This is a genomic window from [Clostridium] clostridioforme AGR2157 (assembly GCF_000424325.1).
Lineage (GTDB): Bacteria > Bacillota > Clostridia > Lachnospirales > Lachnospiraceae > Enterocloster > Enterocloster clostridioformis_A.
In genome coordinates, this window is record NZ_AUJR01000021.1 from 1 (window position 1) to 57671 (window position 57671).

The window sequence follows — 57671 nt, forward strand, 5'->3', positions numbered from 1 at the left end:
GATTTTTTTTGGACTATATGTAGGCACTGACTGGATAAGAAAATGTACATGGTCTTTATCTGTACCTACTTCCAAAAATCTTATTTCATACCTTTCCTGAATTCCCTCACACGTTTCTTTGATTACCCTATCTACATCTTCATCTATTACTACTCTTCTATATTTTGCTGGACATACGAAATGATACATGAGTACTGATACATTGTGTGACTTGCGTATTGTTTCACTCATCGCACAATTTCTCCTTTCCTTTTTCCTCTAGTATATCACTTCCTCCATGTCTTGAAAAAGTTTGTTACGCAGCAAGCTGCGGGGAATTAAACCCTCTTTTTGATTAAAACGGTAATTTTTTAACTGCATTCGGTAATTTTGCTGAAATACGGTAATTTTCTAATATTTAGGAGATTTTACCGGGCGTTGTTATATTTTTCTCTTTCAGGTACAGGAGCAGCAAAAGCATGTCCCCGCTCTGTGAAAAATCAAGGCCGGTCAGGTTCATCAGCTTTCAGCTGCCTTAAGAAGCTTTTCCCTGGCCGGGCGCCCCACCATAAGCTTTAACTTAAGATCCGGAAAACAGCTAGGGGCTTTTTTCACAGCCCCCTATCTGTCCCGTTCTCCTCTTTGCACAGCTCCATCAAAGTTCTGGCGCTGCGGGGCAGGAACTTATTCTTGTGGTAAATCACAGAGTACTTCCGGTTCAGAGCCAGGCCCTTTATCCTGAACTCGGCCAGTTCCCCTTCCCGAATGCCCTGGCGCACCAGGAAATAGGGCAGAATGGAAATACCCAGCCCTGCCTTTACACCCTGCAGGATGACCTGGTTGCTGGCGCTCTGCCATATGGGGCGGACATTCAGCTCCTGTGCGGCCAGTATACCGTCAAATATCTCCCTGCCGGCGCTTCCCTTTTCCCGCAAAATAAAATCCTGATTTCTTACCTCTGCCAGCTCCTCCAGGGTCCTTCCGGCAAATTCATGACCGGCCGGACATATGAAGGCCAGCCGGTCCCCTGCAAAGCTCTCGCTCAGGATAAAGGGGCTGTGGGCTACCCCCTCTATGATTCCCACATCGATTTCATTGTCCAGTATCTGCTGTTCAATGGTTCCTGAATTGGCAATGGATGCCTCCACCTTCAGGGCCGGATACTGCTGTTTCAGCCTCTTGATGTATCCGGGCAGCAGATAGGTCCCTATGGTGATGCTGGTCCCCACCTTGAGCCGTCCCATGGCGTCCACGTCCCGCACTCCCTGCTCCATCTCATCCAGCAGTTCTATGATATGCCTGGCATACTGGAGGGCCCTGCGGCCGTTCTCCGTCAGATACAGCTTGCGGGATATGCGGTCAAACAGCTTTACCCCGTAGTATTCTTCCATTTCTGAGATGGCCAGGCTGATGGACGGCTGGGCAATGAACAGCTGGGATGCGGCGGCCGTCATGCTCCCTGTCTCACATACAGTAACAAATATTTTCAGATGGCGAAGTGTCATGTTCCTCTTTTCCTGAACCGCATATGGCAGACTGAGGGTGCATCCCTGTAATCTGACATAGGGTCCATTATAATATATTTATTATAATCATTATTTAATTATAGTATTTTACATATGGATTTTCAAGCTGTATAGTAATAGCAGAAAAAACAAATACATGATTGTAATTAAATGTATTACTGTAATAAGGGGAATACCATCATGGTAGTTAACATAAAATCCAATAAACATGCCTCCTCCGGGGTTTCGGGACACGCGGGCAGCCGCAGCTCCCTTCTGGCAAAGCTCTTTCTTTCAACCTTGTACCTGAGCGCTTTTACCTTCGGAGGCGGATATGTCATCGTCACACTGATGAAGAAAAAATTTGTGGATGAATACCACTGGATTGATGAACAGGAGATGTTAGATCTGGTGGCCATTGCCCAGTCCTCGCCGGGCCCCATCGCTGTCAACGGAGCCATCGTGGCAGGCTATAAGCTGGCCGGCATGGCAGGCGTACTGACCACGGTCATTGCCACTGTCCTCCCGCCATTTACCATCCTGACTCTGATTTCCTTCTGCTACGCCGCCTTCCGTTCCAACCTTTTTGTGGGTTGGATGTTAAACGGAATGCAGGCCGGCGTGGGCGCTGTCATTGCCCAGGTGGTCTGGGAGATGGGCAGCGGCATCGTAAAAGACAGGCAGTGGATATCCGTCCTAATCATGGCCGCTGCCTTTATCGCCAATTATGTATACAATGTCAACGCAGTCCTGATAATCCTTTTGTGCGCCGCCATAGGTGCGGTCCGGACCCTTACTTCTGAGCACAATAAAAAAGGAACGGAAGGAGGCGCGCTATGATTTACTTCCGGCTATTTTTAAGCTTTCTGCAGATCGGCGCATTCAGTTTCGGAGGCGGATATGCCGCCATGCCTCTGATCCAGAACCAGGTGGTAACCCTTCACGGCTGGCTGAACCTGGCTGAGTTTACAGACCTTGTCACCATTTCCCAGATGACCCCCGGTCCCATTGCCATCAATGCCGCCACCTTCGTGGGCACCCGAATCGCAGGAACGCCCGGGGCTCTGGCAGCGACCATTGGATGCGTGCTGCCGTCCTGCATCCTGGTTACCCTTCTTGCGAAAATCTATCTCAAATACAGGAACTTAAGCCTGATTCAGGGCGTCCTCAAATCCCTGCGGCCTGCCGTGGTAGCCATGATTGGGGCAGCAGGCGTCAGCATACTGGTCACTGCCTTCTGGGGACTGGAGGGCTTTTCCCCTGATCTGAGCGCCATGAACCCGCGTTCCGTATGTATCTTCATCGGTGCCATGATACTGCTCATACGTTTTAAGATGAATCCCATCCTGGTGATGGTGCTGTCAGGACTGGCTGAGACCGCCTGCCAGCTGGCCATGCGCGTGATATAGCGTTTTCTAATCATTGACTTCCCGGTCCTCTCCTGTGAGGTCAGCTGCAACCAGAGCCTGGCCACCTTCAGACGCGCTGTACTCACACTCCCAAAAATGATATAATAAGCTTATCGCAGTACAAAAAAAGAATGGGGGAATCAATCATGGAAATCATTCAAGTAAAAAAAGACAAAAAGAAATATCTGGACCTGCTCCTGCTGGCAGACGAGCAGGAGGATATGGTGGACCGCTACCTGGAGCGGGGCGATATGTTTGTGCTGACGGACGGTACTGTCCGGGCGGAATGCGTGGTGACAAAAGAAGGTCCCGGCATATATGAGCTTAAAAATATAGCGACAGCCCCCCAGTTCCATAGACAGGGATACGGCCGCCGCCTGATTGAATATATCTTTACCTATTATCCGGATTTGAAGACACTTTATGTGGGCACCGGGGACAGTCCCCTCTCCCTGGGCTTTTACCATGCCTGCGGTTTCAAAGATTCCCACCGGGTGGAGCACTTCTTTACCGACAATTACGACCATCCCATCATTGAGGACGGAATCCAGCTGGTGGACATGGTCTATCTGAAACGGGAACGCGGCATGGACTGACTGCCGCAGCAGGGCCGGAACCAGGCCACTCTGTCTCACGGCTAAACCTGGGAAACTGGCCATTTATGTCTCCCGGCTAAACCCGGCTTCCAAATTCCTTCAGCCACTTTCTACGGGCCCTGTAATCCGGCAGGATTCGTTCCACCTCAGCCCAGAACCGCTCAGAATGGTTCATCTCTTTTCTGTGGGCCAGCTCATGCACCACCACATAATCCAGTATCTCCGGCGGCATGAGCACCAGCTTCCAGTGAAAATTCAGATTACCCTGGGCGCTGCAGCTGCCCCAGCGGGTCTTGGCGGCCCGCACGGCAATGCGGTTGTAATCCACTGCCATGCGCTCCGCGAAATAGGCGCATCGATTCTCCAGCTGCTTCTTGGCCTTCTTTCGGTAAAGCTTCTCCAGCTCAGGGTCCTTCTCATAGTCTTTGACCGGCCTGGCTTCCTCCTGCCTGCGCCGCTCCACCATCATGAACCATTTCTGCACAATCCATTCCTGGCGCTCCTTTATAAAGTCCATCACGTACTGGTTGGGAATGCGCACAGGCACCCTGGCATACACATGGCCGTCTGCCTTGATTTCCAGTAATATGGTACGCCGTTTGGAGTAGACCACCTCTACCGGAATGGCTCCCTCCTGGTCCCCATGGCGCCAGCTAATCTCCACTTTCTGTATCATGAAACGCTCCTTGCTATCCTACAAAACATCGGAAAAATGGGGACGGAGACGCTTGAACATCTTAAGTCCCAGCAAAAGCACCACCGCGGTGAAGCCCCAGTAATAAAGGGTCAGCGTGGGCCGTTCCCAGAACCAGTTTCCTGTGAGCATGGTATCCCTGTACCCGGCCACCACATAATAAAAAGGATTCAGCTTGAACAGCACCTCCACCCATTTTCCCGCTCCGGTAAACATGGCTTCGTGGTACATGATGGGGGTCATCCAGATACCGAACTGGAGGCAGATACTCACAATCTGCGCCATATCCTTAAAGAACACATTGACCGCGCTGGTAAAGAATCCGATACCCAGGGCCAGCAGGGACGCAGCCAGGGAATAATACACCAGCTGGAACCATATGACGGAGGGCATCCTGCCTATAATCAGATACATCCCAAACATGATGACCACGAAAAAGGCATGGACCAGCAGACAGGATATGAGCTTGATAATCGGCAGTATTTCCACCTTGAACACCACCTTCTTCACCAGATAGTTATACTCCTGGAGACAGTTGGTAATGCTGTTGACGGATTCACTGAAAAAAAACCAGGGCACAATGCCCGGCACCAGCCACTCCACATAAGTGAACCCTTCAATGGGAGGCGGGGATTTAAAGCCCATTCCGAATACAACTGCATAGATGCTGACTGTCACGATGGGCTGTATGAACATCCACACCACCCCAAAGTAAGAGCCCACAAAACGTTTCCGGAAATCAGCCTTGCCCAAATCCCATATAAGCTTCCGTTTTCCTATAATCTCTTTCATCAGAGAAAGCACATAATTCATATAAGTAAATTCCTTTTCATCAGAACTTGAAGGTATCCTTAAGGCCGCTCCACTTTCTGTCCTTATCCGATATAATCAGCTGCATGTCCGGTTCTATGGGCCAGTCCACCCCGATTTCAGGGTCGCTCCACAGCAGGCCGCCCTCGTCTCCCGGATGGTAGAAGTCCGTGCACTTGTAGGCGAATTCCGCTTCATCGGACAGTACCAGGAATCCATGGGCAAAACCTTCGGGTATATAAAACTGCTTCTTATTCTCTGCGGAAAGGATGACGCCAAACCATTTTCCGTAGGTTTCGGAATCGGAACGCAGGTCCACCGCCACATCGTAGACAGTACCGCGCACCACCCTTACCAGCTTGCCCTGGGGATACTGCTTCTGGAAATGCAGTCCTCTCAGTACGCCCTTGACGGACATGGACTGGTTGTCCTGTACGAACACCATGTCGAGACCTGCTTCCCTAAAATCATTCTGATTGTAGGTCTCCATAAAATATCCTCTCTCATCCTTAAAAACCGCAGGTTCAATCACACACAGCCCCTTGATGTCACAGGGGGTCACTTTAATCTTTCCCATAACTCCATTCGCTCCTTTTTTATTGTCAAACACGCCTGACCGGCCGTCAGCCCTCTGGCAGACGTTATCCACATCCATCTGGCAATTCTATCACTTTATCCACAGACTGGCAAGTCCTTATGCACCTGTGAACCGCCTAAATCCATTTCCCATGTCCATATATCCGCAGCGTGATCTACAGGAAAACCAGGCCGTGCCGCGGCTCCGGACAGCTCTGCGCCGCAATTCCAAACAACTCTGTGCCGCAATTCCAAACAGCTCTGTGCCACGGCCCCAGGCAATTCCGTCACACCCTCAGGCATACCAGGCTGAACAGACGCAGCACCACATAGATATCCATGGCGGCCATGGCAAACAGCAGTCCCCTGTCATCCCAGTCCGTCCGCACCACCTTGTCATTTTTGAGGCTGAGAAGGAAAATGGGGAGCAGCGGAAGCAGATATCTTCCCTGGACTCCGTTTATGACATTGGAGCTCACCGGCGTCCAGGCTAACAGCATGGAGAACATCAGCGCTCCCAGACACACCAGGCAGAGAAACCATATCCACAGACGCCCCTTCCATTGGATGAAAATGCTCTCTCCGGGTTTTCTGAGCGCCAGCATCACCAGTATGGCTGTCAGCCCCAGTATAACCGCATAGGGGGTGTTGAGCACTGCATCCATGTTTCCCAGCGCTCCTCCAATCATGCCGGAGTATAGCTGTTCCCCCTGCCAGGCCAGGGTATTGTAACACATCTTAAGCACCAGCATGGGACTGTGAAGCAGCTGTCCGAAGGTGTACCCTGTTTCCCCGGCCCAGGCTACATACCCCTGGTCAGCCTGGGTGTAAAGGGACACGGTCCTGTGGTTCACCACTGCCATGGCCGCTGCAAATGCTCCCAGTACGGAAGCAGCCGACAGGCTCCATTTTCCCCAGCCTCCGAACTTTCTCACCGGTATCAGGAGACAGAAACCGGCTATGACGCCGTACACCATCTTGCAGGGTCCCATGACAGCCATCACAAGAGCCAGGGCAGCTACATCCCTCACCCGTACACGCTCTGCCTTGTAAGCCAAATAAAGGCATACCGCAGTAAAGTATCCGCTGAGGGCTATAATCATCACATCATAGGAAAAGGACGCCGCCAGATGGAGCGTCATGGGAAGCAGGGCCGCTCCTGCCGCCACCTCCCTGCCAAAGGGCATCCTGCGAATGGTAAGACATCCCATGGCAGTGAAAAACATAAGGTTGAACAGCCGTCCCAGGAATAACAGTCCCAGGCCGCCCAGCCCCAGCATCCTTCCCAGGGCAATCCCCATGGCCTGGGGAACATAGGCCAGGGGCGTGGTCCGCACCGGCATCTGGTATGACATGACGGTCCCGTCCTCACCAGTGCTTCCAAGGCCCCGCTCCTTTATGGTCCGGTATGTGCCCTCCTCCAGCTTCTGTCCCAGTACCACAGCCGTTTTTCCGCCGTCCTCCACAGCTTCATAATCCATGACTCCTGTCAGGTCCTCAATGAATACGTCCTGGGCTCTTATAAACACCCGCTCGTCCTCCGCCCTGGCGGTCCTGCCCATCAGGCGGCTTGAAAGCTGGTAAGCGCTGATATAATGGCTCACCTCGTCCGGGGCAGACAGGGGAGGGAGGACCACCATATACATCAGGCCGATTCCCATGGCGGCTGCGGGAAATATCCGCGCCAGGCCATAGTCCCGCCTTACCAGGAACAGGTATCCCACTGCCGCCAGTACCAGAACCGCAAATACCATCAGCCCGCCGTACCAGCCGTAGAGGAAACGATCCCCTGTTTCCAGGACACCGGCCCTGACATCCGTCAGATGCCACAGTCCAAGGGCAAGAACGCCGCAGGAGCCTCCCAGCCAGACACAGCGGGAATGGCCGCGCGGCATCCTTCCTGCCCCGGCATCATGCCCGATTCCCGGTCTGCTGCTTTCCTGTTTCCTCCCCGCTTTCTTACCTGCCATCTGTTTCCTCCCCGCCCATTTTCTCTGTACTCATGCCCTCCTTGGCGTCCGCTCCGGCTGACTCCTCCTTTTCCAGGAATCTCTGTATCTTAAGCTCCAGTTCCTCCCTGTCCTTCTGGTCCAGCGCAATGCGCTGCACCAGCTCCTTTTGCCTGCTTTCCATCTGGGACATCTGGAGTGTCATCCCAAACACCTTCACAATCAGCAGGAAAATCATGAACAGAAAGAGAAAATTAGGGGTGGAGTATATTCCCAGCAAATGGGCGCAGGCATCCGCCACAGCCGGGAACAGTGAGAACGCCACCAAAATCAGGGCCATGATAACCCAGAACAGCGCTGCCTCAATCTGTACCTTAGCCTGCCGAATCTTCCGCATCATAAAAGCCATAGTCAATATAGAGACTAAAACCAGAATCACTCTGAATATCACTGTCATCATAGGATGAATCCCTGCCTTCTTTTGTTATTTCCAATACTCCTTATTCATGCTGCACGCTGCCGCCAGCTTCACAGGCAGGAAACGGTAACACCTGCCCAGGCGGTAGCCTGCGTATTTGAATCCGCTCTTTACAATCAGTCCGGGCACCAGCCATGGACGGCGGTGGGTCACAAGATAACGGGCTGTCTGCCTGACCAGACGGATTCCCTCGCCCTCCGGGCGGATGCCCCCGAATATCTCCGGATGGTCTGCCTGGGACACAGCCAGGTCGAAATTGCGGTGGAACTGGGCCGCGCACCCATAATTGTGGGAATGAATGACTCTGGCCTCCGCCACATACGCGACGGCGTAATCGTCCTGCAGCACTGCCTTCCCTGCAAATATCATATCCTCGTTGAATATGGTCTTATGAATGAAACCGCCCTGGAACCAGAACTTCTCCCTGTCATAGGCGCAGCATACATTGGAGGCAAAAAAGGTCTTGATGCCCATTCTTCCCAGGTCCTCCTTGGTCTTTATGCAGCTGTCCTCCGGATAATTAAAGGAACGGGTAAAGCGCTCCGCCATGGCGCAGTCCTTATCCGGCAGCTGCCTGGCATAGGCCATGATGACCGACTCCCCGCCGGGCCCCCTCTTGTCAAAGGCAGCCGTCAGATGCTCAATCAGCCTTTCATCGGCCGGAACCGCGTCGTCTGTCATAAATACCATGATATCCGCCCTGCTGTAGCGGGCCCCCCTGTTTCTGGTGGCTCCATGGTCAAATTCCTCCTTGGACAGATGGTGCACTTCCAGATTGCCGATTCCCTCAAAGCCCTTTTCATTCCAGTAGGCCTTCTCTGTATTCATGACAATGATTTTTCCTATGGGATAGGTCTGCATGGAAAGCATCTTTAAAAGCCTGGAAAACTTCTTTCCGGGCTTGTAGGTGGGTATGATTACATCCACCCGCAGCACGCGCTTTCTCTCCCGGCCATCCGTTATCTCTGTGTTACGTGTTACTTCCTCCATTACCGGTATTCTCCTTTTTCTCACTCTGACAGGCGCCCGCCGTATGCAGGCCGAAGCCCGTCACTAATCCCATCATGAGCAGCAGATAGCAGCCCGCCGCACCATTAATCCCAAATTTTGATACCAGAAAGCCGGATAATACCGCTGCTGCAGCCGCGGCTGCCAGATATACGGCAAATATGGCCTTCTGTCTGCGCATGATTACAAGAGCATAATACATCAGATTGGCCAGGGCATAGAACCCTCCTCCCAGCACAATGATGATGAAAGCCCCGTAATAGCTGACCAGCCTTCCTTCATAACCTCTTCCAAGAATCATCTCCATCACGGACAGCACCCATTTTCCCAAAACAGCAGTAGCCCCCACTGCCAGCACCGTAAGTCCCAGGATGATGGCGCCGATGTTCCTGAGCTCCTTCTTAAAGCAGTCATAGTCCTTTCCGGTCCACAAGTTTGTAAGCCTGGTCAGAAAGGGCCTGATTACAAAATTGGCTACCATATAAATAACAGAGGTGGGCATAAAAATCAAGTTAAAGTATCCCGACGCAGCATCGTTCATCCTGGCGTCAATGGCATATTTGGCAGCGGAGAACACATAAAAGTCCAGAAAGGCCGATATAAACAGGAATAAGGTGCTTTTAAACAGCCTTCCCGTCTTCCTCTCCCCCTTGTTCCAGTCCACCGACGGCAGGGCGTGGATAACATCCAGGTTAAACAGCGCGATTCCCGCTGCCTGGGCAGCCACCGCGGCCAGACAGGAGAACAAAAGGTGTTCAAATGCCGCCAGCGTCACCAGAAATACGCTGACCGAAAAAAGAGTTCGGAAAAAATTGGATTTTCCCGTAAGATACAGGCTTCCCTGGCGCTGAAATTCCGACTCATATACATCAGCATACCCATCTATTACCTTGTATATGACAAGCAAAATGAGAATCATGCATTTGTCCGCCGTGTAACGCCCCATGCCGTGCATGAAGGTGAGGAACACGGCCCCTGCCGCCAGAGCCATAATACATGTTATGTTCCTGTGCTCCAGATAATCCCCAAAGGAATACTCGCCTGTTCCGTCCGTAATCTGGAAGGGACGGATACCAAAATAAGCTACAATAAACATCTGCTGTCCCAGAGTGGAAAATCCGAAGGAAAAGATACCTCCCTGGTCGTCTCCCACCACCCGTATGACCAGAAAAGACAGAACCATGCTGGCCAATGCATAGACAAAACTCCCTGCAATATTCCAGACCACGTTCTGCCGTCCGATATCCGTTCCTTTATATAATAAATGTTTCGTCAGATTCTTCATGATGTTCTCCAAGCTCCGGGGGATAGCCGGAAAATACTAGCGTTTCCTGAAATTCTGAATCATAAGTATGGAAATCAGCATCCTGGCCATATAGTGGACGGCTGTCAGCGGTTTTAAATAGCTCTCCCCCTCCAGCCTTTCGTCAATGGTCACCTGCAGCTCCGCTACCCTGGCTCCCTGTTTGATCAGGAAGGAAACCGTGTCCGGCTCCGGTCCGTAATTCAGGTTAAGGGCGAATTCCTCTATCATCCTCCGGTTAAACATGCGCATGCCCGAAGTGGGATCCGTCACCCTTGTTCCGGTGGTAAACCGGATGGCGCTGCCTATGATTCTGCTTCCAATCATCCTGACCGACCATCCCTTTTTCTCCGTTACAAACCGGGAGCCTATGACAATGTCATACCCTTCCTCCATCTTCTGTCTCATGGCCTCAATGTACTCGGGCCTGTGCTGTCCGTCTCCGTCAAACTGGACGGCGTAGCGGTACCCCTTCCTGTAGGCGTATTTCATACCGGCCTGGAAGCATCCGGCCAATCCCAGATTCACCGGCAGGTCCAGAAGGTTATATCCCTTTTCCCTGCAGATTTTGGCTGTGCTGTCCCTGGAACCGTCGTTCACCACCACATAATCCAGCTGCCCAAAGCCCCGGACCAGGTCCTCCACCACCCTCTCTATATTCTTTTCCTCATTAAAAGCCGGTATCACCAACAGTACCTTATCCATGTTCGTCTCCTACATCCCCCTTATGATGCCGCAGATACGGTCCACATCCTCTAACTCCAGGTCCGCATAACACGGCAGCGTCAGCACGCGGTCAGCCACGTAAGCTGCCACCGGCGTATCCTTGGAGGAAAACCTGCCCTTGTAACACTGGAAATCATTGATCAGGGGATAAAAATATTTTCTGGGGTATATTCTGTGCCCTGCCAGGCAGTCATATACCTGGTCCCGGTCAGCCTTAAAGTTCTCAAACAGCACAGGGAAATAGGCGTAATTGGGCGTAAGCCCTTCTTTGAAAGAAGGCAGCTTAATACCCGGCACGCCTGCCAGGCCGGACAGATAACGCTCCACCACCAGCCTGCGCCTGCCTATCTCCTGGTCCAGATGATGCAGGTTGCACAGTCCCATGGCTGCCTGGAATTCATTCATCTTGGCGTTCCCGCCTACCCATACCACATGCTCCTGGTCCACAATGCCGAAATTCTTAAGGCAGTTCAGACGGTGCTCCATCCAGTCCTCCTGAAAGGTTACCGCTCCCCCTTCAATGGAGTTGAACACCTTGGTGGCATGAAAGCTGAAAATACTGGCATCCCCAAATTCACCGACGCTTTTTCCTTTATACCGCTCCCCAAAGGTGTGGGCCGCATCGTATATTACCTTCAGCCCGTGTTTCCTGGCTATTGCCTCAATGCGCTCCACATCGCACAGGTTTCCATACACATGGACCGGCATAATAGCCGAGGTCTTATCCGTGATAAGTGCCTCGATTTTTTCCGCGTCCATGGTGAAATCCTCCGGATTGATGTCGCAGAATACCGGGGTCAGGTTATTGCGCACAATGGCATGGGTGGTGGACGCAAAGCTGAAGGGGGTGGTAATCACCTCGCCGGTCAGCTCCAGGGCCTGGATGGCCATTTCCAGAGCCATGTGCCCGTTTACAAACAGCACCATGTTCCGGATTCCCATGTACTCCTTAAGCTCCTTTTCCAGCTGTTTGTGGAAATCCCCCATATTAGTCAGCCATGCGCTGTCCCATATGGGTTTTATCATCTCTATATATTCTTCGTAAGAAGGAAGGGAGGACCGGGTAACCAGTATCTCCTTCTCTTTATCTTCCTGTCCGTTCATACGTCATTTTGTCCTTTCTGCAGGCCGCTATGCATCTCAAGGCCTGCCTCAGCGCGCCGTCCTGCGTCTCAAATCCCGCCTCCCCGCACCGCCCTACCACCGCATCCTGCACACCACGGTCAGAAACCACACCTCTGCCAGGACGAGTCCCAAAACAGCCCTGGCTGCCGCCATGCCTGCCGGGCCGGTTCCCAGATACTCCTTATAGTAATACAGCTTGCTCCTATGAAGCAGCCTCTGCTTATCCACGATCCGTTTAAAGCTTTTGTCAATGCTGACAGAATGGGCATGGACATAGGACTCATCCGTTACCAGCACGGTCTTCAGACCCATTTTCCTGAACTTCTGTCCCAGCACCTTTTCTTCATAATACAAAAAGATGTGTTTGTCAAATACTTCTTTTATTTCCCCCGGCGTGAGAAGGCCTGTCTTTAACATAAAAAAGGACCCGGGAACCGCATCCACCAGGCGGCAATCCTCATCCCCCGCATACGCAAGCCTGTAGGAAGGCGTATTCAGCATGGCCTTAAACAGACGTCTGGTAACCAAACCCGTATCCAGCAGGTCCTTCCACAGAGGAAGGAGGGTCCAGTAGGAAAACAGTTCTCCCCCCTGCGGGTCCTTCACCCTGGCTGAGGCAGCCACCGCGCCCTGGGTCTTGTCCAGTGCATCCTTTACCCGCCGGATGCAGCGCGGCGTCACATGAATGTCCGGGTTGGCAATGATTACATAGTCTGCCTCCAGACAGCTTACGGCGTAATTGATTCCCTCCTGGTTTCCCATGCCGTAGCCGCCGTTTTGCTCCAGCCGAAGCGCGTGGACCTTTCCGCTGCCATTCAGTGTCCGGAGGAGCTTCCATGAATCATCGGATGAGTGGTTGTCCACCACCACCACGCAGTCCAGGCACTCATAATCCCTGACCTCATCCACCAGTGACAGGGTGGTGCGGCAGTCATTATAGTTCAATATAATCATGCTTATCTTATCCATATCATTTCCCGCTTCCAAAAGCCTTCTGCTTCCTTCGGCTGTCCACCAGCCTCATCCCCAGCCTGCGGCTGATCCACAGCCGGAAGGCAGGGCAGATAAGGCTCACATGGTTAAACACCCACCACATGTACATGTACAGCCTCTTTCCCTCCTGTTTTGGGGTTCCCTTCCAGGGAGTCTTATCCAGATAATACTCATAGAGCCTTCTGAAATGGTTGTGGCTGCCGGCTATCCAGGGCCTCTCGTCTCCCAGATAATGAATGATGACAGGGGCCTTTCCCGCCTGCCTGTACTCGTCCTCCCCCACTGCCCGGTATGCCCCGCACATGTTCACCAGGGTCCTGTACCTGAAATACCGGTAGTTGGTAAAATAATTATACCGGACCGGCAGCGTGATGATTCTGCCTCTCAGCGCGCCGTTAATGGTATCCTGGTCACAGGCAAATAGGCTGCCCTGATGGCTTCTGTAAAATTCCAGCAGCTGCCCCAGCACATCCTGGTTTCTCCACGCCTCCAGGTCCATGAGCAGGACTCCGGAATTATAGTAAGGCTCATCCTTTTCCATGCCGATGGATTCCTTCATCTCCCTGTAAACCGTGGGCTCCATCACCATACCCACCAGATGGCTTCCAAGCTCTGTCTCATACAGGGGACGTATGCTTCCGTTCACAATGGTATCGCAGTCCAGATACAGGGCCTTTCTTACGCAGTCCGGCAGCACCCTGGGGGCAAAGAGGCGCCCCATGGCGCTTATATCAAATCCCCTGGTATCCACCTCATAGTCAAACCGATCCCTCAGTTTTCCCAGCTCCGCCACATGAAGGCTGCGGCTGAATTTTCCCGCAACAGAGGCCAGGCGTTCAAGGTAAGCCTCACTCATTCCCACGGACAGGATATATACGTCCATCCGGGGGATGTTCCTGCTGTGGTCCAGCAGGGAATAAAGGGAGGCCGCCAGATGTCCGGCATACCCGTCATTAGACGCATAAATGATATTAACAGTTTCTGTATTCCAATCCATATTATGGCACCTATTTCTTACATTCTCTAGTCTTTCTAAGGTCATTTTGTTTACAATTTTACATTATAGCGGGTAAAAAGTAAATCACATCTGGAATTTTCCTGCCAAATATGATAGATTAAGACATGTATGGTAATCTATATAAAATTCAGGAGGATGTTACGAATGAATGAGTTAACGAAGCGTGCTGTCGCAGCCCTTCTGTCCGGACTTCTGGTCTTAGGTCAGGCCGGACCCGCATTGGCCGCGCAGGATGATTCTATTTATGGTCCGGCTTTTTCCACAAAAGTCGAACAAACCTCCCCTGGTTCTTCAGAAAGCCAGAGTGGGGGCGTGCAGAGTTCCGGCCCGCAGTCAGTGGCTCCTGCCAACGCAGCCCCGGCAGAACAGGCCGATGGGGGCAGCGCTGCAGCAGCCGGCAGCACTGAGGCAGCCGCTAAAGCCGGCACAGACAGCGTGTCTTCCTCTGCCACGGACCAGAACGCGGCACAGGCAGCAGACGACTCGGCGCAGGCCGATGCAGAGGCAGCCGCAGCAGCCCAGTTTGCAGCAGAGGAAGCTGCCAGACAGGCATCAGCCAATACGCCTTTTGTCCAGATTCAGGTGCTCCGTCCGGATACCACATGGACCGATCCTGTAATAGGCGATACACCGGTAGTGACAGAGCAGGGATTCCGTTCCATGTCCGTCTATCTGAACAACATAGTGGGCGACATCCTTTACAGGACGTATACAAGCGCGCATGGCTGGAGCGACTGGGCCATGAACGGCGGCCACACCACTGTCTGGGAGGACGGCGCCCTGGTGGAGGCCATCCAGATGCGTTTCAACGGCTTTGTGGGCAACACATTTGATATTTACTACTGCACAACCCTGAACGATGGGACAGAGTTAAACTGGGCGCGCAACAGCGCAACAGCAGGAACCATGGGTACAGGAAAGGTGCTGAGCGGCTTCAGGGTATCCCTCTGGGGTAAAGGCGTGGAAGGCGCTGCCTACAACATGGAGAAACCATTGGAAGCAGCGTTCCCGGACGGAATCCAGGTTGTGGACGGGGCAGTGGCATACAGTAACGGCACCGGCGTTCCATTTACCGGATGGGCCTGGAATGACAGGGACCGCTACTACTTTGTGAACAATGCGCCTGTAACAGGCTGGCAGTACATAGACGGTTTCAAGTATTACTTTGACGAGACCGGCAAGCTGCTGACCGACTTAGAGCCCATTGTGGGCAACAGCGGTCCGTTCCTCATCAGCATCAACAAGCAGATGAACTGCATGACCATCTTCGCACAGGACGGAGCCAACGGCTTCATCATCCCGGTAAAGACCTATCTTACCTCTACCGGACCGGATACCCCGATTGGAACCTTCCAGACACCGGCCAAGTATCGTTGGCGTGACATGAACCACGGAATCTTCACCCAGTACGCGACGCGTATTTACAAGGGCTTCCTGATTCACTCCATCCTGTACAGCCGTCCGGACCCCATGACATTAGATCCGCTGACCTATAATTATCTGGGTATCGCAGAGTCAGCCGGCTGTGTCCGCCTCCTTTCCGGAGACGCCAAATGGGTATATGACAACTGTGCACTGGGCACCACGGTGACCATCTACAACTCGCCAAAGGCAGGCCCTTATGACCGGCCGGCCATTGAGTGGGTCATTCCGGGAGACCAGCACTGGGATCCCACAGATCCTCTATTTGCCCAGCAGCAGTGATTTTTAAACCATGGGTAATCTTTAAAACTATATTATAAAGGCATATTATAAAGTATACAGCCAAAATGGCGGGGAACCGTTCATTGGAATCACTTTCCAATGAACGTCTTCCTCGCCATTTCATATACTGCCGGCATGGTATGCTCAAATCTCAGAAAAAACCGCATCCTGGGCGTAAGCTCTTTATAATACCTGCGGTATTGGGGATTGAATATCTCCTCAAACTGCTTGGTGTTTACCATTGTCTGGTAATAGGTCCTGCGGGCAGCGCTCTCTGCCGCTTCCTTAAACCTGCCCCCTGTGGCCCTGTCAAACTGCTCATAGGTGCGCTTCATGCGATCACAGTAAGCCCTCTGCTTACCCTGGTAATCCCCGTTCTTTCCCTCCACGGTCCAGGAACCTGCCACGCCTACCCGGTAGGCGCTCATGGCCTCGTCAAAGTAATAGCCGTATCCGTTTGCCGCCGCAATCAACTGGATTGGCGTATCCCCCACGGGACAGTCCACATAGTAATCAGGCAGCTCCCTCACCAGACGGGCCGGAAATGCCATGGAAGACATGGCGTAGCCCGAAGGCTTGTCAATGATTTCCTCCGGGGACAGGACGCGGCTCTCCCTGTACGGCCTCATCTGGCCCTCTGTCAGCGCCTTTCCCACCAAATCTATGCTGGCGCTGTGGATGCACAGGGTACAGTCAGGGTGGGCTTCCATATAATTCACCTGCTTCTGAAGCTTATCCGGAGACAGGAAATAGTCGTCCCCGTCACACATGAAAATATACTTTCCCCTGGCCCTGGGGAAATTAAAGGCCCCGCTGATATTGTCGATTCCCTGTGAATACTGGTTTTCTGTCTGAATCAGAGGCTTCACCTGGTCCGGATACCTGGCCGCATATTCCCGGATAATATCGCTGGTCCCGTCCGTGGATGCATCGTCGTGGACCAGTATCTCAAATGCAAAATCTGTCTCCTGCATCAGAAAGCTGTCCAGGGCTGTTCTGATATAATTCACATGATTAAATGTAACACAGCTGATGCTGGCCATTATAGTTGTATCTGCGGTTTGCGGCCCGGCGCCGCCTTGCACTTTGTCGCTCATATCCTGTCACACCTCCCTACCGCTCCACCTTGGTAATATATTCCTCGTATTTCCTGGCAATATACATGCCTGTGACACTGCCGTCCTGCTCTATTTCCTTTCCCTCAAAACAGCGCAGATGGTTTGTCACACAGTCATATCCCGCCAGACAGGAAAACTCCACGCCGCCGGAAAATCTGGGATTGCACTCCAGCATGTGGTAAACGCCGTCCCGGTCCTCTATAAATTCCATGTTCACGCATCCCCTGATTCCCAACAGCCCGGCAATGGCCCGGCACCGTTCCTCCAGCTGGCGGTTTTTGAATACCAGCACAGAGGTTCCTGCTCCGTTTGGAGTCCGCAAAAGCTCCCTGCGGCAGATAGCTGCGCATGTGCCCTGCTCAGGGCTTCGTACCACATCCACCGTGACCACGTTTCCCTTTATCATGGGCTGGACGATATAATCTGCCGGATCTGTTTCCCCCAGGAACCCCTCCATCTCGCGGCGGGATCCCACAATCCTAAGGCCCTGGCTGCTTCTTCCATTGTAGGGCTTACACACAGCCGGATACCTGATTTCATCCGGGTCCGCGTCCCCCAGGCGCAGAGTGGGAATCACGGTTCCCTCCATATGCTCCTCCAGATAGCGGTACAGCTCCATCTTGTCACGGCACAGGCCGATGCAGGCCTTGTCCGACATGCATAAGGTTACATTTATTTCACTGAATTCGTCCCGTTGAAGATTGAACACATCAATCTCCGTGTCTGTCAGGGGAATGACGGCCTCCGCCCCTTCCTTCCGGCAAACGGACATCATAGTCCCTATATAATGGTCTGTGTCCGTTGCATAGGGAACCTGATAAAACACCTCCACGTTCCCCGCGTCCGCAATCCATTCCCTGGGATACACATCGCAGCCTATGACCCGGATTCCATTCTCCCTGCATTTCTTAATGACGATATCAGCCGAAAAAGACCCTATGGCTGTCACAATCACTGTCCTCATTTTACGTTCCTCCTGTTTACTTTCTTCCGGGCAGCCTGTCCATTGCCAGGCCCCTGATATACCGGAACACTTCCAGCCCCAAAACCCAGGATGCCAGCATATACACAACCGCGCCAAAGAGAATCTGCATTCCCAGGCCCAGCCATCCCACGGGAACATATCTTCCCGCAGCCATGACAGCCGCGGCCATGAGGATTGAGACTGCCACTGACGGAATGATATCCTTCCACTGCTCCAATATGCTGTAGTTAAGCAGGCGTTTATTGGGCCATGCGTTGATGAAGGTGCACAGGAAATCCGCGGCCGCCTTAAGTGCCACCAGCACCAGAGGATTATAGCGTATGCCCGCCACCAGCACCGCCAGGCCCACCATCTTTTTCACAATTTCCAATTTAAGGAATATATCGCTGCGCCCCATTGCATTCAGCGCCTGAAGGTTGGCAATGTGAATGGGCCAGAAAGAATAGGCAATGCACATGATTTGCAGAAACGGAACACAGGGCAGCCATTTTTCTCCCAGCAGCAGCAGTACCATGGGCCGGGCCACGGCTATGAGACCTGCCATCATGGGCAGCACCAGATAGGAGCTGACGGTGATGGCCCTTCGCAGCATGGACTTTACACGCTCCGGCTCGTCCTGGCTGGCTGACAGCACAGGCAGCATAACGGACTGGATGGCGGCTCCCAGGTTGCTGACAATCAGCTTGGGAAACTGCTCTCCGCGGTTGTAGTTTCCCAGCATGGATTCATTGTAAATTCTTCCTATCACCAATCCGTATATATTGTTATAAACCGTATCCAGAAGGGAGGCGCACAGCAGCTTCCATCCAAAGGCGAACATGGTCTTAATCCGCAGAATACTGAACAAAAGACGGGGTTTCCAGCTGATGCTCATAAACAGAATCAGCATGTAGAAAAAGTAGTATGCAATCTGCTGCCATACCAGGGCCCATACCCCCAGTCCCCTGTAGGCCAGGAAAATGCTGATTGCACCCGATATCATGGATGCCGCAAAGGAGGATATGAACAGGCCCTTAAACTCCATATTCCTGGACACATAGGCATTCTGTATGGAGATTACCCCTCCCGGAAACAGGACCACGGCCAGCACCCGCACCAGGGCCGTCATCTCCTGGTTATTATAAAAGTATGCGATGCCGGGCGCTGACAGATACAATACCAGGTAGATGACTGCGGATACAGCCATGTTAAAGAAGAAAACCGAAGAAAAATCCGTGTCATCCACCTTCCGCTTCTGAATCAATGCGGTGCTGAAGCCATTTTGCACCAGTACATTGGCAATGGTGACAAATATGAGAATCACGCCTACCACACCGTATTCTTCCGGCGAGAGCAGACGCGCCAGTATGATGGAAACCAGGAACTGGACGCCCTGGGCGCCTCCATTTTCCATTAACTTCCAAAACAGGCCGTTTAAGACCTTTGCCGTTGTCTGTTTTTCATTCAATGCCTGTTTTCCTTCCTTTCTTCATGGAACCGCGGACAGACCGATGCCTCAAGGTACACCCTGAAACAGGCTTTTGGTCAGTCCCCAATGAACAGCATCTGCCCCAGTGTACGCACAAGGGTGTTCTTGGTAAAGCCGTACTTCACCATAAGTCCCATTTTTCCAAGCCGGCCGCAGCGCGGCAGTCTTATGAAAGCCTCCAGCGTTTCCTGCTGTTCCCGGTTCAGACAGCTGCGAAACATATGGTAAAAGCAGTCCGCCTGACCAAACATCTTCCTGTAATTCTCCCTGGCGCTGCTTCCGTCCTTTACCCGGGCCCTGACAGACTCCAGGTTGTCTCCCTTCTCAGCTCCCAGGGTGTTGCCGCCATGCTGCCTGTAATAGTACAGGGGCCGGTCCACCCATCCTATCTCTCCAAAGCAGGACGCGATAAGGGCCAGCCATGCATCGTGCATAAGACAGACCCCGGGAATTTCCTTTAGATAAGGCAGCATACTGCGGCTGAGCATTACGGCGCCTCCGGTCACATTGTTCTGTACCAGAAGCTGGGGCAGGCGGGTGCGTTCCGGGGAAATTTTCTGATATCGGAAGAAGCTGTCCGCTATGGGCCGCAGCTCCTCATCCGTCACCGTCAGGTCTGAATGCACCAAAAGGGGCAGCTTGCTATGGCCTGGTTCCCCTTCCATCTCTTTCATCTTATCTGACAGCATCCGCGCCTTTTGAGGCAGCCAGACATCGTCCTGGTCGCTCAGCATAAAATAATCCGCACTGGCCAGTCGCCCCAGACGCGCCATCTGGTTTTCCGTCACCTCATACTCTGACAGCAGGCTCCCAGGCCCGGGCAGCGCCTCCGTATCATGGTCTGCATCCGGATTATGGTCTGCATCCGCCATCAGCTTAAGGAGCTTCAGGAAATGGGCAGCCGCTCCCCCGGAAGGCTTTCTCCGGAAAAGCACCAGTACCCTGTCCCGGTGTCTTTCCTCATATTCCTTCAGCAATTCCCCGGAGCCGTCCGCGGAACAGTCATCCGACACCAGGATATGGATGTCCTTCTCATCCTGTGCCAGTATGGAATCCAGCTGCTGCTTTATATATCTGCTTCCGTTATAAGAAGCCACCAGTACCGTAATCATTTTGAACGTTTCTTCCTTCCATTCATCCATGGCAGCCGTGTCTCAATCAGCCGCACCACGCCCGGCTCCACCGCCAGCACCAGGGCAAGAAGCAGGATATCCCAGGGCGTACTGCCTAAAACTCCCGGATACATCATTCTGCCTGCCGCCATCTTAAAAAATGCAATGACAGGAACCAGATGGGTACACATGACGGTCAGGGAATGTGTTCCGTAATATGTAAAGAAGGGCACAAGAACCCGGCTGAAAACCGGCCATTCTTTCCAGCTGCCGCCGCAGGCGGACACCCTCTCCCCAAACATCAGGATGGTGACAGAGGAAAACCAGGCTGTCAGAATCCAGGACACCGGATTTTCCATGGTCAGGAAATTAAAGTCGCACCCCGGAATCAAAACCGTAAGGGCGATGCCGGAACACATGAGCAGAAACGCAGCCGCCAAACCGGCCCGGCCCTTTAAGTACATGGACGCCTTCTGCCACGCATCACAGGCAAACACTCCCCCCAGGGCCAGCAGGAAGCCCACCAGACCCTTGATATACACCATGATCGGCAGATGTATGACGCGCCACAGAGTGGTATCCTGCCTGGAACCGTTAATATAGAGGATGAGAAACACGCTGGCCGCTCCGGCCAGACAGGCTGCAATCCCCATTTTCCTGCGGCTGCCGTATATCATGTTAAACAGCAGCTCCGCTATGAACATGCTGGGCAGAAACCACAGTGTCTCTAACCCCACCAGTGTGCCTGTATAATAGATGTCGGACATGAGTACCAGGAAGGTATACTGCTGAGGCCACACCAGGAATATCCGCGAGAAAATAAACAGCACGCTGTAGCACACATATGGAATTCCCAGGGATATAAGCCTTTTTCCTGCCATCTCCCGGCTGGATATGCCTGTCCTTCCCTTCCCGTAACGGAGCGCATACCGCCACCCTGTATAGACATAAAAAACAGCCAGCATAAAGAAGCCGTACCAGTCAGAGAGTATGCCAAGGCTGGTTTCCACCAGACAATGGCTGGCTACCACTCCCAGCATTCCCATGCCCTTTGCCACATCCAGATAGACCTGGCGGTCCTGTGTCTTAGTCATCTGCCGTATATCCTTCCTGTCCTTTATCCTGTCTTATCCGAAAATCTCCTCTGCCTTTTTCATGGCAGACTCGATTACCTTGTCCATATCGTAGTACTTATATTCTCCCAGACGGCCGCCAAACAATACATGGGATTCGGCCCCTGCCAGTTCCTCATACTTCTGGTACAGCTCCTGGTTTTTCTGGTCATTTACCGGATAGTAGGGTTCCATGCCCTCCTGCCAGTTCACCGGATACTCCCTGGTAACCACTGTCTTTGGCTGTGTGCCGAACTCAAAATGCTTGTGCTCGATTACCCTGGTATAGGGCGTCTCCCGGTCTGTATAATTCACCACCGCCACTCCCTGGTGGTTCTCCTGGTCCAGCACCTGGGACTCAAAGCGCAGGCTGCGGTACTCCAGCTTGCCGAACCGGCAGCCGTAGAAAGCGTCAATGGTGCCCGTGTATACCACGGTCTCCCCCAGGCTGTCATAGTGTTCCCTGTGTTCCAGGTAATCCACTGAAGTCTCTATATCACAGCCCTCAAACAGCTTCTCCACTATGACATTATATCCCCCTATGGGAATCCCCTGATAGGGGTCATTGAAATAATTGTTGTCATAGATATACCGCACAGGTATGCGTTTGATGATAAAGGCCGGAAGCTCCTTGCAATCCCTGCCCCACTGCTTTTCCGTATACCCTTTTATCAATTTTTCGTACAATTCCCTTCCCACCAGACGGATGGCTTGTTCCTCCAGGTTCTTTGGCTCACCTGTAATCTCCGCCCTCTGCTTCTCGATGATGGCCTTGGCCTCATCCGGTGTGGATATGCCCCACATGCGGCTGAAGGTATTCATATTAAAGGGCATGTTGTACATCTGGCCCTTATAATTAGCCACCGGGCTGTTGGTGTAGCGGTTGAACTCCGCCAGGGAATTCACGAATTCCCACACCTTCCTGTTGCCCGTATGGAAGATATGGGCGCCGTACTTGTGCACATGAATGCCCTCCACGTCCTCGCAGTACACGTTTCCGCCTATGTGGTTCCTCTTCTCCACCACCAGACAGCGCTTTTTGTTCTTTCTGGCGTACCAGGCAAACACACCTGCATACAGACCGCTTCCCACCAATATATAATCGTATTTTTTCATATCCGGATATGCTCCTTTGCTTCTCGCTCTCTTTGCTTTCACAATTGTACTATGTTTCACCGGAAATGTAAATGGATTATGTCCCCTGCCGTCCCCGTAAAGCCCGGGACAGACAGGGGAGCGTGGATGGCATAAACGCACATAAAAACACGAAACTGAAGACAATGGCATCCCTCTATCCTAGATTCTTTCGTACCATGCCCGGTAGCACTCCTCCGGCGCCGGCGCTGTGTCCAGCCCCAGAAGTTCCAGCATGACACTGTCCGCATGCATGACAGGCTCCCTGTCCTGGCGGAGTATGATTTCCCACAGTCCCGTGCGGGTGCTGCGCAGAATGTCTGTCTTTCCTTTATCCGTAAAGTAATCCTGCATAGAGGCCTTTCCTTTCCCAGGCCAGAATTTTCTTCCGCCCTCAGCGCGTCCCATTTCGCCGCTTTGCCTCTATTATACACAAAATCACCCTGCCGTGACAAGTAAATAACAAAACCCTGCCTCTGCAATAACACACCTCAGCCTCTGTCTCTTATCTCACCTCGTCTTCATGTATACCCTGCATTCATAAGGCTTCAGCCGTTCCAGTGCCTGTCCGCACTCCTCCCCGGTGTAGTTGCCAATCAGCAGCCTGCAGCCGTCAAGCTCCAGTCTTTCTCCCAAATCAGCCTCAGAAGCCTTCATGTTGGCCAAAACCACAAGCTCCTGCCCCCGGTATGTGCGCCTGTACGCCAGCACCTGAGGATGTTCCCTGTATATGAATTCAATCTCCCCTTCTGATATGACTTTATATTCTTTCCTCAGGGCAATCAGCCTTTTGTAATAATTCAATATAGAGCCGGAATCACCTGCCTCTGCCTGCGCGTTGATATAAGAATGGTTCTCCGGTATGCCAATCCACGGCTCCCCCTGTGAAAATCCGGCGTACCGGCTGCCGTCCCACTGCATGGGCGTACGGCCGTTATCCCTGGAACGGGCAGCCAGCACCTTTAAGGCTTCCTCCCCGGTGATTCCCTGCTCTGTCAGGATACGGTAATAGTTAATGCTTTCAACGTCCCGGTACCGGGAAATATCCTCGTAATAAGGATTGGTCATGCCCAGCTCCTCCCCCTGGTACACATAGGGCGTCCCGCGGAACATGTGGATGACCGTTGCCAGCATTTTAGCGGATTCCTTCCAGTATTGTCCGTCATCCCCAAACCGTGATATGGCTCTGGGCTGGTCGTGGTTGCACCAGAACACGGCATTCCAGCCATTTTCCCGCTCCATCCCCTCCTGCCACTCCATGAACAGCTGTTTAAGCCGGAGCAGGTCAGGCTCCATCAGTTTCCACTTGTCCCCGTCCCTGTAATCCACCTTCAGGTGATGGAAGTTAAAGCACATGGACAACTCACGGTCTTCCGGCCTGCTGTAACGGATGCAGTTATCCAGGGTGGTGGAGGACATTTCTCCCACGGTCACCATGTCCTCTATGCCCGTATCCCGCACCAGCTCCTGGAGATACTCATGTACCCTGGGCCCGTCGGTATAGAAGCGGCGGCCATCCCCTTTGTCATCATCCTCAAATACATCTGGTTTGGATATCAGGTTCACCACGTCGAACCGAAATCCCTTCACGCCCCTGTGTATCCGCCTTGGACGGATCATTTAACACAAAGCGCATCCTGGTTACACAGTGGGATACGGCCGCAATATTCTCCCTGCCGCCCACATACTCCAACAGTTTCTTCGAATCCCCTGTAAACTTTCCCACGTTCAATACCTCCTGTCAATCTGACCACGAAACCTCATCTTGTTTAAACAAGTTTCTTAATTTGAATTATATCTTGTTTAAACAAGTTTGTCAATATTGATTTTTATTTTTTCCGGTGTTTTTTCACATTTCGCATCCAAAAAGCACCGGACGAACATCTGCCTGAAGCTTTCTGTTCTCCGGTGCCTTGATTTACCTATTTTGTCCGATGGGCCAGATCGTAAAATACGAACCGGTCCGGTCTGTGCCTGGACTGGGTGAACTCAAACATGACTCCCTCCTTATTATAGGTCATGCTGCTCACCACTGCCATACAGTTATAATCCTTTAAATCCAGATACTTTTCATCAATCTGGTTGACGCGCTCCACGGTCATCTTTCTCTTGGTGGTCACAATGCTTTCGCCCAGGTCATTTTCCATATATTCATAAATGGAACGCTCCGCAATCTCCGGCGTCAGGTCCCGCACCACATCCTTTAGGAAATAGTTATGGTCAATGATTAAGGCTTCCCCCTCAATGTAGCGCACACGCTGTATATAATAAATCTGGGCCCCCACAGGGAATGTGGTCCGCCTGCGTATGGTCTCATCCACAGTCAGCTCCGCGAAACAGACCACCTTGGTGGTATAATTTTTCCTGTTCCTGGCCACTGCCTCCTTCAGGCTCTCTATGCCTCCCAGTATGAACTCCGACTGCTGCTGTCCGGGCTGGTAAATGATTCTCACTCCCTTACCGTGGATGCTCTGCACATATCCTTCCGACGCCAGCTGCCCGATGGCCCGGCGGATGGTATTCCTTGAACAGCCGAACTCCTTCACCAGGGTATTTTCCGAGGGCAGCAGCTCCTGAAAAGCGTAGGTCCCATCCTCCATCTTTTCCCTGAGCGCCGTATAAATCTCATTATATTTTGTCTTAGCCATATAAACCTCATGCATCTCTTTATTTTAATACGTTTACAGCACAAATCCCTGCGCAAACCAAAACGGTTTTGTCCGTTCCAAACCCGGGCGCCCCGGAATTATCCGAGAGGAATTCCTATGACACACAGCCGTATGAAAAACAGCACCATTAAATGCAGCGGGTAAAACCAATAGAAGGCGTACTTCCATCGGGCCTGTCCTTTTCTCCCGTTGTAAAAAAGCAGGGGCACCGCCGAAAGAATCCCCGTCCCATGATACTTGTCCCAGGACCCCAGAAAAGACAGGATACTGCCGGACATCACCTGGACAGGGCGTTTATCCCTCAGGAGATAAAACAATGAAATAATAAGAATCCCGTCCATATCGTAATCCGCCTTCAAAAAGACAGCCGCCAGGCATCCGCCCCCAACGGCGGCGGCCATCCCAATGACACGGTACGGCTCCGTTAAACCCTCGCTCTGTTTCAGGCCCCGGAGCACCAGCAGTCCGATTGCCAGCTCAACGTACACATTGCAGCCTCCACCTGCCCACGTATTCCACACAGCCAGGCGGAAGGGAATTTCCGAGATAAGTGCAAACGCAGCCATCCTGAGCCAGTATCTGCGCCAGTCCCTGGTGTGAAGAAATCCCTCCACCAGCAAAAAGCAGTAGATTGGAAATGCAATCCGTCCCACGGACCTGAGCACCTGGCACAGCCAATAAAGGGTGTCCCCCCATTGGGATGTCATGATCAAGGCGACCCGTTCCAGGTTACCCCGGTAGTACACAATCCGCTCCAGCAGCACAGCACCTATGTGGTCCGCAAGCATGGTGGTCATGGCAATATATTTCAGGGCGGTACTGCTTAATCCTCCCTGTGTTTCCGGTTTCTTTCTGCTGGACGGCATGCCTCAATTCCTTCCTTACATCTAATCTATCTATTTATCTTATCACCGGGTCATTGGTTTGCAAAGTGTTTTCTTAATACATTCTTTATGAAGTCACCAGCCTTTTCCCCTTGTATTTATTTCCACATGATATATAATGCTCTATAAGACTTCTGTTAAAAAGACGTTAACAAATGGAGGAATTTATGAAGAAAAAGACACAATTATTATTGAACCTGGCGCTGACCGCCATCTTTTTCATTTTGATTATTTTCCAGGGGCCCAATTTAAATCCCCTGTATCCGGATGGGGCATTTTCCTGGTGCTTCATCATCAGCTGCTATGTGGTGCTGAACTTTTTCGTGGCCCTGGGCAGTGTCCGGGTAGGCGCCAACGAATATGGCCGCCCGCAGATCAGCATTGACAAAAGTGTTAAGGGTTATAAAAGGGGATTCGTCCTTCTCGCCATCCTTTGGGTGCTGTATTTCGGCGTTTCCATCCTGTCCATGCCCCTTTTCAATTACAAGGCGTACAGGGACCAGTTAGGCGTCCCGGCCGTGTCAGAATTTACGGATACCGTACAGCCCCTGGCCCTGGACCAGCTTCCCATCGTGGACAAGAGTCTGGCAAGAGAGCTGGCAGATAAGAAGGTAGGAGAAAATCCCGGCCTGGGAAGCCAGGTCATCCTGGGTACCCCTGTCATCCAGAAGGTAAACGGCAAGCTGGTGTGGGTGGTCCCCCTGGAGCATTCCGGTTTCTTCAAATGGCTCAAAAACATGGACGGCTCCGCCGGTTATATCGTAGTGTCAGCCAGTGATGTCAGTGACGTAACCCTGGTAACAGACCATAAAATCAAATACCAGGCCAATGCTTACCTGTTAGATGACTTAAACCGCCATGTGCGCTTCTTTGGCGGCGGCCTCTTTAAAGGTCTTACGGACTATTCCTTTGAGCTGGATGATGACGGCGTTCCTTACTGGGTCATTACCTCCTATAAAAACCGCTGGCTCTTTAACCTGCCGGAGGCCGACGGAGTACTGACGGTCAATGCCACCACTGGAGAGACCACCCATTATACCATCGCCACACTGCCGGATTGGGTGGACCGCGTGCAGCCTGAGAATTTTGTGATGCAGCAGATACAGAACCAGGGTGTTTATGTGCACGGCATTTTCAACTTCTCCAACCAGGACAAATTCCGCCCCAGCCAGGGTGATATCATCATTTATAACGGCTCCCGCTGCTACCTGTTCACAGGCCTTACCAGCGTGGGCTCCGATGAATCAGCCATCGGCTTCATACTGGTGGACATGGTGACCAAGGAATCCAATATCTACCAGATGAGCGGCGCAACCGAGATGGCGGCCCAGAGCTCTGCGGAAGGAAAGGTTCAGCAGTTTGGCTACAGGGCATCCTTCCCAATGATTATCAATCTGGACGGACAGCCCACCTACTTCATGACCTTAAAGGATAATGCCGGCCTGATTAAACAGTACGCCTTTGTGTCCGTCTCCAACTATACCAATGTGGGAACCGGCGAGACCATTGACAGCGCCCTGCGCAATTTCCGCCAGGTGCGCGGAAACGCCGGAGTGAACATCACCACAGGCCAGACCCTTTCCAAGGAGGAAGGCACGGTCCTGCGCATTGCCAGCGAAACCATAGACAATACCGTAACCTATAAGCTGATACTGGAGGAAAAACAGGACCATATCTTCACCGTGTCCTATGACCTGAGCAGCGAGCTGGCCCTGACCCAGCCAGGAGACAAAGTGGCCCTGGAGTATATGGATGACCCGTCCGGAATCTGCTCCGTGTCTTCCTTCGACAACCTGGAATTTGACCAGTCCGGCCAGTAATATGGTGCCCTGCGTCAGGGTGCCACCGACGTCATGATGACCGGCACTATGGTTCCATCCAGAACCTACTTCTGAGCCGCCCTGACGCCGCCTCCCCGGTACTCTCACAAACAGGACCGGCCCCAAAAAGGCCGGTCCCGCAATCCTTCAATCACTTTAATTACATCGCATCAAATATAACACCCCAAATATCAACTGCCAATTAATAGAACAGTCTGTTCACCGCACTGAATATACCGCGGATGGAGGCCCTTGTGATGTTGGAGCTGATACCCACGCCGTAAGTGGCCTTGCCTGTCACCTGGTCTACCAGATGGATGTAGGAAGCAGCCTCTGCACCGGAACCGGATGCCAATGCGTGCTCGCTGTAGTCCAGAACCTTAATCTGGATTCCAAGCGCATCCTCCATACCCCTCTGTACAGCATCAATAGGTCCGTTTCCAACGCCCTCAAATGTCTTCTCAATGCCGTGGTCTGAGTAGGTTACCTTAGCCAGTGTTGCAAACTCGCCGTCTCCTGTCTCCGTATCGGTTATGCGGCACTTTCTGAAGTGCATGGGTTCCTTGCGCTCCAGATAATTCTTCTTAAATTCATCCATGATCTGCTCAGGCGCAACCTCACCCTGCTGCTCGGAAATCTTCTGGATGACATCTGCGAATTCCTTGTGCATACCCTTTGGCAGCTTGAAGCCATAGAAGGTGTCCATGACAAAGGCTACGCCGCCCTTGCCGGACTGGCTGTTGATACGCACGATGGGCTCATACTCCCTGCCGATATCGCTGGGATCGATGGGGAGATATGGAACCTCCCAGTACTGTCCGTTCCTCTCGTGAAGAGCCTGCATGCCCTTGTTGATGGCATCCTGATGGGAACCGGAAAACGCGGTGAACACCAGCTTGCCTGCATAGGGATGTCTGGGCGGAATATCCATCTTGGTGCAGCGCTCACAGACCTCTGCAATCTCACGGATATTCTCAATGTTAAGTTCAGGGTTGATTCCCTGTGAGAACATATTATATGCAACTGTCAGTATGTCCACATTACCGGTGCGCTCCCCGTTGCCGAAAAGAGTACCTTCCACCCTGTCAGCTCCTGCAAGAAGGGCCAGTTCTGTGGAAGCCACACCCTCGCCCCTGTCATTATGGGGATGGATGCTTAAGATAATGCTTTCCCTGTCCTTAAAGTGTGTATTCATCCATTCAATTTGGTCCGCATACACATTGGGTGTAGTCATCTCCACCGTGGACGGAAGATTGATGATAATGGGATTCTCCTTGGTGGCGCCCCAGGTCTCCTGTACCGCTGTACAGATATCAAGGGCAAAATCCAGCTCTGTGCCGGTAAAGCTCTCAGGCGAATACTCCAGACGAATCTGGGTATCACAGTCAGCCATATACCGCTGGACCATCTTGGTTCCTATAACAGCTATATCCTTTATATCTTCCCTGTCCTTATGGAACACCACATCTCTCTGTAAGGTGGACGTGGAATTATAGATATGTACAATGGCCTTCTTAACGCCTTCAAGGGCCTCAAAGGTCCTCTTAATCAGATGCTCACGGCACTGCACCAGCACCTGGACCTCCACGTCGTCCGGGATGAGCTTGCGCTCCACCAGGGTGCGTAAGAAATCATACTCAATCTGGGATGCGGCAGGAAATCCGACCTCAATCTCCTTAAAGCCCAGCTTCACAAGAAGGTTGAACATCTCCACCTTCTCCTCCACCACCATTGGCTCCACAAGGGCCTGGTTGCCGTCCCTCAAGTCCACGCTGCACCATACAGGAGCCTTCATAATCTCCTTATTCGGCCATGTGCGCTCCGGAAAATCCACCACAGGGACCCTTTTATATCTTTGATAATTTAACATAATTCATTCCTCCATTCTGTTCATCTGATTTCAGGCGCCTGGAAACGCCTGGTTCCGTCCATATTCCATTCTCACTTCATACGGTGTCCTGTCCTTTAATCACTGCGTTTTAATCTTCATTTCTGTCGTCAGCCCTTTCCGGGCAGTCGCTCGATGACACCGTAATGACGGATGATGAACAGCACGACGCTTACTGGTTCAGCCCCATTTCACATCATTCCTTTACTCTGAAAATCGCTGGCTGTAAGGACACATGCCCCTGTCAGGGCCGCGCGGTAAATGCAGAAATCCCGGAGCACGGCGCTCCGGGATTTCTGTTGTCCTCTTCGCAACGTTATCTAATTATAGCACATTTCAAAATAACTGACAATAAGGAGCCGCCTGTTGACTATTCTCAATAGTTATGGCTTTTATTCCTCTGTTTCATAAAATGTACTCCAAGCCTCCCGTTTTAATTTCCAGGGAATCTTTCACAAATCCTTACATCCGGTCCTAAATACAGTGCCCCCGGTCCTTCATAACCTGGATTACCTGGTCCACATATGTTTCGCAGGTCTCAATACCAGGCGCCTCCACCATGACGCGGACCACCGGCTCGGTTCCTGACTGGCGCAGCAGGATTCTTCCGTCGCTGCCCAGGCTCTGGGTCACCCTGGCAACCTCAGCCTGCACTGCCTCGTCGTCCTGGGCTGCCTTTTTATCCTTTACCCGCACATTCTTAAGTACCTGAGGATAAATCTCCACCTCAGAGGCCAGCTTATCAAGAGGCTGCTTTTTCTCCAGTACCACTTCCATCACCTTTAAGGAGGTGAGGATGCCGTCTCCCGTGGTGGCATGTTTGCTGAATATGATATGACCGGACTGCTCTCCGCCCAGACAGTGGCCTGTTGCAGCCATGTTCTCATACACATATTTATCTCCCACGGCTGTCTTCACATAAGCAATGCCTTCCCGGTCAAATGCCTTATATAATCCGAAATTGGACATGATGGTGGTAACCACCGTATTATTGAACAGGCTTCCCTGCTCCTTCATATATTTGCCGCAGATGTACATGATGCTGTCCCCATCCACCACACGGCCGTTCTTATCAACTGCAATACACCGGTCCGCATCGCCGTCATAGGCAAACCCGATGTCACATTTCTCATCCACCACAAACTTCTGGAGATGTTCAATATGGGTGGAGCCGCAGTCCGTATTGATGTTCAGTCCGTTGGGTTCATTGTTCATCACATGTGTCTCCGCTCCCAGGGCGTCAAATACGTTTTTGGCAATGGCGGACGCGCTTCCGTTGGAACAGTCCAGGGCCACCTTCATGCTCTTGAATGAACGGGTGGCTATGGATATGAGATATCCGATATAGCGGTTCCTGCCAGCTGCAAAGTCCACGGTCCGGCCAATATGTTCTCTCTTTGCCAGTGGAATCTCTCCCACCTCCCCATCCAGGTATTTCTCAATCTCCAGGATGACGGACTCTTCTAACTTTTCGCCTCTCTCGTTGATGACCTTGATGCCGTTGTCATAAAATGGGTTGTGGCTGGCAGATATCATGATTCCGCAGTTAAAGCCCTCGGTGCGCACTACATAGGATACGCTGGGGGTGGTGGTAACATGGAGCAGATATACATCCGCGCCTGAGGCTGTCAGCCCCGCCACCAGGGAATATTCAAACATGTAGCTGCTGCGCCTGGTATCCTTTCCGATAACCACCCTGCAGCGCTCATCCGGCGCCTTCTGTCCATAGTACCAGCCCAGGAAACGGCCTACCTTGTAGGCGTGCTCCACTGTCAGGTCCACATTGGCCTCGCCGCGGAAGCCGTCTGTCCCAAAATATTTTCCCATTGTTATTAATTCCTCCCTGTCTTGTTATTTAGGCCCGCATTCCATCTCTGTCCGCACTCTGTGTCCATGGCGGTTCAGGATGACGCAGCAGCTGCGCCGCTGCTAAATGGTCTGCTGTCAATCCAAACTGCCCCCGTTACATGCCTTTGCTATAGCCGGGCCGCCCCCGCCTTAAGCCAGCCCTGGCTTATACCGGCCCTGACCGATAACCAGCATTACTTATGCCATCCCGTTTTCCTTAAGGGCCTTCAGGTAACGCCCCAGGGCATCCTGCCATGAAGGCAGACGTTCAAAACCGTTCTCAGTCAGCTTTTCCTTACTCATGCGGCTGTTGGAGGGCCGCTTTGCCTTGGCTGGGAAACCTTCTGAATCCACCGGCGTCACCTTCACCTCATCCATGCCGGCCTGGCGGAATATCTCACATGCAAACTCATACCAGCTGCACAGCCCCTCGTTGGTGGCATGGTAACGCCCGTACCTGTCTGTCTGAATCATATCCGCCAAAAGGCGGGCCAGGTCATAGGTATACGTGGGGGAACCAATCTGGTCATTGACCACGGATACGGCTCCTTTTTCCTTCCCCAGACGGAGCATGGTCTTAATGAAGTTCTTGCCGTTGACGCCAAATACCCATGCAATGCGCACAATGAAATACTTCTGTACATTCTGCTCCACCGCAATCTCGCCCTCATACTTTGTCAGTCCGTACACATTAAGGGGTTCCCTGTGGTCATCCGGCTCCCATGGCCGCTGGCCGCCGCCATTAAACACATAGTCCGTGCTGATGTACATCATCTTGATATCCATGGCCTTGCAGATCCTGGCGATATTGCGTGTCCCCTCAGCATTGATTTTGCGGCACAGTTCCAGGTTATCTTCAGCAGCATCTACTGCAGTATATGCTGCACAGTGGATAACTGCGTCTGGTTTTTCCCGGAAAATCACAGTTTCGCACGCTGTGCGGTCCGTGATATCCATTTCCTCCACGTCCACGCCGATTCCCTCAATCCCGCGAAGGGCCAGTTCATTCATCACGTCATGGCCCAGCTGGCCTTTTACACCTGTTACCAGAACTTTCATAATCCATTTACCTCCGTTCTTAATAATGGCCGGCAGAGGACAGGAATCCCCGAAACGGACACGTCTCTCAAACGTGCTCCGGGGCATTTCCCTCCTCCGTCAGCCACATGTTTACCTACAGGCGGCTGCCGTACATCTTATCGAAATAATTACTGTACTCGCCGCTCAGTATATTCTTCCACCAGTCCTGGTTGTCCAGGTACCACCGGATGGTCTGCTCAATTCCTGTATTAAAATTATACGTTGGCTTCCATCCCAGCTCTGTTTCTATCTTGGTCGGGTCAATGGCGTAGCGCATGTCATGGCCGGGACGGTCTGTCACAAACTTAATCAGGCTCTCAGGCTTATCAAGGGCCTTCAGAATGGTCTTTACCACTTCCAGGTTGGTGCGCTCATTATGCCCGCCGATGTTATACACCTCTCCCTCGCGTCCCTTGTGAATGACCAGATCAATGGCCTGGCAGTGATCCGCCACATGGAGCCAGTCGCGCACGTTCTCTCCTGTGCCGTACACAGGAAGCTCCTCATCTGCCAGGGCGCGGCTGATAATAAGTGGAATCAGCTTCTCCGGAAAATGATAAGGGCCGTAGTTGTTGGAACACCTGGACACAGTCACCGGCAGGCCGTATGTCCTGTGATATGCCAGCACGAACAAATCAGCGCTTGCCTTGGAAGAGGAATAAGGGCTGGATGTGTGCAGGGGCGTTTCCTCTGTAAAGAAAAGGTCCGGTCTGTCAAGCGGCAGGTCCCCGTACACCTCATCGGTGGAAACCTGATGATAGCGCTTGATGCCATAGGTACGGCAGGCGTCAAGAAGGGTTGTGGTTCCCATGACATTGGTCCTCACAAAAGCCTCCGGGTCTGTAATGGAACGGTCCACATGGCTCTCGGCCGCAAAGTTTACCACCACATCCGGCTTTTCCTTCTCAAACAGTTCAAATATAAACTTCCTGTCGGCAATGTCGCCCTTTACAAATTTGTAGTTAGGCTTGTCCTCAACCGGCTTTAAGTTTTCCAGGTTGCCTGCATAGGTCAGCAGGTCCAGGTTAATGATTTCATAATCCGGGTATTTATTTACCATATGGTGTACAAAGTTGCTTCCGATAAAGCCGGCTCCGCCGGTTACAATGATTTTCATGTATATTTTCCTCCGTTAAAAATCCTGTGGGTGTATCTTATCCACATACTTTCCGTCCAGAACGTCCTTTAAATACTTGCCGTACTGGTTCTTTTTCAGAATCTCATATGTCTCCATAACCTGTTCCCTGGTAATCCAGCCCCTGAGATAGGCAATTTCCTCCAGGCAGGCAATCTTGCGGTGCTGGTGTGTCTCCACGGTCTTCACGAAATTCGTGGCCTCCACCAGCGACTCATGGGTTCCCGTATCCAGCCATGTAAAGCCCTGTCCCAGGAGAATCACATCCAGCTCACCCTTCTCCAGGTAAATACGGTTTAAGTCCGTGATTTCCAGCTCGCCTCTGGCTGAGGGCTTTAAGTTTTTCGCGTACTCCACCACCCGGTTATCATAGAAATAGAGACCGGTGACACAGTAGTTGGACTTTGGCTTCCCCGGCTTTTCCTCAATGGAAATGGCCTTGCCGTCCCCGTCAAACTCCACAATGCCGAAGCGCTCCGGATCATCCACATAGTAGCCGAACACCGTGGCGCCCTTTTCCTTGGACGCTGCGGCGCGCAGGCGCTTGGTCAGCCCCTGTCCGTGGAAAATATTATCACCCAGGACCATTGCCACGGAATCTTTGCCAATAAATTCCTCACCGATGATAAAAGCCTGAGCCAGTCCGTCCGGGCTTGGCTGTACCGCATAGCTCAGCTCAATGCCAAACTGGTGGCCGTCGCCCAAAAGGGCTTCAAATCTTGGCGTGTCGTCCGGAGTGGAGATAATCAGGATGTCCCTGATTCCCGCATTCATAAGGACAGACAGCGGATAATATATCATTGGTTTGTCGTAAATCGGAAGCAGCTGTTTGGAAGTCACCTTGGTTAACGGATAGAGCCGCGTCCCGCTTCCTCCGGCCAGTATAATTCCTTTCATATTTCCTCCTTGGTTCGCTGTAAGCGCGAAAAGACCGCTTAGCGGACGTCTTTGCCTGAATTTTTCTTTGTTCAATATATCATACTATCTCTATTTTTTCAAATAAACTGATAAATATTTCGTTATTATTAAGAAGATCTGTCAGCCCATTCTCCAGATTCTCAAAGGAGGCGAAAACCGCGGCCGCTCTGCGGCCTCATATGACACCATTATAATTCATTTCAGGCATGTATGGCAAGCAGGTTTGCAGTCTTGCCCCTACCATAGTATAACACTTAAAAAGCTGTCCGGTTTCCGGCAGTAGGGACGGCAAAAGAGAGGGACATCCCCTGCATTACAGCCTATGCATTGGGTGATGTCCCTCTCTTTCGCTTTCTCTCTTACTTTTTCTTAACTTCTATTCCTGTCTGCCATTAACCGCTTTCATGAACCGCCCTGCAATCTCCAGCGGCCGGGTGATGGCTCCGCCCACAATAACTGCCCAGGCTCCCATATCCAGCATCTTCACAGCCTCCTCCGGCGTATGGACACGTCCTTCCCCGATGACCGGGATGGGAAGTTCTGCCGCAAGCCGCCTGACCAGTTCAAAATCCGGCCCTTCCTGCTTGGGGGTATAGTCCGTATATCCGCTCATGGTGGTGCTCACCAGGTCAATGCCGCTTTTCCACGCCTGAACGCCTTCCTGGTAATCGGAGATATCGGCCATCAGAATCTGGACCGGATATTTTACTTTGATGCTCCGAATGTATTCCCATGGGCTCAGCCCATCTCCCCGCCTCCTGTCCGTGCAGTCAATGGCAATGATGTCGGCCCCTGCCTCTGCCAGGGCATCCACCTCCTTCATGGTGGGCGTGATATACCCGTCAAATCCATCGTACACCTGCTTTATCAGACCAATGACAGGAAGCCCTGTCGCCTTCTTGATTCCCAGCACGTCCCGCACCGTGTTGGCGCGTATCATGGGGCTTCCGGCCTCCTTGGCCGCCCTGGCCATAAAAGGCATCAGGGAGCGCTCCGGGTCATAGAGCGGTTCCCCGGGCAGGGCCTGGCAGGAAATGATGAGCTTTCCTTTGATACGGTTAAAAAGTTCTGTTTTGTCCATGTCGTTCCAATCCTTTCACTCCGGCTTTCACGGCCTGTCATCGGCCACAGCCACCTTCACCACACATTTTCTGATACATTCAGGCGTTTCCAGGCATCCGCCCGGCCCATGGGCCTCCCCGGTCATGCACAGGATGAACCTGCCCGGCCCCATGACACAGCGTCCCCCTGCCCCGCCACGGGCACAGGCTTTCTGAAAGTCCGGCTGGTATTCCCCAATGGGTGTCACCCCGTCCAGGGCTGTTTCTATGACCTCGCATCCCTCAATGTCTATCTGAATATCCATATAGTCCCTGTGCAGTTCATAGCTCTCATCCGTCAGCTCATGGGTCCGGGCCTCCATCACCTGCAGGAACACCCTGTCCCCGTCAATCTCCGTCCTTCCCATGGGAAGAGTTCTTACATCCGCAGTCATCAAATAGTCAATGGCCTTATCCAGGTTCCTGTTCATGCCCCTGTAATTTCCTATATTAGCCAGCAAGTCATATATCATATCAGCAGTATTTCTCCTTTGCGGCTTCTATCATGGAGGCTGCCTCCCCGGCAATGGCCTGGTCGTCCCCGCATAAGTCTGTCAGCGGTTTCCTGACCCCGCCTATATCGATTCCCCTGCTGATGCGCAGCACTTCCTTAATCATGGCGTACATGTTGCAGGTTCCTGAGCACAGCTTATATATGATTTCATCCGCTTCATACTGGATGGCCCTGGCCTCTGCCATCCTGTTTTCCGCCGCCAATTCATATATCTTTAAAAACAGCTCCGGCATGGCCCCGTAGGTACCGCCGATTCCGGCGTCCGCACCCATGGCCAGACCGGACACCAGCTGTTCATCCGGGCCGTTGAACACGATAAAGTCCTCCCGCGTCTTCATGGCCTCTGCCTTAAACATCTGGATGTCCTGGACCGGCATGGATGAGTTCTTCACGCCTGCCACCTGCCTGTTTAAGAGCATGGTTTTTAAAAGACTCATGGTCAGGGCTGTACCCGCCAGCTGGGGTATGTTATAGATGATGAAATCCGTGTCGGGCGCTGCCTCCGATATGTCATTCCAATACCCGGCAACCGAGTACTCCGGCAGCTTAAAATAAATTGGCGGTATGGCAGCAATCCCGTCCACGCCCAGGTCCTGGGCATGGGCTGCCAGAATGCGGCTGTCTCTTGTATTGTTGCAGGCAACATGGGCAATGACTGTGAGACGGCCCGCAGCCTCGTCCATCACAGCCTCCAGTGTCTTCTTCCTGTCCTCCACGGACTGGTAGATGCATTCTCCCGAAGACCCGCCCACATAGACGCCCTTCACCCCCTGTTCCACGAAGTACCTGGTCAGCGCCCGCACCCCGTCCTCACTTACCTCTCCTGCCTTGTCGTAGCAGGCGTAAAATGCCGGGATAATTCCCCTGTATTTGTCAAGCTTCATTCTTATTTCACCCCCGTTATCTCAGACAGTTTCACCTTTCTGTTCTCAAACCGGGACCTGGTGCAGGCGTCTGCCGTGGCAATGGCGTTCCTGGCAGCCTCCCCTGTAAGCAGGGGCTTAAACTCCTCGTCCGGCTGGGCCCCATGCATGATATGGTTGAAATACTCCATCTCATCATACATGATGCTGTGAAGCCACATAGGCGGCTTCTTCCCCGGTTTGCCGTACATGATGGCGCCGTCCATCTCCGTGCCGTGATAGATTCTGGTGCGGTCATCATCCTCCTCCTGGGTCTTGTGCATAAGGAAATGCTCTTCCTTATCTCCCTTCTTAAGGGTTCCTCCGCAGTTGAACATATCCAGGCGGATAGCTCCCTCGGTTCCCTGAATCAGCACATAATGCTCCGGCCAGTGGAAAGCGGAGCCATACTCCAGCACGGCATACCGGTTATCCCCGTATTCCATGGTGATGAACAGCATATCGTCCTCATCTCCGAACTGTTCCCCGCAGTGGGCCACATTGCCGCCTGCCATGGTCACTTCCTCGGGGCACCCGCCCATAAGGAACTGGATGCAGTCCAGCTCATGGATGTGGTGGTAGAGATGGCCTCCTGATTTGGCCCTGATTTTCTTCCAGCTGACAGAGGGCTGTATATCCTCCCAGCCGTTCCTGGCGGAATGGCAGTACAGCACCTTGCCGATGACTCCGTCATTAATCATCCTCTTCGCTGTGCGCACGCCCCTGAAGAAGTTCATGACATGGCCTGCCATAAAGGTGACGTTGTGGGCAACGCATGTCTCCACCATCTCCACACAGTCCTGATAGGACAGGGCAATGGGCTTCTCACAGAATACGTGTACCCCGTGTTCCGCCGCCTTGATTACCGGTTCCCTGTGAAGGTAATTGGGCGATGCCACGATTACCGCGTCCACGTCCTCACGGCTGTATAACCGGTCCAGGTCCGTCTCCACGTCACAGCCCAGCTCAGCCGCCACTGTCCCCGCATTCTCCGGGTCATAGACAGCCACGACCCTGGCGCCCTCCTGCTCCTTCATGATGCGGGCCAGCTCCGCCCCAAAATATCCTGTTCCAACCACTGCATATCCAATTGTCTTCATGACTGTTCTCCTTTACCGTCTATATTATTTTACTTCATGATTTCGCTGAGCTTTACCTTCCTGTCTTCCCTAAGGGACAGGGTGCAGGCCGGCCATGAACACCCCACATGGTTGTCCTGGCATGTATCCACCATTTCACGGCAGTCCTCATAGCTACAATATAGCACCTTTTACCTTTCTGTTAAAATCATCAGGACTTCACAGCGCCCTCCGACATGCCGCCCGCAATCTTGTTCTGTATGAGACAGAAGAAAATGACAGAGGGAAGCACCACCAGAGCAGACGCCGCCATCATATCGCCCCAGTCCAGTATCTCAGCTCCGTCCAGGGAGCGCAGAGCAACCGCAACCGTCATCTTGCTGGTATTGTTCATTAAAATCAACGCATACAGGAACTCATTCCAGGTATTAATGAAGGTGTAGATGGCCGTGGCCACCACGCCGGGCGCCACCAGCGGAAGCACCACCTGGACAAAGGTCTGCATCTTATTGGCCCCGTCGATTCTGGCCGCCTCCTCGATTTCCAGGGGCACTGTCCTGAAAAATCCGGTCAGGAGCCACACCGCATAGGGCACGGAGAAGGACAGGTACACAATAACCAGGCCAATCCTTGTGTTAATCAGCCCCAGCTTTCCCATGACCACGGAATAGGGAATGGCCAACAGGATGGGAGGAAATATGTAGGTAGTCACCAGCACCTTGGACATGGCTGAACCCAGACGCTTAAAGAACCTGACGATTCCGTAGGCTGCCAGCGCCGCCACCGCAATGGCAATCAGGGTGGTCACCAGGGAAATGATGACGCTGTTCCTGATGTTCACGAAAAACTTAAGGTCATTAATGACATGGGCGTAATAGTCAAAGGTCCATGTCTTAGGCCAGAAGGCCGTAGGATTTCCCGTCAGCTCTCCTTTGCCCTTCAGGGATGATATGATAATCCATACCAGCGGGAAAATGGAGATAATGGTCAGAATAATCAGGTATATATGGCTGACGACACTTCCTGCTTTAAACTTTTTCATCTACTTTCCTCCTTTTCCCACTTATTAATGACCGCAAAGTATATGCCGCAAATAATTATCAGGAATATGAACAGCAGCACGGTCACTGCCGATGAGCGTCCGATGAGTTTGGTACTCCATCCCATATTGTAGGCATAGAGCGGTATGGTCTGGGTGATGCCCGCAGGCCCGCCGCCTGTAATCAGATAAATCAGGTCAAAGTTATTAAAAATCCACACGGTCCTTAAGACCACCAGCAGTCCCACCACCATCTTGATATGGGGCACTGTGACATAGTAGAAGGACTGCCATGGCCTGGCCCCGTCAATCTGGGCAGCCTCATACTGGTCCTTTGGAACTGTTTCCAGTGCTGAGAGCACGTTGACCATTATCATGGGCGCTCCGAACCATATGTTAATCAGCACCAGGCTTACAAAGGCCAACGTGCCGCTGGTCAGAAACTGCGGCGCCACCTGGCAGATACCCAGCTCCACCAGGATGTTGGGCAGGAAGCCGTACACTCCGTTGAGAATCCATTTCCAGGAAAATGCAATGACAATGGAGGGAAATGCCCAGGGGATGATGAGAAGGGTCTTGTAAACGCCCTTGCACACCTTAATCCGCTTCAGGGCCAGGGCAGCGGTAAACCCCACTCCTATCTGTCCCGCCAGGGACAGAACCGTCCATTTCAGGGAATTGAAAAATGAAAGCCAGAAACCGCTGTCCTTCAGCACCTCGGCATAATTCTTAAAGCCAATGAATTTATAGGCCGGTTTAATCAGGTTCTTGTTTGTAAAGCTGTATACTATGCTGGAACAGATGGGATATATGAATAATGCAATTACAATGACGATTGCGGGAAGTACGAACAACCATCTTGTATAACTTTTCTTCCCCAAGATTTCCTCCTCCTTCTCAGTATTAGAGCGTGCCTCAAAAATGCATCCGCCTTTTCAGACACGCCCCAGGACGGCTTATTCAGCTGTCTCAAACAGTGCGTTCAGTTTATCTTCTGCTGTTTTCGCAGCGGTCCTTACATCTGTTCCGTTGGTAATGATATCCTGGAACATATCTTCTATCACGTGGTTGTTCTGCATGATTCCGGCCTGGACATTGGGGCCGTGCTCATATCCAAATGCAGTGCCGATATCAGCTGCTGCAGTCAGCACTTCCTCTGCATGGGTGAACTGCCTGATGGTGTCGTCATCCCTGTATGCATCTGTGTCGGCAATTCCCTTGATGGCAGGAAGCATACCCACCGGTGTTGCGTGCAGGAATTCCACGTATGTATCCTCGTCATAAAGGGTTTTCATAAATGCCTTGCAGATTTCAGGATGCTTGGAAGCCTTCCACACAACCATAGGCGTGTTGGTGGTCATGATTCCCTCGTCCGGGTCATCCGCATTAATCTTTGGAATCGGGTAGCAGTCCACATACTGGAGCAGGTCCGGTGAGTTGGCTGCAACGCCTGAAATCTGGAAGCCGGAGTTAAAGTCAAATGCGGTCTTGCCCTGGTAATACAGGGTAGCCTGGTCCAGTACATCAAAGTTAATGGAATCCTTAGGCGAGCAGTCATTGTATACCTTCAGCCAGTAGTTGATGCCGTCAATGGCCAGGTCGCTGGTCAGGTTGGCCTTCAGGTCATCGGTCAGCAGGCTTCCGCCCCCGCTTCTCACATAGAAATCCAGGAAAAAGGTTGCCTGGAAGTCATTGGTGCCGCATGGGAAGGACAATCCATAGACGCCGTCCTTTGTAAGGGCCTTGGCTGTGTCGTAAAGCTCGTCCCAGGTCTTGGGAACTTTCAGACCGTTTTTCTCCAGCAGGTCCTTCCTGATCCACATCACATGGGCGTGTCTGTAAAGGGGAACAGAATAGTTATTGCCGTCCACCGTGCCCTCGGAAATGGCTGCCTCAGCAAATTTGTCACGGCCGATACCGTCAATCAGGTCATTGATGGGCAGCAGGGCATCTGCGTTAATCATCTCCGCAACCTGGGCCGGAAGGGCGGTACTCATATCAGGTACATTGCCGGATGCAAGTCCGGTGGTCCACTTGGTGTAAAAATCATTCCATGAGAACGTCTCAATATTGATTTTCACATCCGGGTTCTCTTCCATGAACTTGTCCGCTGCCTTCTGGATGGTCTCCAGCCTTGGTCCCTGTGTAAATGAGTGCCAGAAGGTAATCTCACCTGAAAGCGCTCCCTCTGTCCCGCTGTCACTTCCATCCTGGCTCCCTGTATCCTGTGCCTGGGACTGGCCTCCTGCTTCTTTGGAACCGGAAGCCTCTGTGGATGACCCGGTACTGCCGCATCCGGCCAGCAGGGCTGCTGCAAGTGCTGCCGCAAGAATAAAACTTACATGACTCTTTTTCATATCACTTCTCCTTTTTCTTAATTATTTCCGTCCGTCATTTTGCTGTGTCTATAGGTATTATATTGATTTTCCTTATGCATTTCAACATTCTGGACAACTTATAATAGCATAAAACGACCACTATACTATTTTTTTGTCTTGTTCTGGTTTTGAGGGGCAGGAAACTGGCCGGGTAAGGGGACGGGCACTGTCCGGGTGATTGTCCGGGGGCCTGTCTGCATACCTTTGGAAAACAGGAAAAGGACAGGCCGGAACCTGATTCCGGATACCTGTCCTTCTGTAACTGCTGATTCTTATCCCTTCTTCCTATTTTGATTGTACTGCCGTTTCCGGCACAATCCATTCTTTTTTAATCTGCCACAAGGCCGCCTGGACACTTTTCGCCCCGGATTCCTCCCCTGCCCGTATCCGCTCATGATGGCGAAACAGCCTGGGCCAGCTGCCCATGATTTTCTGTTTCAACTCAGGATAAAACCCGGTGAGCACCGCATCCATTTCCCTGAGCCCGCACTGCTTTAAATACGCCTGAAAAGCCTGCTCGTCCTCCTCGTCTTCTCCCAGATATTTAAGGCACAGAATCTTATTCCATTTGTAGACAGTCAGGAAAATGGGACCGCTTTCCCCATATTTCCTGCGGACATATTCCTCCCGCGAAAAACAGCTGCCGTCCCTCTCTATGGCCTTTAAAACCGCATCTGCCTGTGCCGCATATAAAATCACCTTATCACCTGTGTCACCCATTCTTTTCTAATCTCCCATATATTTCCATATTTTGAATCATTGCCCAAAATCACGCTGTCATCAAAAAGCCGGTCCCAGCTGGCGATGATTTCCCGCTTAAGGTGTGGATAGAACTGGGACATGTATGCCTTGGCGTCACTTACTCCGTACTGCTCCATCATATCCTGATGGCGTCTGGCGTCCGCCTCATCCTTTGGGATATAGGAGTAATTGAGGATGCTTCCCCATTTTTCTATATTGACCGAGGTAATGCAGGCCGGGTCCAGGGTCAGTTCCAGTATGACGGCACCCGGACTGGGAAGCATGACCGCCTCGCTGGTAAAGGAAACCCACACCGGATACTCCACATCCCCGGGCTTTTGGGCCGCGTCAGGGCTGTGCCTTACCAGCCAGTCATATACCTCCAGAACCAGTCCCGCATGTTCCTGCAGGTCACTCCGAATATACTCCCGCCTGGCAATGTACCTGCCTGTTTCATTCAGTTCCTTCAGCACGTTTTCATGCTGCTTTGTCCATACCTTAATCTGTTCCATCCGGTCATCCTTCCTCTCTCCATTGTTTTGGTGCCACTGTCCTTGCCCGGTTCCTTCTGCGCCGTTTCGCCCGCACCACTACTCCTGTGACATCTTCCTGTACCGGCCCGGCGTCATCCCAAATGCCTGCCTGAATACCCGTGTAAAATGGTTGGCATCCTCGAACCCCACATCGTGGGCAATACAGTTCACAGGATCATTGGACACCAGCAGAAGTCTGGCTGCCGTGGTCAGGCGCACCTGGCGTATAAACTCCGTGGCTGTCTTCCCTGTGGCCTCCTTAAACAGACGCCGGAAGGTAGTCTCAGCCACTTCCGCCATACTGCTTAATTTATCCGAAGTATATTCTTCCGTGGGATTTAACATGATATAGTCAATGACAGTCTGTATCCTGGGGTCGGTCTGAACCGTGGATTTCTTCACCCGTTTTCGTATCTGCTCCAGGTTGTACTCCAGCCCGTTGATTTCCGCCTTCACATCATCGGGCTCATCGGAGTTCAAAATATCAATCAGGCTGGCAATCAGAGTATCAAGGGCTCCTCTTACGTGAAATGACTTTGATTTTTTGTCCGTGCGCACCCACTTGTAGATATCGCTGAAATAAGGCTCGATTCCCTCGCCCACATCCATCACCAGGGGAAAGTTATAGTACTCCCTGAGAAAATTAGCCCCTTCATAGAATACGGATGTGGTGAAACGGATACTGTAAAAAGCAAATGTATCCTCCAGCGCCTTACATGACAGCCAGCAGCCCTCCGGTATATAGGACACCTGCCCCTTCCTCACAATGACCGTCTCCCCATCTACCACAAACTCAGCACTCCCGTCAATGATGTAGCGCAGCATATTGTATGGTATGGCGCTTTCCGGATAGGTCCAGGTCCGTCCGAAGGAGTATTTATCTATATATAGAAAATTAAATCGGATGGTATTCATGAATGAGGAAAGCGACTGCATGATGTGCACCCCCCTTTAACTGTATCTTTTTATCACTTCCAGCACACTGGTGCCCTCAGGTTTAGTAATCTGTGCCCCATCCGGCCCTTTATGATTTGATTGTATCAAATCACGCTCCCAATAGCCAGTCCCATGACGGAAATTTTATCTGATTCCCAGCCGTTCAATCAGCTGTTCAATCCCCTCAGGGCTGTCTGCAAATGTTTTCACAGGAGCCCCGGCCATTTTCCCGCACTCCTCCTCCGTAATGGTGCCATGGCGCCAGACAGGCCCCTGTTCCAGCTCCACGGTGTAGTTCCAGCTGACCTGTCCCAGGTTATCGGTCAGGGCAATCAGCATCGCATAGAGTCCTCCAGGCCGTGAATCAGCCTCAGTATCTGTACATTGTCCCATGAGCAGAGGGCCTGGGACTCTGCGGATTCCACAGATACCTGGTCTGCCTCTTCCAGTGGAACATGGTGCTTCTGCCTTCGCAGATAATCACGCCACAGATTCTTTGCGATTGCGCAGAGCCAGGTGGATATGCTGCTCACTCCCTTATACCTGCCGATATGTTTCACGGCCTGGTAAAAGGTCTCCTGGGTCAGTTCCTCTGCCAGGCCGGGGTCCTGGGTCCGGGTTAAGAGAAAACCATATATCATTTTTCCGTGTTTCTTATAAATCTCTTCCATGGAATCCATATACGCATTTCCTCCTTCTGTTAATTAGTGTCCCGTTCCCAACAATATCCTGCGATACCGGAATGGTTCCTGCCATACATCCCCGCCTCATTCGTGGCTGACAATAAAACAGACCCAACCTGAACCTAAGATATGATATCTCAGGTATCTAGCTGGGTCCTAATTGGCTGGGTCCTAAATGGTTGAATCCTATTGGTTGGCTCCCTTTGATTAGAGCCTATTAATTGGATTTATGTTCTGAATCCCCAATGAGAATTTTTCTCTCAGGCCTTGGGGATATCCAGTGTCTGCCCCTCGTGTATCAGGTCTTTTAAAAAACAGATAACCCTTTCATAGCGCTCCTCCTTTCCCTGCCAGACATTAAACCGCCTCGTTCATCCTCGCCAGCTTTGCCGCCTGGTCTGCCGCAATCAGATTATCCAGCAGTTCCTGAATATCCCCGTTCATAATAGAATCAATCTTATACAGTGTCAGTTTGATTCTGTGGTCCGTTACGCGGCCCTGAGGGAAGTTGTAGGTACGTATCTTCTCAGAACGGTCGCCGGTACCAATCTGGCTGCGGCGCTCCTCTGCCTCTGAGCTCTGGCGTTTTTCCAGCTCGATGTCGTACAGCTTGGAACGCAGCAGGCGGAATGCCTTCTCCTTATTCTGAAGCTGAGATTTCTCCGTCTGGCTGTAAATAACGATTCCCGTAGGGATATGGGTCAGACGAACTGCGGAGTCTGTTGTGTTGACGCACTGTCCGCCGTTGCCGGATGCACGCATGACGTCGATACGGCAGTCATTCATGTCAATCTGAACGTCCACTTCCTCGGCCTCAGGCATAACAGCCACAGTGGCAGTGGATGTATGGATGCGGCCGCCGGATTCCGTCTCAGGCACACGCTGGACGCGGTGCACGCCGCTCTCATATTTAAGCTTGGAGTATGCGCCTTTTCCGGTGACCATGGCAACTACTTCCTTGAAACCGCCGATGCCGTTTTCATTGAGGCTGACAATCTCCACCTTCCATCTCTGGCTGTCCGCATAGTTTGAATACATACGGTAAAGTTCAGCCGCAAACAGGGCAGCCTCATCGCCGCCTGCGCCTGCGCGGATTTCCAGGATAATATTCTTATCATCGTTAGGGTCCTTTGGAAGCAGAAGAATCTTAAGCTCATGCTCCAGGTCCTCAATCCGTTTCCTGGCGTCGGACAGCTCTTCCTTGGCCATCTCCCGCATCTCTTCGTCGTTCTCTTCCTCCAGAAGGGCCAGACTGTCCTCCACATCCTGCTTTGCCTGCTTGTACTGCTTATAGGCTTCCACAATAGGAGCCAGGTCAGCCTGCTCCTTCATGAGCCTGGTAAAACGCTTGGTATCCTGGGTCACATCCGGATCACCCAGCATAAGCATCAGTTCTTCATAATGAATCAACATATCATCCAGCTTATCAAACATATCTATCTCCTGCTCCTGCGATTATTCCAATTACAACCACTACATTAAACTGTTACCCTGTGTTCTCTCCAAATCCGGCATCCCGGACGGTCCCAGCCGGACATTTAAGTCCGGACTTTTAAATCCCAACCTCACTCCCCGGCTCTCACCACCCGGTCCTGTCCTGCCAAATCCTTAAACGTCCTCACGTCCCTGTATCCCCCGGACCGGAACAATCCTTCCACTGCCTCTGACTGGTCATATCCAATCTCCATATAGATACTTCCGCCCTTCGCCAGATGGTCACGTGCCTCTTCTGCCAGTATGCGGTAAAATGCCAGCCCGTCCCCACTTCCGTCCAGGGCAATCCTGGGCTCATGGTCCCTCACCTCCGGCTCAAGGCCCTCTATGACCCGGCTGGGGATATAAGGCGGGTTTGAGACAATGACATCAAAGGTCCTGTCCGTCTCCAGAGCACAAAACATATTGCTCTCAAACAACTCAAACACGCCCTCGTATCCGCCCAAAAGCCTGTCCCGGTTCCTGCCTGCCACCTTAAGGGCCTCAGCCGACACATCCAGGGCAGCCACATGACGGTATCTGCCCATAAGCGCCAGACTGATGGCAATGCACCCGGAACCGGTGCACATGTCCAGTATGCATTTTTCCCTGTCCTTCTGTTCTTCCAGGACCAGCTCCACCAATGTTTCCGTGTCCTGCCTTGGTATCAGAACATGTTCATTTACAAGGAACTCAAATCCCATGAACTCCTGAGTCCCGGTCAGGTGCTGGAGAGGGGTCCGGCCGGCCCTGATTTCTATGAGCCGCATAAATTCCCGGCATTTTCCCTCTGTCTCCTCATCCGGCCGCAGCTCCCTGCCCTTCATGGCCAGAAAAGATGCCATGTTCAGATGGAATACCTCCAGAAGCAGATACCTGGCATCCAGCTCCGGGTCCGGCACCTGGGCCTTATTCAGTTCCTGAACACCCTGCCACAGCAGCTGCTGCATGGTCATGTTTTACTGCTCCTTCACTGTCATTGCCGTTGTCATTGTCATTATGGTGCCTGCCTTCCTGCCATCCCGGAAAATTTTCATCCAGGTAAGCCCGCCAGTCAAACACAGTCTCCACTGCCGCGATGGCCACCTCTATCATGCTGTCATCCGGCTCCGTGGTGGTCAGTCCCTGCATCCACATGCCGGGACGGCTGAGCACATTCACCAGTCTGGAATCATGGCGTCCCGCAAAACGCAGGAACTCATAGGACACGCCCGCGATTACAGGTATCAGCACAATCCGGCTCACCACGCGCAGCCAGACAGTATCCACCCGGATGACCATGAAAAACAGGATGCTGATTACCATGACAATCATAATGAAGCTGGTGCCGCACCGTTTATGTTCCTTGGAACTTACCTTCACATTGTCCACTGTAAGCTCCAGCCCGTGCTCGATACAGTTGATGCACTTATGCTCTGAGCCGTGGTACATGAAGGTCCTCTTGATATCCTCCATGCGGGATACCAGCTTGATATAGGCTATGAAGATGGCTATTCGTATTACGCCCTCCAGTATGGCCATCACTGTATCGGAATGGATGAATCCTCTGCATATATTGGCAACGAACAGGGGAAGCACCATGAAAATACCAATTGCCATGACAAAGGAAAATATCATCACCACTGTCATGAGAGCGCTCTCCAGCTTCTCACCAAAGACCTTATCCAGCCACGCCTCAAATTTACCGGGCTTTGCCTCCTCATCGTCCTCAAAAAAACTGCAGGACCAGGTGAGGGCCCTCATGCCCACTACCATGGAATCTATAAAACTGAAAATACCTCTGACAAAGGGAATACCTAAGATCTTATGCTTCTTGGTCATACTCAAATAGGTATCCTTTTTCACCTCAATATCCCCGTCCGGCTTGCGGACCGCAATGGCGTAGTCATTGCCATTCTGCATCATGATGCCCTCGATTACGGCCTGACCACCAATTCCTGAATATTTCATCCCTTTAACCTTTCTGTTGTACGAAAAAGAAACCCTCTTTCCATGATTTCCCAAGAATTCAGAAAGGGCTGAGCCTGCTCCCAAGCTCAACCCTCATCTCTTTGCTTATTAGTTAGCATTCATGCCATATTTACGATTGAACTTATCAATACGTCCGCGAGCCTGAGCAGCCTTCTGCTGTCCGGTGTAGAATGAATGGCACTTGGAACAAACCTCAACGTGGATGTCCTGCTTTGTTGAACCGGTTACGAACTCATTACCACAGTTGCAGACAACCTTTGCCTGGTAATAGCTTGGATGGATTCCTTCTTTCATGATTTTCACCTCTCTGATATTATTTGCGGTTTCCGACCGCGGCCTGTGTATGCCAATCTGTCTCTGTACATTACAGGCAGCCGGCCGCATGCCGTCACCAGAACGCACAGATATCAGCAATAACTAAGTTAAACGCGCCCTCACCGTAAGGTTCTGACTCACGCGAACGCTAAAACTGCCGTCAATTCAGACAGCTTACATAGTATATCATAGAACCCCGGGACTTGCAATATATTTTTTTGAAAATACGGACAACTATATGGTTACTTCCAGCCTCCAGAACGATAAAAACGCAAAAACAGGACGCTGCCAAAGCTGTTTAACAGCTTATTTACAGCGTCCCGCTCTTGTGTTCTGTTATTTCTTACCCTTCATATCCCAGGGCTTCTTCCAATAAATGGCATCCACATTACACTCTTTCATACACTCGCCGCACTGTATGCACTCTCTGTCTCCCACCTGTCTGATATCCACTTTACAGTTGCGCACACAGCGCCCGCAGTCAATACAGGCGTCCCTGTCAATCTTCACCCCCAGCAAAGCCACAGGGGCAAACAGGGAATAGATGGCCCCCAGAGGACAGAGGAACCGGCAAAAGCTTCTGTATACAAAACAGGCGCTTACCAGTAGGACTGCCAGCACAAGGACCTTCCAGTGAAAGAGGGCTCCTGCCAGGCCTCCCAGGGACTCGTCCAGAAGCACCAGAGGAATTCCTCCCTCCAGGGTTCCCGCAGGACATATGTACTTACAGAAAGCAGGAACAGGAAGGCCGGAGACTGTCTTGAATACCACCGGCAGGATGATGACAAATACTGCCAGAATCACGTATTTCACCTTGGACAGCTCCCAGGTGACAGGGTTCTTTTTTATCTTGGGAACAGGTATCTTAAAGAGAAGCTCCTGCACCAGTCCAAAGGGACAGAGGAAACCGCATATGGTCCTTCCCATGGTAACCCCAAAAAGCAGGAGAACTCCCAATATATAGAAGGGAAGCTTCCTGTCCATGGCGGACAGGGCGTTCTGCAGGGTGCCTAACGGGCAGGAACCAACGGCTCCCGGACATGAATAGCAGTTAAGTCCGGGAACGCACAGTCCTTTGGACTTTCCCTTATAGATGGACGCCTCCGCAAATCCCTTCAGGTTCAGATTATATAATAATGCCGCACAAAGCTGTATCAAACGCCGTTTCATCGCTGCTGCCCTCTCATGGTCTTCTTCCGCTTCCTTCTCATCCGATTCCGATACATTCCAGGCACACCCTTACTGCCTTGCGGAAGGCATCCTGGTATCCTCCCTGGGCAGCTCCGATGCACAGGAATACTACGCCAAGGACAAGAAGGATGACCGCTGTCTTATTCTGTCTGCACCACTCCATCATCATATCAACGCTCCGTATCTTACACCCCAAGGGCTTCCTTATATCTCTCATACATAGTGTCCGCGTCCAGGGCGCCGGTGGATATATGGGTCACCTTGCCATCTGCGTCCAGCACCACTGTATACGGAATGGAATTAGTCGGATACAGCATGGAAATGGAATACCCCTCATCCAGTACCACCGGGAAGGTATATCCGTTCTCCTCCATAAAGTCCTTCACTGTCCCGGCATCATCTCCGCAATTCACCGCGATAATACCGATCTTATCCCCAAAATCATCCTTCAGGCGCTCAAATGCCGGCATCTCCTTGACGCATGGCCCGCACCAGGTTGCCCAGAAATTGATGATAACAGGTTTTCCCTGTAATTCGGACAGCGTAATGCTGGTGCCGTCAATGAGCTCCCCTGTAAAATCAGGAGCTTCCACGCCCTCCCTGATGGGCATGCCCGGCTTGAACTCAATCACACTGTCCCCCTGGTCTGCTGCCGCCTTTGCATCTGCCTGGCTGCCGCCTGCGGACTGCTCCTGTCCCGCTTCCCCGGCTTCCTGGGTCTTTCCTGGCTCAGACTCCTTCTTCCCTGTATCCTCCGCTTTCTCAGTCCCTGCGCCGCTCTTCTCAGTCCCTGCGCTTTCCTTCTCAGTCCCTCCGGCCTGCTCCGTTTTCCGGGCAGCCTTATCCTGGTCCGCCGTCTGGCTGCATCCCGTTATCTGCAAGGCCAGGAATAGGGCCAGCCAAACGCCTGCAACAGTCTTTTTCACGGCCTTTTTATCTCTGTAAAATTGTTCTTTTCTCATGTGTTATTCCTCCCTTTTCAACTATTGGAATAGACAAAAACCCAGAGAATGCCACTTGTGCCATTCTCTGGGTTTTACTCTAACATAATTATTATTTTCTGTCCACCCGGCTTTATGGGGTTTCTATGAAAGTTTTATTAAGCTTTCATGAAGATGCCTGCTACATCTCATCTACCACGGGAACCACTTCCCGCTCGCTGTAGTGGTGTGCTTCCTCAAGCATCATATCCTTTACCTTCATAAGCCTTGTCTGGGAGCTTCGCTCATTCTCATCCAGCTTCATGGTGATATAGCGGATGTTTGACTGGGTATCGGGAATCATCACGTGCTCCAGCGCGTTTACACGGCGGCGGGTCTTTTCAATCTCCGCTGCCATGAGCTGGCAGGATTTTTCGCACTCAGCCAGACGCAGCATATCAGGCAGTAAATCTGCCAGACTCTTCACCGCATCATCCAGGTCACTGGAAGTAAATGCAAAGCCGTAGGAATAGATGTCGTTAGGGTCTGAAGTCCTGGTCTTATACTTGAATACAGGAATCTCCACACTCATGACGTTCTTTGTCTCAGTTTCCAGATAGACCTCCTGCTTGGGAGCCATCAGGGCTACGTTCAGGGCCTCGTCTGTCATGCCGGAACGTGCCAGCACGAAATTCTGGTTCGCCGCAGCGATGCCTGCCTCCACCTTCTCGCGGAGGGCCTTGTTCTCACGCACCAGGTCCAGGAACTGACGCATCAATTCATCCCGCTTGTCTTTCAGAAGCTTATGTCCGCGGATGGCTGTCGCCAGCTTTTTCTTAAGGCGGGTAAGCTCCATACGGGTGGGATTTACATGTTTTGCACCCATGTTATGTCAACTTCCTTTCTGCCGGCCTGAAACCGGGGCGCGCGTCCTTTCCGCACATGGCGGCGGGCCGCACGCCTGCATGTTCCCTGCCGGGCTGTGACTGCCGGTTATTTTGCTTCGTAATATAAATCAAGGAATTTGTCCTTAATACGTTTCAGCTCGCTCCTTGGGAGGATGCGCAGAAGCTTCCAGCCGATTTCCATGGTCTCTTCGATATCACGGTCAGCGTAATAGCCCTGGGATACATACTCCTTCTCGAACTCGTCAGCAAATTTGGCATACAGCTTATCCATATCAGTCAGGGCTGCCTCGCCCAGTATAATCATCAGTTCCTTTGCGTCCTTACCACGGGCATAGGCTGCAAAGAGCTGGTTCATGACATCTGCATGGTCTGCGCGTGTCTTGCCTTCGCCGATACCCTTATCCTTAAGACGGGACAAGGATGGCAGTACATCAATTGGAGGTGTTACATTCTTACGGTACAGCTCACGGCTCAGGATAATCTGTCCCTCTGTGATGTAGCCTGTAAGGTCAGGAATCGGATGGGTCTTATCATCCTCAGGCATGGTAAGAATCGGAATCATGGTGATGGAACCGTTCTTGCCCTTCTGACGTCCGGCTCTCTCATACAGGGAAGCCAGGTCAGTGTACATATATCCGGGATAACCGCGGCGTCCGGGAACTTCCTTACGCGCTGCGGAAATCTCACGCAGTGAGTCTGCGTAGTTTGTAATATCAGTCAGGATAACCAGTACGTGCATGTTCTTTTCAAATGCCAGGTACTCTGCTGCTGTCAGCGCCATACGCGGAGTCGCGATACGCTCTACGGCAGGGTCGTTTGCCAGGTTGATGAACATGACGCTTCGGTCGATAGCGCCTGTCTCACGGAAGCTCTCCATGAAGAAGTTAGCCTCCTCGAAGGTGATACCCATGGCAGCAAACACAACGGCGAATGACTCGTCGGTGCCGCGCACCTTTGCCTGACGCGCAATCTGGGCAGCCAGGTTAGCATGGGGAAGACCGGATGCTGAGAAAATAGGCAGCTTCTGACCACGAACCAGGGTGTTCAGTCCATCGATGGCAGAAACACCGGTCTGGATAAACTCCTCAGGATAGCTTCTGGCTGCAGGGTTCATGGGCAGGCCGTTGATATCCATACGCTTCTCAGGCAGGATGTCGGGACCGCCGTCAATGGGCTTGCCCATGCCGTCAAACATACGGCTGAGCATATCCTCAGACACGCCTAATTCCATGGTACGTCCTAAAAAACGCACCTTACTGGAATCCAGGTTGATACCTGTAGACGCCTCGTACAGCTGTACCATGGCATTGCCGCCGTCTATCTCCAGTACCTTGCAGCGGCGTCTCTCGCCGTTAACCAGCTCGATTTCTCCCATCTCATCGTAGGTTACTCCCTGTACGCCGCGGACCAGCATAATAGGACCTGCTACCTCTTCAATTGTTCTATATTCCTTGGGCATTAGAAGTCCTCCTTTCTGCTCAGTTCACTGTTAATTTCTGACTCCAGGGTCTTGATGACATCCTCGTAAACCTTATCCAGGTCAGCTTCCTCTGTATATTTGAAACGGCCGATAGCCTCACGCACAGGAAGGCTTACAAGACGCTCAATATTCACGCCCTGTGCCAGAGCCTCTCCTGCCTTGTCATAGTATGCCATCATCAGCATCATCATCATGTGCTGTTTCTTTAAGGACGTGAATGTATCAATCTCGTGGAAGGCGTTCTGGTGAAGGAAGTCCTCACGGATGGAACGGGCTGCTTCCAGTTTCAGACGGTCAGGCGCGGATAATGCATCCATACCTACCAGCTGTACGATTTCATTCAACTCAGACTCTTCCTGCAGCAGGCGCATGAGACGCGCGCGCAGCTCGGTCCAGTCGCTCTCCACCTCTGCGTTAAACCATTTTTCCATGGTGTCCACATACAGGGAGTAGCTGGTCAGCCAGTTGATGGCCGGGAAATGTCTCTTATATGCCAGGTCGGCATCCAGGGACCAGAATACCTTTACGATACGCAGGGTAGCCTGTGTAACCGGCTCGGATATATCGCCGCCGGCAGGGGATACTGCTCCGATAACGGAAAGCGCGCCCTCGCGGTTGTCCTGGCCCAGGGAGATAACACGGCCGGCACGCTCGTAGAACTGTGCCAGACGGGAACCCAGGTATGCAGGGTAACCTTCCTCACCAGGCATTTCCTCCAGACGTCCTGACATCTCACGCAGAGCCTCGGCCCAACGGGATGTGGAGTCTGCCATCAGGGCTACGGAATAACCCATGTCACGGAAATACTCTGCAATGGTGATACCTGTATAGATAGATGCCTCACGGGCAGCAACAGGCATATCGGAGGTATTGGCAATCAGCACAGTACGCTCCATCAGGGACTTGCCTGTCTTTGGATCCTTCAGTTCCGGGAACTCGTTCAGAACGTCCGTCATTTCGTTTCCGCGCTCGCCGCAGCCAATGTAAACCACGATGTCAGCGTCAGCCCACTTGGCCAGCTGATGCTGTACAACCGTCTTGCCGGAACCGAAAGGTCCCGGAACAGCCGCAACACCGCCCTTTGCGATTGGGAACAGACAGTCAATAACACGCTGTCCTGTTACAAGAGGCATATCCGGGGACAGCTTTCTCTGATAGGGACGGCCTTTACGTACAGGCCACTTCTGCATCAGTGAAACAGGATGCTCCTGTCCCTTCCCGTCTGTCACAACAGCCACTGTATCGGTAACCGTGTACTCTCCGCCGCTGATATAGGTAAGGGTACCGCTTACGCCAACCGGAATCATGATTTTCTGCTGTACCACCTCGGTCTCCTGAACCGTACCGATAATGTCGCCGCCGACTACTTTGTCGCCCGCATTTGCAGTGGGTACGAAGGTCCATTTCTTCTCACGCTTCAGGGAGGGAACCTCCACACCGCGGTTCAAAAGGTTTCCGCCAGTCTTCTCCATAATGGCATCCAGCGGACGCTGGATACCGTCGTATATACTTCCAATCAGGCCAGGCCCCAGCTCCACGCTCATGGGTACGCCTGTGGATTCCACCGGCTCCCCGGGTCCCAGTCCGGATGTCTCCTCGTATACCTGGACGGAAGCCTTATCGCCATGAATCTCTATAATTTCGCCAATCAGACGCTGCTCGCTGACTCGAACCACGTCGAACATATTCGCGTCGCGCATGCCTTCTGCGATGACCAGCGGACCGGCTACTTTTTTAATTACGCCTTTGCTCATCTTTTACCTCCATTGTTATTGCCCATTAAATATAATATCCGAGCCAACTGCCTGCTCCACTGACTTCTTAACTGCCAGGATACCTTTTCCCGTATTGCCTGATATGCCGGGAATCAGTATGATGGCCGGAAGGCCAGCCTCACGGTAGCGGTTGATCTCCGGTTCAATCTGGGCGGCCAGGGCCTCTGTGATGTAAATCACCGCATAGCCGCTTTCTGCCAGCTCCTTAACCTTCTTTCCTGCCTCCGCCGGGTCTGTCAAAGGAAATGGTTCCAGACCCAGACCGGCAAAACCGTAGATACTGTCCCGGTCGCCCATAACTGCAATCTTATACATACATCTCCCTTATCCTTTCCCGGATGGACTCCTCGGGAAGATGGTTTAATTTCCCGGAAAGCACAATCCGAACTGATTTAATCTCGTTCTCCCGTGCCAGAATATAAGCTGCCAGCGGGCCCAGACCAAAGGCGCTGTACTGCTGGGGCTTAATCTTACGAATCAGCAGATTGTCGCACCACCGCTCAAAAGCTGAAGGTGAGCGCCGCAATTCGTCCACTGCATCTGCATAGGCCGTGGTTTCCAGGTATGACCCGATGGAATCCACGCCCTCTATGGCTGCCTGAGCCAGACGGGCAACATTAATGCTGCCGCATGGTGCCAGCGCCTGTTCCAGGAATGCCCTGTCCTTGCCGGTACGGGACGCCCGCACCGCCGTCTTTATATCTGCTGCCGCAACTGTCAGCTCCGCATAGAGTTCCAGGAACTCATTGCCGGAGGATTTACCAGCCTGGTAGATTGCATCCAGAGCCGCTTTGTCGATTATGATATCGCAGAGCTGCCCGTCCTGGGTGTGGAGGAGCGCCTTGTAGGCTTCCTCCGCAGGCGTTCTCATGGCCGCCGGAAGATTCTGGAATTCCCTGGTCTGAACCGCTTCACGTATAAGCTTCACATCCACAGTCCCCTGCTCCATAAAGATACCCGGGTATTCATCACCCATGCGGACCTCCTTGATGGCTGCCTTCAGATTGTGGTAGTCGTTGGCGTACAGGAATACGTCGAATACCGACATATCCTCCACCAGCTCATTAATCAGCTCCCAGGTCTTCCTCTTCTCAATGGCCAGGATATCTCCGGCATTTGTGATGCCGTCCTCTCCCCAGCCCTTCTCCGTAAGAAGCTGGATACACTCGTCATAGTCTTTTGCAGCTGTCAGCTGCTCTAAAAACGCACCGGATAGCAGGGACAATTCTTTGGAACGGATGCGGGCTACTGCATAAACATACTGTTTGTCTGCCATTTAATTAGTTCCTCCCTACGTTCATGAAAACAGAATCTCCTGCACTTTATCCTGTAATACCTCATGTGCTGCGTCAAAGAGAGCGTCAATGGAACAGTTCTCCTCAATTCCTCCATAAGTAAGCACAAAACCGCCGTCTATATCCCTGGTGTCTCCCGATATATGCAGCACTGCCCCTTTGTCCTTAAGCGAGGCATTTAACCTGTCCTCAAAGCCTTCGGGCAGGCGTTCCAAGTCCTTCTTTGAGAGCAGGAGCTCGCCTACGCCGGGCTGTGCGGATTTAACTGCCAGTTTCAGAATCATATCAAAGTAGGCACCGGTCTCAAGCCCCTTGAGTTCGGCCTTAGCCATCCCAATGGTTGCGCCGATGAGCCTCTGCTTTTCAGCCAGAACAGCACCCCGCTTCTTAAGTTCGGCTGCCGTACGTCCTCTTTCCAGAATGTTGGCTACCGCCTGTTTGGAGCGCCTCTCAATATCAACGCACTCCCTCTCTGCATCCGCACGGGCCTGTGACAGAATCTCATCTGCCTTGGAACGGGCTTCTGCCCTGGTGCGTTCCGCTGCTTTCTGGGACTCTTCTTTAATCTGGCTGATGATCTTATCTAATCCCGCCATGCCATGTTCTCCTTTCCTTAAGTCTCCTTATTTGGTATGCTGATTAAATGTTAAGGCCTGCAATACCAAAGATGGAAAGGATGGAGATCAGCAGGGCCAGGATGGCGTAAGTCTCAACCATGGCCGGGAAAATCATAGCTTTACCAAACTGCTCAGGTCTCTTGGCAACCAGGCCGATGCTTGCTGCTGCCGCCTTGCCCTGAGATGCGCCGGAAATCCAGCCCACAATGCCCATAGGAAGGCATGCCGCCAGGTATAAAGCGCCCTTTATTACGGAAAGGTCAGCGCTTCCGCCCATAATACCAATCTGTGTCAGTGTGATGAATGCAATCAGCAGTCCGTATATACCCTGTGTACCGGGAAGCAGCTGTAAAACCAGAACCTTACTGAACTTGTTAGGATCCTCTGTAACAACTCCGGCTGCAGCCTGACCTGCAATACCTACTCCAATAGCAGAACCTACTCCTGCAAAAAGCGCTGCGATTGCAGCTCCTAATAATGCTAAAGCAACTCCCATATTTCCCATAACTAAATGTCCTCCTTGACTTTATAATATTTGGTGTGAACGGCAAAGGGCTCAAATTTCCTTCCGCCGCCTTCATAAAACTTTCCAAAAAACTCTACATACTGCAGACGGTTAGTATGGACATATGCGCCCAGGGCATTGATTGCCAGGTTCAGGCTGTGTCCGATTACGAATACCAGTATGAATATGATTGCTCCCGGAATGGAACCGCCCATCATACTTCCCATCTTGTTAAATACTGTGGATATAACGCTGGTAGCCAGACCCAGGGC

The 57671-nt window shown here is 52.1% G+C and carries 57 protein-coding genes and 4 pseudogenes (1 of these 61 running past the window's edge); 5 read left to right on the top strand and 56 right to left on the bottom strand.

All coding sequences use genetic code 11. From position 1 onward, the window contains the following. Both tnpA and G614_RS0110515 read right to left on the bottom strand, forming a co-directional pair. Positions 1 to 231, bottom strand: a 231-nt coding sequence (tnpA, locus tag G614_RS0110500; protein ID WP_027641899.1) for an IS200/IS605 family transposase, incomplete at its 3' end; no start/stop codon positions are given. A 359-nt stretch (positions 232 to 590) separates the two neighbouring features. Continuing rightward, a complete protein-coding gene (locus G614_RS0110515; RefSeq protein ID WP_022201486.1) occupies positions 591 to 1484 on the bottom strand; it encodes a LysR family transcriptional regulator in 894 nt (297 codons plus the stop codon). A gap of 201 nt (positions 1485 to 1685) precedes the next feature. Here G614_RS0110515 and G614_RS0110520 point away from each other — a divergent pair, with 201 nt between their 5' ends. The 3 genes from G614_RS0110520 to G614_RS0110530 all read left to right on the top strand — a co-directional run bounded on the left by G614_RS0110520 (position 1686) and on the right by G614_RS0110530 (position 3489). Continuing rightward, a complete protein-coding gene (locus G614_RS0110520) occupies positions 1686 to 2324 on the top strand; it encodes a chromate transporter (protein WP_022201485.1) in 639 nt (212 codons plus the stop codon). Further along, complete coding sequence (locus G614_RS0110525; protein ID WP_027641900.1) at positions 2321 to 2893, top strand: chromate transporter; 573 nt, start codon at positions 2321 to 2323, stop codon at positions 2891 to 2893. The genes G614_RS0110520 and G614_RS0110525 overlap by 4 nt, the downstream gene beginning before the upstream one ends. Before the next feature lie 146 nt (positions 2894 to 3039). Beyond that, on the top strand, positions 3040 to 3489 hold the full coding sequence (locus G614_RS0110530; RefSeq protein ID WP_027641901.1) for a GNAT family N-acetyltransferase: 450 nt from the start codon (positions 3040 to 3042) through the stop codon (positions 3487 to 3489). Positions 3490 to 3565: 76 nt separating this feature from the next. Here G614_RS0110530 and G614_RS0110535 read toward each other — a convergent pair whose 3' ends face one another. From G614_RS0110535 to G614_RS0110585, 11 genes are all read right to left on the bottom strand, one after another. After that, entirely contained in the window at positions 3566 to 4165 is a 600-nt protein-coding gene (locus G614_RS0110535) for a M48 family metallopeptidase (RefSeq protein WP_027641902.1), read from the bottom strand. Between the two features lie 18 nt (positions 4166 to 4183). Then, complete coding sequence (locus tag G614_RS0110540) at positions 4184 to 4996, bottom strand: ABC transporter permease (RefSeq protein ID WP_002585772.1); 813 nt, start codon at positions 4994 to 4996, stop codon at positions 4184 to 4186. Between the two features lie 19 nt (positions 4997 to 5015). After that, on the bottom strand, positions 5016 to 5570 hold the full coding sequence (gene rfbC, locus G614_RS0110545; protein WP_022201481.1) for a dTDP-4-dehydrorhamnose 3,5-epimerase: 555 nt from the start codon (positions 5568 to 5570) through the stop codon (positions 5016 to 5018). Between the two features lie 286 nt (positions 5571 to 5856). Continuing rightward, positions 5857 to 7539 carry a DUF2142 domain-containing protein gene (locus G614_RS0110550; RefSeq protein WP_027641903.1) on the bottom strand — a complete coding sequence of 561 codons (1683 nt, stop codon included), beginning with the start codon at positions 7537 to 7539 and terminating at the stop codon, positions 5857 to 5859. Next, positions 7529 to 7978, bottom strand: coding sequence for a DUF2304 domain-containing protein (locus tag G614_RS0110555; protein WP_027641904.1), 450 nt, complete (start codon positions 7976 to 7978; stop codon positions 7529 to 7531). Before G614_RS0110555 ends, G614_RS0110550 begins: the two co-directional genes overlap by 11 nt. A 24-nt stretch (positions 7979 to 8002) precedes the next feature. After that, positions 8003 to 8986, bottom strand: coding sequence for a glycosyltransferase family 2 protein (locus tag G614_RS0110560; RefSeq protein ID WP_027641905.1), 984 nt, complete (start codon positions 8984 to 8986; stop codon positions 8003 to 8005). After that, positions 8967 to 10289 (bottom strand): lipopolysaccharide biosynthesis protein, encoded by a 1323-nt coding sequence (locus G614_RS0110565; RefSeq protein WP_027641906.1) that lies wholly within the window; start codon positions 10287 to 10289, stop codon positions 8967 to 8969. The genes G614_RS0110560 and G614_RS0110565 overlap by 20 nt, the downstream gene beginning before the upstream one ends. A 36-nt stretch (positions 10290 to 10325) precedes the next feature. After that, positions 10326 to 11012: a glycosyltransferase family 2 protein gene (locus G614_RS0110570; protein ID WP_027641907.1), complete on the bottom strand. Its 687-nt coding sequence runs from the start codon at positions 11010 to 11012 to the stop codon at positions 10326 to 10328. Positions 11013 to 11021: 9 nt separating this feature from the next. After that, entirely contained in the window at positions 11022 to 12137 is a 1116-nt protein-coding gene (locus tag G614_RS0110575) for a DegT/DnrJ/EryC1/StrS family aminotransferase (RefSeq protein ID WP_027641908.1), read from the bottom strand. A 93-nt stretch (positions 12138 to 12230) separates the two neighbouring features. Continuing rightward, positions 12231 to 13127, bottom strand: coding sequence for a glycosyltransferase family 2 protein (locus tag G614_RS0110580; RefSeq protein WP_022201473.1), 897 nt, complete (start codon positions 13125 to 13127; stop codon positions 12231 to 12233). A 1-nt stretch (position 13128) separates the two neighbouring features. Beyond that, positions 13129 to 14148 (bottom strand): glycosyltransferase family 8 protein, encoded by a 1020-nt coding sequence (locus G614_RS0110585; protein ID WP_027641909.1) that lies wholly within the window; start codon positions 14146 to 14148, stop codon positions 13129 to 13131. Between the two features lie 165 nt (positions 14149 to 14313). Here G614_RS0110585 and G614_RS0110590 point away from each other — a divergent pair, with 165 nt between their 5' ends. Beyond that, positions 14314 to 15873 carry a L,D-transpeptidase gene (locus tag G614_RS0110590; RefSeq protein WP_027641910.1) on the top strand — a complete coding sequence of 520 codons (1560 nt, stop codon included), beginning with the start codon at positions 14314 to 14316 and terminating at the stop codon, positions 15871 to 15873. Positions 15874 to 15962: 89 nt separating this feature from the next. Here G614_RS0110590 and G614_RS0110595 read toward each other — a convergent pair whose 3' ends face one another. From G614_RS0110595 to G614_RS0110640, 11 genes and pseudogenes are all read right to left on the bottom strand, one after another. Further along, positions 15963 to 16970, bottom strand: a complete 1008-nt coding sequence (locus G614_RS0110595) for a glycosyltransferase family 2 protein (RefSeq protein WP_027641911.1) — start codon at positions 16968 to 16970, stop codon at positions 15963 to 15965. 16 nt (positions 16971 to 16986) lie between these two features. After that, a complete protein-coding gene (locus G614_RS0110600; RefSeq protein ID WP_027641912.1) occupies positions 16987 to 17955 on the bottom strand; it encodes an ATP-grasp domain-containing protein in 969 nt (322 codons plus the stop codon). A gap of 16 nt (positions 17956 to 17971) precedes the next feature. Further along, positions 17972 to 19423 (bottom strand): lipopolysaccharide biosynthesis protein, encoded by a 1452-nt coding sequence (locus tag G614_RS0110605; protein ID WP_022201561.1) that lies wholly within the window; start codon positions 19421 to 19423, stop codon positions 17972 to 17974. Between the two features lie 77 nt (positions 19424 to 19500). Further along, positions 19501 to 20556 (bottom strand): glycosyltransferase family 2 protein, encoded by a 1056-nt coding sequence (locus G614_RS0110610; RefSeq protein ID WP_027641913.1) that lies wholly within the window; start codon positions 20554 to 20556, stop codon positions 19501 to 19503. Then, positions 20553 to 21650, bottom strand: a complete 1098-nt coding sequence (locus G614_RS0110615) for an acyltransferase family protein (RefSeq protein WP_027641914.1) — start codon at positions 21648 to 21650, stop codon at positions 20553 to 20555. Before G614_RS0110615 ends, G614_RS0110610 begins: the two co-directional genes overlap by 4 nt. 33 nt (positions 21651 to 21683) lie before the next feature. Then, positions 21684 to 22784 (bottom strand): UDP-galactopyranose mutase, encoded by a 1101-nt coding sequence (gene glf / locus G614_RS0110620; protein WP_027641915.1) that lies wholly within the window; start codon positions 22782 to 22784, stop codon positions 21684 to 21686. Positions 22785 to 22964: 180 nt separating this feature from the next. Beyond that, positions 22965 to 23156 (bottom strand): hypothetical protein, encoded by a 192-nt coding sequence (locus G614_RS0110625; RefSeq protein WP_242828057.1) that lies wholly within the window; start codon positions 23154 to 23156, stop codon positions 22965 to 22967. A 156-nt stretch (positions 23157 to 23312) separates the two neighbouring features. Then, positions 23313 to 24398 (bottom strand): annotated as a pseudogene (locus G614_RS27255) (alpha-amylase family glycosyl hydrolase); the annotation flags it as partial. After that, positions 24367 to 24528, bottom strand: a pseudogene (locus G614_RS29885) (PTS transporter subunit EIIB); the annotation flags it as partial. The pseudogenes G614_RS29885 and G614_RS27255, both read right to left, overlap by 32 nt. 196 nt (positions 24529 to 24724) lie before the next feature. Then, on the bottom strand, positions 24725 to 25450 hold the full coding sequence (gene treR, locus G614_RS0110635; protein ID WP_027641917.1) for a trehalose operon repressor: 726 nt from the start codon (positions 25448 to 25450) through the stop codon (positions 24725 to 24727). Positions 25451 to 25548: 98 nt separating this feature from the next. Beyond that, the gene (locus tag G614_RS0110640; protein ID WP_027641918.1) at positions 25549 to 26337 is read right to left on the bottom strand and encodes a TraX family protein; all 789 of its coding nucleotides are present in this window, start codon (positions 26335 to 26337) and stop codon (positions 25549 to 25551) included. 185 nt (positions 26338 to 26522) lie between these two features. On the opposite strand from G614_RS0110640, the gene G614_RS0110645 reads away from it, so the two are divergent. Then, positions 26523 to 28175, top strand: coding sequence for a hypothetical protein (locus G614_RS0110645; protein ID WP_027641919.1), 1653 nt, complete (start codon positions 26523 to 26525; stop codon positions 28173 to 28175). A 202-nt stretch (positions 28176 to 28377) separates the two neighbouring features. On the opposite strand, the gene leuA is transcribed toward G614_RS0110645, so the two are convergent. The 32 genes and pseudogenes from leuA to G614_RS0110810 all read right to left on the bottom strand — a co-directional run. Beyond that, complete coding sequence (leuA, locus tag G614_RS0110650) at positions 28378 to 30045, bottom strand: 2-isopropylmalate synthase (RefSeq protein ID WP_027641920.1); 1668 nt, start codon at positions 30043 to 30045, stop codon at positions 28378 to 28380. A 492-nt stretch (positions 30046 to 30537) separates the two neighbouring features. Continuing rightward, positions 30538 to 31890: a phosphoglucosamine mutase gene (gene glmM, locus G614_RS0110655; RefSeq protein ID WP_027641921.1), complete on the bottom strand. Its 1353-nt coding sequence runs from the start codon at positions 31888 to 31890 to the stop codon at positions 30538 to 30540. Between the two features lie 219 nt (positions 31891 to 32109). Beyond that, positions 32110 to 32970, bottom strand: a complete 861-nt coding sequence (gene rfbD, locus G614_RS0110660; RefSeq protein WP_044917582.1) for a dTDP-4-dehydrorhamnose reductase — start codon at positions 32968 to 32970, stop codon at positions 32110 to 32112. 115 nt (positions 32971 to 33085) lie between these two features. Continuing rightward, positions 33086 to 34108 carry a dTDP-glucose 4,6-dehydratase gene (gene rfbB, locus G614_RS0110665; RefSeq protein WP_027641923.1) on the bottom strand — a complete coding sequence of 341 codons (1023 nt, stop codon included), beginning with the start codon at positions 34106 to 34108 and terminating at the stop codon, positions 33086 to 33088. Positions 34109 to 34123: 15 nt separating this feature from the next. Continuing rightward, complete coding sequence (gene rfbA, locus G614_RS0110670) at positions 34124 to 35023, bottom strand: glucose-1-phosphate thymidylyltransferase RfbA (RefSeq protein ID WP_027641924.1); 900 nt, start codon at positions 35021 to 35023, stop codon at positions 34124 to 34126. Positions 35024 to 35420: 397 nt separating this feature from the next. Then, entirely contained in the window at positions 35421 to 36125 is a 705-nt protein-coding gene (locus G614_RS0110675; protein WP_027641925.1) for an N-acetylmannosamine-6-phosphate 2-epimerase, read from the bottom strand. Positions 36126 to 36152: 27 nt separating this feature from the next. After that, positions 36153 to 36617 carry a YhcH/YjgK/YiaL family protein gene (locus G614_RS0110680; protein WP_027641926.1) on the bottom strand — a complete coding sequence of 155 codons (465 nt, stop codon included), beginning with the start codon at positions 36615 to 36617 and terminating at the stop codon, positions 36153 to 36155. 1 nt (position 36618) lies between these two features. After that, positions 36619 to 37542: a dihydrodipicolinate synthase family protein gene (locus G614_RS0110685; RefSeq protein ID WP_027641927.1), complete on the bottom strand. Its 924-nt coding sequence runs from the start codon at positions 37540 to 37542 to the stop codon at positions 36619 to 36621. A gap of 2 nt (positions 37543 to 37544) precedes the next feature. Then, the gene (locus G614_RS0110690) at positions 37545 to 38660 is read right to left on the bottom strand and encodes a Gfo/Idh/MocA family protein (RefSeq protein WP_027641928.1); all 1116 of its coding nucleotides are present in this window, start codon (positions 38658 to 38660) and stop codon (positions 37545 to 37547) included. Positions 38661 to 38850: 190 nt separating this feature from the next. Continuing rightward, positions 38851 to 39681 (bottom strand): carbohydrate ABC transporter permease, encoded by an 831-nt coding sequence (locus G614_RS0110700; RefSeq protein WP_027641929.1) that lies wholly within the window; start codon positions 39679 to 39681, stop codon positions 38851 to 38853. After that, a complete protein-coding gene (locus G614_RS0110705) occupies positions 39678 to 40559 on the bottom strand; it encodes a carbohydrate ABC transporter permease (RefSeq protein WP_027641930.1) in 882 nt (293 codons plus the stop codon). The genes G614_RS0110700 and G614_RS0110705 overlap by 4 nt, the downstream gene beginning before the upstream one ends. A 75-nt stretch (positions 40560 to 40634) precedes the next feature. Continuing rightward, positions 40635 to 42035 (bottom strand): ABC transporter substrate-binding protein, encoded by a 1401-nt coding sequence (locus tag G614_RS0110710; RefSeq protein ID WP_027641931.1) that lies wholly within the window; start codon positions 42033 to 42035, stop codon positions 40635 to 40637. A gap of 306 nt (positions 42036 to 42341) precedes the next feature. Beyond that, positions 42342 to 42776, bottom strand: a complete 435-nt coding sequence (locus G614_RS0110715; RefSeq protein ID WP_027641932.1) for a DUF3841 domain-containing protein — start codon at positions 42774 to 42776, stop codon at positions 42342 to 42344. Next, the gene (locus tag G614_RS0110720; protein ID WP_027641933.1) at positions 42752 to 43309 is read right to left on the bottom strand and encodes a DUF3841 domain-containing protein; all 558 of its coding nucleotides are present in this window, start codon (positions 43307 to 43309) and stop codon (positions 42752 to 42754) included. Before G614_RS0110720 ends, G614_RS0110715 begins: the two co-directional genes overlap by 25 nt. A 78-nt stretch (positions 43310 to 43387) precedes the next feature. Next, a complete protein-coding gene (locus tag G614_RS0110725) occupies positions 43388 to 44266 on the bottom strand; it encodes a helix-turn-helix domain-containing protein (protein ID WP_027641934.1) in 879 nt (292 codons plus the stop codon). A 144-nt stretch (positions 44267 to 44410) separates the two neighbouring features. Next, positions 44411 to 44605, bottom strand: a pseudogene (locus G614_RS0110730) (anti-sigma factor); the annotation flags it as partial. Next, positions 44605 to 44946 (bottom strand): annotated as a pseudogene (locus tag G614_RS27260) (RNA polymerase sigma factor); the annotation flags it as partial. The pseudogenes G614_RS27260 and G614_RS0110730, both read right to left, overlap by 1 nt. A 360-nt stretch (positions 44947 to 45306) precedes the next feature. Further along, a complete protein-coding gene (gene prfA / locus G614_RS0110740) occupies positions 45307 to 46383 on the bottom strand; it encodes a peptide chain release factor 1 (protein ID WP_027641936.1) in 1077 nt (358 codons plus the stop codon). A gap of 131 nt (positions 46384 to 46514) precedes the next feature. Continuing rightward, positions 46515 to 47378, bottom strand: a complete 864-nt coding sequence (gene prmC / locus G614_RS0110745; protein ID WP_027641937.1) for a peptide chain release factor N(5)-glutamine methyltransferase — start codon at positions 47376 to 47378, stop codon at positions 46515 to 46517. Beyond that, positions 47332 to 48456 (bottom strand): DUF1385 domain-containing protein, encoded by a 1125-nt coding sequence (locus tag G614_RS0110750; RefSeq protein ID WP_027641938.1) that lies wholly within the window; start codon positions 48454 to 48456, stop codon positions 47332 to 47334. Before G614_RS0110750 ends, prmC begins: the two co-directional genes overlap by 47 nt. A 24-nt stretch (positions 48457 to 48480) precedes the next feature. Further along, positions 48481 to 48687 (bottom strand): 50S ribosomal protein L31, encoded by a 207-nt coding sequence (rpmE, locus tag G614_RS0110755; RefSeq protein ID WP_002568352.1) that lies wholly within the window; start codon positions 48685 to 48687, stop codon positions 48481 to 48483. Between the two features lie 357 nt (positions 48688 to 49044). After that, positions 49045 to 49878 (bottom strand): 4Fe-4S binding protein, encoded by an 834-nt coding sequence (locus tag G614_RS0110760; protein WP_027641939.1) that lies wholly within the window; start codon positions 49876 to 49878, stop codon positions 49045 to 49047. A gap of 37 nt (positions 49879 to 49915) precedes the next feature. Beyond that, positions 49916 to 50065 (bottom strand): CD1871A family CXXC motif-containing protein, encoded by a 150-nt coding sequence (locus G614_RS31235; RefSeq protein ID WP_334291506.1) that lies wholly within the window; start codon positions 50063 to 50065, stop codon positions 49916 to 49918. A 19-nt stretch (positions 50066 to 50084) separates the two neighbouring features. Beyond that, positions 50085 to 50861: a TlpA family protein disulfide reductase gene (locus tag G614_RS0110770; RefSeq protein WP_027641940.1), complete on the bottom strand. Its 777-nt coding sequence runs from the start codon at positions 50859 to 50861 to the stop codon at positions 50085 to 50087. Positions 50862 to 51021: 160 nt separating this feature from the next. Continuing rightward, positions 51022 to 51705, bottom strand: coding sequence for a V-type ATP synthase subunit D (locus G614_RS0110775; RefSeq protein ID WP_002585713.1), 684 nt, complete (start codon positions 51703 to 51705; stop codon positions 51022 to 51024). Between the two features lie 107 nt (positions 51706 to 51812). Further along, positions 51813 to 53186, bottom strand: coding sequence for a V-type ATP synthase subunit B (locus G614_RS0110780; RefSeq protein ID WP_002568364.1), 1374 nt, complete (start codon positions 53184 to 53186; stop codon positions 51813 to 51815). Beyond that, complete coding sequence (locus G614_RS0110785; RefSeq protein WP_027641941.1) at positions 53186 to 54961, bottom strand: V-type ATP synthase subunit A; 1776 nt, start codon at positions 54959 to 54961, stop codon at positions 53186 to 53188. The genes G614_RS0110780 and G614_RS0110785 overlap by 1 nt, the downstream gene beginning before the upstream one ends. Before the next feature lie 15 nt (positions 54962 to 54976). After that, a complete protein-coding gene (locus G614_RS0110790; protein WP_027641942.1) occupies positions 54977 to 55297 on the bottom strand; it encodes a V-type ATP synthase subunit F in 321 nt (106 codons plus the stop codon). Next, entirely contained in the window at positions 55290 to 56258 is a 969-nt protein-coding gene (locus G614_RS0110795; RefSeq protein WP_027641943.1) for a V-type ATPase subunit, read from the bottom strand. Before G614_RS0110795 ends, G614_RS0110790 begins: the two co-directional genes overlap by 8 nt. Before the next feature lie 21 nt (positions 56259 to 56279). Then, a complete protein-coding gene (locus tag G614_RS0110800; protein WP_027641944.1) occupies positions 56280 to 56873 on the bottom strand; it encodes a V-type ATP synthase subunit E in 594 nt (197 codons plus the stop codon). A gap of 43 nt (positions 56874 to 56916) precedes the next feature. After that, complete coding sequence (locus G614_RS0110805) at positions 56917 to 57399, bottom strand: V-type ATP synthase subunit K (protein WP_027641945.1); 483 nt, start codon at positions 57397 to 57399, stop codon at positions 56917 to 56919. 2 nt (positions 57400 to 57401) lie between these two features. Beyond that, positions 57402 to 57671, bottom strand: partial view of a V-type ATP synthase subunit I gene (locus G614_RS0110810; protein ID WP_027641946.1) — the 3' portion only. It continues 1746 nt past the right edge of the window; the window shows 270 of its 2016 coding nt (coding positions 1747-2016); its start codon lies off the right edge, out of view; its stop codon occupies positions 57402 to 57404.

Coding starts and splice junctions, on each gene's coding strand:
- G614_RS0110515 (WP_022201486.1), bottom strand. CDS start 1,484: ATGACACTTCGCCATCTGAAAATATTTGTTACTGTATGTGAGACAGGG.
- G614_RS0110520 (WP_022201485.1), top strand. CDS start 1,686: ATGGTAGTTAACATAAAATCCAATAAACATGCCTCCTCCGGGGTTTCG.
- G614_RS0110525 (WP_027641900.1), top strand. CDS start 2,321: ATGATTTACTTCCGGCTATTTTTAAGCTTTCTGCAGATCGGCGCATTC.
- G614_RS0110530 (WP_027641901.1), top strand. CDS start 3,040: ATGGAAATCATTCAAGTAAAAAAAGACAAAAAGAAATATCTGGACCTG.
- G614_RS0110535 (WP_027641902.1), bottom strand. CDS start 4,165: ATGATACAGAAAGTGGAGATTAGCTGGCGCCATGGGGACCAGGAGGGA.
- G614_RS0110540 (WP_002585772.1), bottom strand. CDS start 4,996: ATGAATTATGTGCTTTCTCTGATGAAAGAGATTATAGGAAAACGGAAG.
- rfbC (WP_022201481.1), bottom strand. CDS start 5,570: ATGGGAAAGATTAAAGTGACCCCCTGTGACATCAAGGGGCTGTGTGTG.
- G614_RS0110550 (WP_027641903.1), bottom strand. CDS start 7,539: ATGGCAGGTAAGAAAGCGGGGAGGAAACAGGAAAGCAGCAGACCGGGA.
- G614_RS0110555 (WP_027641904.1), bottom strand. CDS start 7,978: ATGATGACAGTGATATTCAGAGTGATTCTGGTTTTAGTCTCTATATTG.
- G614_RS0110560 (WP_027641905.1), bottom strand. CDS start 8,986: ATGGAGGAAGTAACACGTAACACAGAGATAACGGATGGCCGGGAGAGA.
- G614_RS0110565 (WP_027641906.1), bottom strand. CDS start 10,289: ATGAAGAATCTGACGAAACATTTATTATATAAAGGAACGGATATCGGA.
- G614_RS0110570 (WP_027641907.1), bottom strand. CDS start 11,012: ATGGATAAGGTACTGTTGGTGATACCGGCTTTTAATGAGGAAAAGAAT.
- G614_RS0110575 (WP_027641908.1), bottom strand. CDS start 12,137: ATGAACGGACAGGAAGATAAAGAGAAGGAGATACTGGTTACCCGGTCC.
- G614_RS0110580 (WP_022201473.1), bottom strand. CDS start 13,127: ATGGATAAGATAAGCATGATTATATTGAACTATAATGACTGCCGCACC.
- G614_RS0110585 (WP_027641909.1), bottom strand. CDS start 14,148: ATGGATTGGAATACAGAAACTGTTAATATCATTTATGCGTCTAATGAC.
- G614_RS0110590 (WP_027641910.1), top strand. CDS start 14,314: ATGAATGAGTTAACGAAGCGTGCTGTCGCAGCCCTTCTGTCCGGACTT.
- G614_RS0110595 (WP_027641911.1), bottom strand. CDS start 16,970: ATGAGCGACAAAGTGCAAGGCGGCGCCGGGCCGCAAACCGCAGATACA.
- G614_RS0110600 (WP_027641912.1), bottom strand. CDS start 17,955: ATGAGGACAGTGATTGTGACAGCCATAGGGTCTTTTTCGGCTGATATC.
- G614_RS0110610 (WP_027641913.1), bottom strand. CDS start 20,556: ATGATTACGGTACTGGTGGCTTCTTATAACGGAAGCAGATATATAAAG.
- G614_RS0110615 (WP_027641914.1), bottom strand. CDS start 21,650: ATGACTAAGACACAGGACCGCCAGGTCTATCTGGATGTGGCAAAGGGC.
- glf (WP_027641915.1), bottom strand. CDS start 22,784: ATGAAAAAATACGATTATATATTGGTGGGAAGCGGTCTGTATGCAGGT.
- G614_RS0110625 (WP_242828057.1), bottom strand. CDS start 23,156: ATGCAGGATTACTTTACGGATAAAGGAAAGACAGACATTCTGCGCAGC.
- treR (WP_027641917.1), bottom strand. CDS start 25,450: ATGGCTAAGACAAAATATAATGAGATTTATACGGCGCTCAGGGAAAAG.
- G614_RS0110640 (WP_027641918.1), bottom strand. CDS start 26,337: ATGCCGTCCAGCAGAAAGAAACCGGAAACACAGGGAGGATTAAGCAGT.
- G614_RS0110645 (WP_027641919.1), top strand. CDS start 26,523: ATGAAGAAAAAGACACAATTATTATTGAACCTGGCGCTGACCGCCATC.
- leuA (WP_027641920.1), bottom strand. CDS start 30,045: ATGTTAAATTATCAAAGATATAAAAGGGTCCCTGTGGTGGATTTTCCG.
- glmM (WP_027641921.1), bottom strand. CDS start 31,890: ATGGGAAAATATTTTGGGACAGACGGCTTCCGCGGCGAGGCCAATGTG.
- rfbD (WP_044917582.1), bottom strand. CDS start 32,970: ATGAAAGTTCTGGTAACAGGTGTAAAAGGCCAGCTGGGCCATGACGTG.
- rfbB (WP_027641923.1), bottom strand. CDS start 34,108: ATGAAAATCATTGTAACCGGCGGAGCCGGCTTTATCGGAAGCAACTTT.
- rfbA (WP_027641924.1), bottom strand. CDS start 35,023: ATGAAAGGAATTATACTGGCCGGAGGAAGCGGGACGCGGCTCTATCCG.
- G614_RS0110675 (WP_027641925.1), bottom strand. CDS start 36,125: ATGGACAAAACAGAACTTTTTAACCGTATCAAAGGAAAGCTCATCATT.
- G614_RS0110680 (WP_027641926.1), bottom strand. CDS start 36,617: ATGATATATGACTTGCTGGCTAATATAGGAAATTACAGGGGCATGAAC.
- G614_RS0110685 (WP_027641927.1), bottom strand. CDS start 37,542: ATGAAGCTTGACAAATACAGGGGAATTATCCCGGCATTTTACGCCTGC.
- G614_RS0110690 (WP_027641928.1), bottom strand. CDS start 38,660: ATGAAGACAATTGGATATGCAGTGGTTGGAACAGGATATTTTGGGGCG.
- G614_RS0110700 (WP_027641929.1), bottom strand. CDS start 39,681: ATGAAAAAGTTTAAAGCAGGAAGTGTCGTCAGCCATATATACCTGATT.
- G614_RS0110710 (WP_027641931.1), bottom strand. CDS start 42,035: ATGAAAAAGAGTCATGTAAGTTTTATTCTTGCGGCAGCACTTGCAGCA.
- G614_RS0110715 (WP_027641932.1), bottom strand. CDS start 42,776: ATGGGTGACACAGGTGATAAGGTGATTTTATATGCGGCACAGGCAGAT.
- G614_RS0110720 (WP_027641933.1), bottom strand. CDS start 43,309: ATGGAACAGATTAAGGTATGGACAAAGCAGCATGAAAACGTGCTGAAG.
- G614_RS0110725 (WP_027641934.1), bottom strand. CDS start 44,266: ATGCAGTCGCTTTCCTCATTCATGAATACCATCCGATTTAATTTTCTA.
- prfA (WP_027641936.1), bottom strand. CDS start 46,383: ATGTTTGATAAGCTGGATGATATGTTGATTCATTATGAAGAACTGATG.
- prmC (WP_027641937.1), bottom strand. CDS start 47,378: ATGACCATGCAGCAGCTGCTGTGGCAGGGTGTTCAGGAACTGAATAAG.
- rpmE (WP_002568352.1), bottom strand. CDS start 48,687: ATGAAAGAAGGAATCCATCCAAGCTATTACCAGGCAAAGGTTGTCTGC.
- G614_RS0110760 (WP_027641939.1), bottom strand. CDS start 49,878: ATGAAACGGCGTTTGATACAGCTTTGTGCGGCATTATTATATAATCTG.
- G614_RS31235 (WP_334291506.1), bottom strand. CDS start 50,065: ATGATGGAGTGGTGCAGACAGAATAAGACAGCGGTCATCCTTCTTGTC.
- G614_RS0110770 (WP_027641940.1), bottom strand. CDS start 50,861: ATGAGAAAAGAACAATTTTACAGAGATAAAAAGGCCGTGAAAAAGACT.
- G614_RS0110775 (WP_002585713.1), bottom strand. CDS start 51,705: ATGGGTGCAAAACATGTAAATCCCACCCGTATGGAGCTTACCCGCCTT.
- G614_RS0110780 (WP_002568364.1), bottom strand. CDS start 53,186: ATGCCCAAGGAATATAGAACAATTGAAGAGGTAGCAGGTCCTATTATG.
- G614_RS0110785 (WP_027641941.1), bottom strand. CDS start 54,961: ATGAGCAAAGGCGTAATTAAAAAAGTAGCCGGTCCGCTGGTCATCGCA.
- G614_RS0110790 (WP_027641942.1), bottom strand. CDS start 55,297: ATGTATAAGATTGCAGTTATGGGCGACCGGGACAGTATCTACGGTTTT.
- G614_RS0110795 (WP_027641943.1), bottom strand. CDS start 56,258: ATGGCAGACAAACAGTATGTTTATGCAGTAGCCCGCATCCGTTCCAAA.
- G614_RS0110800 (WP_027641944.1), bottom strand. CDS start 56,873: ATGGCGGGATTAGATAAGATCATCAGCCAGATTAAAGAAGAGTCCCAG.
- G614_RS0110805 (WP_027641945.1), bottom strand. CDS start 57,399: ATGGGAAATATGGGAGTTGCTTTAGCATTATTAGGAGCTGCAATCGCA.